Here is a 42,383-nt window from a genome sequence, read left to right as displayed (position 1 = left end):
AAATTGATCTTGATGACAACCGTAACCGCCATCAGAAAAAATCGTCCCGCTGGTTTAAATCCCTCAGTGACAATGGCGTGTTGTCTTTGACGCTGGATGACGAAGATAAATAACCTAAGGAAATACTATGAAACGTATCGTATTAGCGTGTTCAGCAGGCATGTCTACCTCGCTTGTGGTCACCAAAATGGAAAAAGAAGCCGCGGCCCGTGGCCTGGAATTTAAAATCTACGCCATCCCGGAAAATAACCTGCGAGATGAGCTGGAAGCCTATGGCCGGGATATTCAGGTGGTGTTGTTAGGGCCGCAGGTGAGATTCAAACTGGCGGAAAATAAGAAGCTGACCGACGAACAGGGTATCCCGATTGCAGTGATCGACATGGTGGCTTACGGCACGTTAAACGGTGCAAAAGTGCTGGATCAGGCGTTATCTCTGATACAGTAACATCCGGTCTTTTTTGGTTTATGCATCAGGGTGATTGTGTGGAAAAGGGTGTGGTTTCGCAGGACAGAAAGCAGTATCAGGAAATCGGGCATGACCTGCGCGAGCAAATCAAGCAGGGGCATTTTGCTGTGGGATCCCGCCTGCCGCCGGAACGCAACATGGCGGAAACCTACGGCGTCAGCCGGACGATTGTGCGCGAAGCCTTACTGATGCTGGAACTGGAAGGCACGGTGGATATCCGTCAGGGTTCCGGCGTGTACGTGATCCGCATTCCTTCTCAGGAAGAAGGCGAAGACGAACTGATGTATCAGGGGCAGATCGGCCCCTTTGAAATCCTGCAGGCGCGGCAGTTGCTCGAAAGCAATATCGCCGCGTTTGCCGCCAAAATGGCGACCAAATCTGATATCGAAAATCTGCGCCGTACGCTGGAGCAGGAGCAAACTGCTATCGTTGCCAACGATGAGAGCGGCGACAATGACCGGCTGTTTCACCTGCTGATTGCCGGGGCGACGCAAAATCAGATGTTGCTCGATTCCGTCAAAAATATCTGGATGCACCGTGACTCCAGCCCGTTGTGGAAACAGTTACACAGCCACATCGCCACGCGCGGTTATCGTTTGAAGTGGCTGGCTGATCATCAGAATATTTTGGCGGCACTGCGACGTCGCGACGTGATGGGCTCGTACCAGGCGATGTGGCAGCACATGGAAAACGTGAAAAATACGCTGATGGAATTGTCGGATGTCGATGCGCCGGAGTTTGACGGTTATCTGTTTGAATCCGTGCCGATTTTTCAGGGTAAAATGGTTTGAGTGCCATGAAGATCATTAATCTCAGCGACCGGCCTGAATTTAAAGAACAGGTGACGGACTGGTTATGGCAGGCTTTCGGCAGCGAGAACAGTCGGGATTTTTTTGCAAGCGTAGTGCAAAGCAGCCTGAGCGGCGCGGATCTGCCGCAAACGTTTATCGCGCTGGCAGGCGAGACACTGGCGGGAACGGTGGGGTTGTGGCGCTGTGATCTGATCAGCCGCCAGGATCTGACCCCGTGGCTGGCGGCGCTGTACGTCGATGAAGAGTTCCGGTCACAGGGGCTGGGGCAACAGTTGCAGGCATTCGTTCTGGAACAGAGCCGCCGCAGCGGCTTTCGTGAGGTGTACTTGTACGCTGAATTTACCGGCTATTACGAGCGTTTTGGCTGGCAGTATATTGGCGATGCGCTGGATTATCCTGATAAACCGGTGCATCTGTTTCGCCAATTTCTTTAGTTGCCTGCCGGGTTGCTCACCGAGTGTCGGCGCACCAGCGTCGGGCTGAACATGTGGGTGGTTTCCGGTAACGGCAAGCCATTGGCCAGCGCTAACGCCAGCTGCGCCGCCTGATTCGCCATCGCCACCACCGGATAACGCACGGTAGTCAGACGCGGACGCAGATAGCGTGAAATCAGCACATCATCAAACCCAATCAGTGAAATTTCTCCCGGTACATCAATACTGTTATCGCTTAACACCGATAATGCACCGGCAGCCATCGAATCGTTATAGCAGGTCACCGCGGTAAATCCTTTTCCCAAACCGAGTAAATCCGCCATGGCTTTTTCACCGCCGATTTCATCGGGTTCGGCGTAGGCGATCAGCTTGTCATCCACCGGAATATTATTCTCCGTCAGGGCGTCGATATAGCCCTGCAGGCGATCGCTGGCGTCGGAAATGCCGTGGTCAGAACACAAAATCGCAATGCGTTTATGCCCCGCCTGAATAAGATGGCGGGTTGCCAGCCAGGAACCGTAACGGTCATCAAGGGCAATACAGCGCTGCTCGAAGCCCGGCAGCGTACGGTTAATCAGCACCATACCGGGGATTTGTTGCATCAGGCTGGTCAGTTCATCTTCAGGCAGCATTTTGGCGTGCACCACTAACGCGGCACAGCGGTGGCGGATCAACTGTTCAATGGCCTGACGCTCTTTTTCGACGTTGTGATAACCGTTACCAATCAGCAGAAAATTGCCGGTGGCGTAGGCCACCTGTTCCACCGCTTTGACCATCGCGCCGAAGAACGGGTCAGAAACGTCTGCCACGATAAGCCCCAATGTTTCGGTCGCCTGTTGAGCCAGGGCGCGCGCATTGGCATTCGGATGATATTGCAGGTGTTGCATGGCGCTCTGAACCGCATCCCGCGAGCTTTCGCTGGCTTTCGGAGAATGGTTAATCACGCGTGAAACGGTCGCAACCGATACGCCTGCCAGTTTTGCTACATCCTTAATCGTTGCCATAACACTTCCGCTATTCCGTGAGGGTAATCGTTTACACTGACCAGTTTTGCGGAAAAGACCGGTCGCTGCAAGGAGGCTGATCGCAACTTTTAGATGTAAGGGCGATGTAATAGAAAAAGATCGTGGTGATTAACGGAAATCCCAGTGCGATAGGGCGGAAATGCATTTTATTAAGATTATTTGTTCTTTGAACTGCCAGCGTCCTGAATGGTATTTTTAAGGTCATTCATCTGCGCTGAGAAAAATAGAAATTATGTCGATAAAACGCTATCCGCAACTGGCTCACTGGGGCGCGTACACCGCCGTGGTGGAAGATGGCCGCTTGATCCGCTGTGAACCTTATAAAGCGGATGCCGATCCCTCGCCTTTACTGGATTCCATTGTGCCGCTGGTTTATTCCGACAAGCGTATCCGTAAACCGGCTGTGCGTCGCTCGTGGCTGCAAAAACGCGAAAACAGCGATCGCTCGCTGCGTGGCCGGGAAGATTTTGTCGAAGTGGACTGGGATCTGGCGCTGGATCTGGTGGCGGAAGAAAACCGGCGTGTTCGCGACCGCTATGGCGCTTCCGGCATTTTCAACGGCTCTTACGGCTGGTCCTCCGCCGGGCGTCTGCATCATGCCCGATCGCTGGTGCGTCGTTTTTATTTCACCGGCGGCGGTGGCGTGGATCAGCTTGGCAACTACAGCTGGGGCTCGGCGCAGTTTTTCCTGCCTTACGTCATCGGCACTTTTACACCGCTGACCGGCCGGGTGACTTCATGGCCGAGCGTGGTTGAACACGCAGAAATCCTGCTGGCCTTCGGGGGCCTTGCGCTGAAAAACGCGCAGGTGGCGTCAGGTGGCGCAGTAGAACATACGCTGAAACCGGCGCTGGAGCAGCTGGCGAAGAAGGGCACCCGCGTCATTAATATCAGCCCGATGCGCGACGATTGCCCGGCGTTCCTCAATGCTGAGTGGATCCCGATCCGCCCGAATACCGATGCGGCGCTGATGATGGCGATCGCGTTTGAAATTCAGCGCAAAGAGGCGCAGGACGATGCGTTTCTCGCCAGTCACTGCGTCGGTTATCCGCAACTTGCCGCCTATCTGCGCGGCGATTCGGATGGCATCGCGAAAGACCCGGCGTGGGCGAGCGACATTACCGGTATTCCGGCGGAGCGCATTGCGCGTCTGGCCGATGAGTTGATTGGTGTGCGCAGCTTTATTACCTGTTCGTATTCCGTGCAGCGTGCTCATCGCGGTGAGCAACCTTACTGGATGATGATCGCCATTTCCGCGATGCTCGGCCAGGTGGGTTTACCGGGCGGCGGTTTCTCGTTTGGTCACGGTTCGATGAACAGCGTCGGGAATCCGCGTTATGACACGCCGGGGCCAGCCGTGAGCGCAGGGCCAAACCCGTCCGGCCTGTCGATTCCGGTCGCCCGTATCAGCGACATGTTGCTCAATCCGGGGCAACCGTATGAATTCCAGGGCGAAACGCAGCATTATCCTGATATCCATCTGGTGCACTGGGCGGGCGGAAATCCGTTCCACCATCATCAGCAGCTTAACCGGCTGGTCGAAGGCTGGCAGAAACCGGACACCATTATCGTGCAGGATAACGTCTGGACGCCTGCCGCGCAGATGGCGGACATCGTGCTGCCTGCCACGACGTCGCTTGAGCGCAACGATATCGGCGGTTCTTCGAGGGACCGCTTCGTGCTGGCGATGCATCAGGCGATTGCGCCTCAGCATCAGGCGCGTAACGATTTTGATATTTTTGCAGACATCGCTGACCGTCTCGGTTATCGCGAACAGTTTACGCAGGGGCGTAATGAAGATCAGTGGCTGCGCCATATTTACCGTCAGTGCGGCGAAGCGCAAAAAGGCACCGGCGTGGAATGGCCGGACTTTGAAACGTTCTGGGAGCGCGGTTTTGTCGAACTGCCGATGCCGGAAAAAGATTTTGTGTTCTTCGAGGAGTTCCGCAAAAGTCCGCGTGCCAATCCCCTCGGCACGCACAGCGGAAAAATCGAACTGTTCTCGGAAACGATCGCCGGTTACGGTTACGCAGATTTCGCGCCACACCCTGAATGGCAGCCGCCGGTAGAGTGGCTGGGCGCTGAAACAGCCAAAGAGTGGCCGCTGCACCTGATTTCCATTCAGCCGAAAGATCGTCTGCACAGCCAGCTCGATCAGTCTCCGCTGGCGCAGTCCAACAAAACGGCCGGTAAAGAAACGCTGTTTATGCACCCGGAGGATGCCGTCAGCCGCCAGCTCAATGAGGGCGATCGCGTAAAAGTGCATAATGCTCGCGGCAGCTGTCTGGCCGGAGTGACGTTTAACGATGGCATAACGCGCGGTGTGGTGCTGATGTCGACGGGGGCCTGGTTTAACCCCGGCTTTGGCGGCAAATGGCAGGAGACCGAGCAGGCGGGTAACCCGAATGTGCTGACGCTGGATATCGGCACTTCACGCCTTACGCAGGGTCCGAATGCCATGAGTTGTCTGGTGGAAGTCACGCAGTGCGCACTAAATGATTAAAACCGGGGACATTTTCACCACTCGTTACACTTTGCGGAATTATGTTTCGATTGCCCGCTGGCTGTGATTACCACAAACCAGCTAGATTGAACGTCCCAGAGGTATTGATTGGTGAATCATCAACGTGCTCTGCATGTTGATACCGATTAGATTTGCACCAACCTACGCAGATGCGTAGGTTTTTTTTTGCCTCCGGTCCCCACTTACTCATCCTCCTCCTAAACTCACTGCTGACTGTCGTCATTATTCTGCGGCTTATAGTATGCTGTTTCCCCAACCTTTTTCTTTCAGGATCAGGGATGACACATAAGGAGATGGCACACATGTATAACTTTCTTTTCGCTGCGTTCAGATGGCTGTTCCGCATCGCGTTTCGGGTCACTGTGACGCCGGCCACATCCTCATTTGATTACCCGCGTTTATTGCTCACCCCCAACCATGTTTCTTTTATTGATGGCATGCTGCTGGTGCTTTTCCTGCCGGTGAAGCCGGTTTTCGCCGTCTATTCCAATATTACCGACACCTGGTATATGCGCTGGCTGAAGCCGTACGTTGACTTCATGCCGCTCGACCCGACCAAACCGATGGCGATCAAGCATCTGATCCGCCAGGTCGAGAAGGGGCGTCCGGTGGTGGTTTTCCCGGAAGGGCGTATTACGGTCACCGGATCATTGATGAAAATTTACGACGGCGCGGCCTTTGTGGCGGCGAAGTCTCAGGCGACGGTGATCCCTGTGCGTATTGATGGCGCCGAATACACGCCGTTTGGTCGTCTGTTCGGCAGCTTTAAGATTCGCTGGTTCCCGAAAATCACCATCAACGTGTTACCGCCGCAGACTATCCCGATGCCGGATGCGCCGCGTTCACGCGACCGCCGCATGCTGGCCGGAGAGCAATTGCATAAGATCATGATGCAGGCGCGCATGGCCACCCGCGAACCGGAAACGCTGTATGAAGCGCTGCTGTCCGCGCAAACCCGTTATGGCCGCCGCAAACCCTGCATCGCCGATATCGCGTTTAAAGAAGATACCTATCAGGGGCTGCTGAAAAAATCCCTCGGCGTCAGCCGGATCCTGCAACGTTTCACCCGCGAAGGGGAACACGTCGGCATGCTGCTGCCGAATGCCACCATCATGGCGGCGGCGCTGTTCGGTGCCTCTGTGCGCAACCGTATTCCGGCGCTGCTTAACTACACCGCCGGGGCGAAAGGCCTGCAAAGCGCAATGAAAGCGGCGCAGATCAAAACCATCGTCACCTCCCGTCAGTTCCTGGAAAAAGGCAAACTGACGCATCTTCCCGAGAATGTGCCGCAAGCGAACTGGGTGTATCTGGAAGATTTAAAAGACACGGTCACCACGCAAGATAAGCTGTGGATCCTGTTCCATCTGATTTTCCCTCGCCGCGCCATGCTGCCGCAAAAAGCCGATGATGCCGCGCTGGTGTTGTTCACGTCCGGCTCGGAAGGCAACCCGAAAGGCGTGGTGCATTCACACGCCAGCCTGCTGGCGAACGTCGAGCAAATCCGCACCGTGGCAGACTTTACGCCGCGTGACCGCTTTATGTCGTCGCTGCCGTTGTTCCACGCATTTGGCCTGACTGTTGGTCTGTTAACACCGTTGCTGACCGGTGCCCGCGTGTTCCTCTATCCCAGCCCGCTGCATTACCGCATCGTGCCGGAACTGGTTTACGACCAGAACTGCACCGTGCTGTTTGGTACATCGACCTTCCTCGGCAACTACGCCCGCTTTGCCCATCCTTATGATTTTGCCCGCCTGCGTTACGTGGTGGCGGGCGCGGAGAAACTGGCGGAAAGCACTAAGGAAATCTGGCAGGACAAATTTGGTATCCGCATTCTGGAAGGCTACGGCGTGACCGAGTGTGCGCCGGTGGTGGCGATTAACGTGCCGATGGCGACCAAAGTGAACACTGTCGGGAAGATTTTACCGGGAATGGACGCGCGCCTGATTAACGTGCCGGGCATTGAAGAGGGCGGACGGCTGCAACTGCGCGGCCCGAACATCATGAAAGGCTATCTGCGCGTTGAAAATCCGGGCGTACTGGAAACCCCGCAGGCTGAAAATGCCGAAGGTGAAATGCAGGCTGGCTGGTATGACACCGGTGATATCGTCACGCTGGATGAAAAAGGCTTCTGCGCCATTCGTGGGCGCGTAAAACGCTTCGCCAAACTGGCAGGCGAAATGGTTTCACTGGAAAGCGTGGAACAGCTGGCGATCAAGGCGTCTGCGGATGCGCAACACGCCGCGACGTCGCGCAGTGACAGCAGTAAAGGCGAGGCGCTGGTGCTGTTCACCACCGACCCACAATTACGTCGTGATGCGCTGAGTAAAGCTGCCCGTGAACTGGGGCTGCCGGAACTTACCGTGCCGCGTGATATTCGTGTGGTAAAAGCCCTGCCGTTACTCGGCAGCGGTAAACCTGATTTTGTCACCCTGCGCGAAATGGCAGAAAAACCGGAGACTGAGGCATGAGTAAACCTTTAGCAGCGGCCTCGCCGCTGATGTCCAAAAGCATGACGGCGGTGATCGTGGCGCAGTTCCTCTCTGCTTTCGGCGATAACGCGTTGTTGTTTGCCGCGCTGGCGTTGATCAAACAGCAGCTTTATCCCGACTGGAGTCAGCCTGTTTTACAGATGGCCTTCGTCGCCACCTACATCATTCTCGCGCCGTTTGTCGGGCAGTTCGCCGACAGCTTCTCCAAAGGGCGGGTAATGATGGTGGCTAACCTGCTGAAACTGGGCGGCGCGGCGGTTATCTGTGCCGGTCTGAATCCTTTCCTCGGCTATACGCTGGTCGGTATTGGGGCCGCCGCGTATTCGCCGGCCAAGTACGGCATTCTGGGTGAAATCGCCAGTGGCGAACAGCTGGTAAAAGCCAACGGTCTGATGGAGGCGTCTACCATCGCCGCTATCTTGCTGGGTTCTGTGGCGGGCGGTGCGCTGGCGGACTGGAATATCCTGGCGGCGCTGGGGATCTGTGTGCTGGCCTATGGCGCGGCAGTGGCGGCGAACTGGTTTATCCCGAAACTGACGCCGGCGCGCGCCGGGCAGTCCTGGCATCCGGTAAAAATGACGCGGACATTTTTCGCTGCCTGCACCACGTTGTGGCGCGACGGTGAAACCCGTTTCTCGCTGGTGGGAACCAGTCTGTTTTGGGGCGCGGGCGTGACGCTGCGCTTCCTGCTGGTGCTGTGGGTGCCGGTGGCGCTGGGCATTACCGATAATAAAACGCCGACGCTGCTCAACGCGATGGTGGCGATCGGGATTGTGTTTGGTGCCGGTGCGGCCGCGAAATTGATTCGCCTGGAAACGGTGAAACGCTGTTTGCCTGCGGGCGTGGCGATCGGTGTTGCCGTGGTCGTCTTTGCACTGCAAACCAGTATGCTGAGTTCTTACATCGTGCTGATCGTGGTCGGTGTTCTCGGTGGCTTCTTTGTGGTGCCATTGAATGCGTTGTTGCAGCATCGCGGTAAGGCTTCCGTCGGTGCCGGTAATGCCATTGCGGTGCAAAATCTGGGCGAAAATACCGCCATGTTACTGATGCTCGGCCTGTATTCGCTGGTGGTGATGGCAGGAGCGCCGGTGGTGGCGATCGGTATTGGTTTCGGTGTGGTCTTCGCGCTGGCGATCACCGCGCTGTGGATCTGGCAGATTATGCAAAAACGACGTCACGCCTGAGGCTTGTCTGTCATCTCAAAAAACAAAAGGGCGCTGAGCGCCCTTTTTTAATGGCTGAGATCCGGCGTTACGGTGCAGGGATCGTGAAGCGCTTATGGATATTTTCCAGTTCGCCCATGATGTCGGCATCCAGCGTTAACTCCTGGCTGTCGATATTGATCTTCAGCTGTTCCAGCGTGGTTGCGCCCAGCAGGGTGCTGGCAACAAAAGGTTGCTGACGCACAAAGGCCAGCGCCATCTGAGAAGGATCCAGATTGTGTTTTTTGGCCAGCGCCACGTATTCCGCCACCGCGCCTTCGGCCTGCGGTGAAGAGTAACGGGTGAAACGGCTGAACAACGTATTACGCGCGTTGGCCGGTTTTGCGCCGTTAAGGTATTTTCCGCTCAGGGTGCCGAACGCCAGGCTGGAATACGCCAGCAGCTCGACCCCTTCGTACTGGCTGATTTCCGCCAGACCGATTTCGAAACTGCGGTTCAGCAGGCTGTACGGGTTTTGAATAGAAACAATACGCGGCAGATCGTGTTTTTCCGCCAGTTGCAGATAACGCATCACACCCCATGGCGTTTCGTTGGAAACGCCGATATAGCGGATTTTACCGGCGCGAACCTGTTCATTCAGCGCTTCGAGCGTTTCCAGCAACGTGACCGGAGACTGCTCTTCGGTGTACTGATAACCCAGTTTGCCGAAGAAATTGGCCTGACGTTGTGGCCAGTGCAACTGGTAGAGATCGAGATAATCAGTGTTCAGACGTTTCAGGCTGGCATCCAGCGCTGCGCGGATATTTTTACGATCCAGCATCTGCGCCGGGCGGATCGCGTTGTCGCTGCCGCGGGAAGGGCCGGAGACTTTGCTCGCCAGAATGATTTTTTCGCGGTTACCACGGGCTTTCAGCCAGCTGCCGATATAGCTTTCCGTCAGACCCTGCGTTTCCGGGCGTGGCGGAACAGGGTACATCTCTGCGGTATCAATCAGATTGATGCCCGCCGCGACGGCGTAATCGAGTTGCAGATGGGCGTCGGCTTCGCTGTTTTGTTCACCAAAAGTCATGGTGCCAAGACCCAGTAAGCTCACTTCTAAAGAACTGTGGGGTATACGGTGATATTGCATTGCCGGTCTTCCTTTCTTCTGAGAATGTCAGGCGGAGAAAAAAAATGCCTTAACTGACTATATACAAGGCTGGCAGAAGGGGGAAGTAGCAGAGAGTGCCGGTAACGCGGGCGGAAAGGGGCTGACAGCAAAAGAGCCAGCAAAAACTGGCTCTTTGGGTTGCGGGGAACAGAATGTGCTTAACGCTTCATGACCTGGCTGACATTGTCGTTATTGATCTGACGTTCGTTGCCTTGCTCATCGGTATAACTGAGCAGACCGGTGGATTTATCCAGCTCCGGTTTGCCGTCGGTCAGGATCATGCTGCCGTCCTTGGTGGAAATTACATAGTCACTGGCGCAGCCTGCAAGCCCGAATACCAGCAGAGCAGCACTGGTCATCATCAACGCTTTCTTCATCATTGTTGTCATTCCTTTTATGTACGCGACGTAGTAGTGAACGTGAAGTGTGACAAAGTCGAACTTTGTACACTCCAGACAGAATCACATTCTAGCGTAGCAAAGGCTTTTAAAAGTGACATAAAAGGTGCCGGTATTTTTAAAATGATGATTCAGAGCTGAAAATGATGCGCCAGCAGCGCTGCGGTAAAACGTTTCTTCAGATAAAAGCCGCGGGGCAGGGTCATAATGGGCTGGCCAAATTCACCGATGGCCTCGGTTAACGCTTTGCTGTTTGCCGCTTTCGGGCGCAGTTGCAGGAATTCTCCGTGGCGCGCCGTGATGCTTTCGACTTTGCCCAGCACGATCAAATCCATTAATTCTTCCCAGTCCTGACGCAGTTGCTCATCTTCTTCCTGCGTGGGTTGCCACAGCAGAGGCGCGCCAATGTGGCGTTCGGCCAGCGGGATCTGACGTTCCCCTTCCACCGGGATCCACAATACCCGTGCCAGTTTGTGGCGGACGTGGCTGCTCTCCCAGGTCACACCGCTGTTGCCGGTCAGAGGGGCAACGCAGACAAACGTGGTTTCCAGCGGCTTTCCCTGAGAATCAATGGGGATCGTTTTCAGCTCGATGCCGATATCAGCAAAATCCTGCTCCGGCTTACTGCCGGCACTCGCGCCGAGATACACTTCCAGCAGCATACCCACCCAGCCTTTTTCACGTTTAAGGTTTGCCGGTATCGGCAATCCGGCACGGGCCGCCAGCTCACCCAGCGTATGCCCGGCGAGCGACTGCGCGCGATGCAGCAACGCATCTTCGTGACGTGGCGGTTCAGTTGCAGGTAAAGGAATAGACATAAAAAACAACACTCATGAAATTAGGTTAAATTTTATACTCACCCTGCGTAATGCAGTGCATAAAAAGTTATACCCGTGGGATAGCCGAATAATAGCATGATTTAATTTGATTTTTTTTACCCTTCTGACCGGTTTGTCACAAGCCGTTTTCAGGTTGACCACCTGTTGAAGGCGACAATGAACAGGATCTTCCCCCTACTTATCCACAGATTTCTTGGATAACCCTGGGTAAATTCGATCACTGGTTCGATTTACAGGCTTGACGGACCGGGTTTTATGCAATTTCAGAGCAGGTAACGTCAACTTTTAGACGATCGCTGTGGATAAAAACGTCATTGGTGGATCTTTCGCCAGATCATGTTCGAATGTGACTTGCCTCACTTTTTTAGTCCAGTTATAACCTCATTTTTACGCTATAACTCCATGCTTATTAACGATTTTATAAATGTTAATTTTGAGGCTGGGGATAAGTTCACGAGAGTTTTACCCTGCTTACTCTTAAGTTCTGCACACATCTATCCACAGAAAAAGTGAATAAAATCGCGGGCGTCGAACAGAATCTGTTTATAACTTTGCTGTTAAGTGAAAGTTATCCCATTTTTATTCGTGCGGATCAGCGCTAACCAGTGGTTTACCGCCTGTTGGTAGTGTGAAACAATCACAACATCTATGATTTTAAGCTATTGAGGTAGTCCGGTGATCGATGATGATGGCTACCGCCCGAATGTTGGTATCGTAATCTGTGACAAGCAGGGTCAGGTGTTATGGGCCAGACGATACGGTCAGCACTCCTGGCAGTTTCCTCAGGGAGGCATTAATCCCGGTGAAACTGCTGAGCAGGCAATGTACCGCGAGCTGTTTGAAGAAGTGGGTCTGAGCCGTAAAGATGTGCGTATTCTGGCTTCGACCCGCAACTGGTTACGATATAAATTGCCAAAACGTTTGGTGCGTTGGGACACAAAGCCGGTTTGTATCGGCCAAAAGCAAAAATGGTTCTTGCTGCAACTGATGTGTAACGATGCTGATATCAATATGCAGCGCAGCAGCACGCCTGAATTTGATGGCTGGCGTTGGGTGAGTTTCTGGTATCCGGTTCGTCAGGTGGTGTCATTCAAACGCGATGTTTATCGTCGTGTGATGAAAGAATTTTCGACAACCATTATGCCGATGCAGGAAATCTCCCTTCCCAAGACATCGCCCGCTTATCGTCGTAAAAGAGGCTAAGTCGCGAAGAGATGCTCACGCGTTTGCGAGAAATTGTTGAAAAGGTAGCAATGGCGGCCAGCCTGAATGATGCGCTGGACGTTCTGGTCAATGAAACCTGCCTGGCGATGGACACTGAAGTGTGTTCTGTTTATCTCGCAGATAATGACCGGCGTTGTTATTACCTGATGGCGACGCGAGGTTTGAAAAAACCTCGCGGGCGCACGGTTACGCTTGCGTTTGATCAGGGGATCGTGGGTCTGGTTGGCCGCCTGGCTGAACCTATCAACCTTGCCGACGCACAGAGTCATCCAAGCTTTAAATATATTCCTGCCGTAAAAGAAGATCTTTTCCGATCCTTTTTAGGTGTGCCGATCATTCACCGTCGACAGCTGCTGGGCGTGCTGGTTATTCAACAGCGTGAACACCGCCAGTTCGATGAAAGTGAAGAGTCATTTTTAGTCACACTGGCAACTCAGCTGGCGGCTATCCTTTCGCAGGCGCAGCTGAATGTGCTTTATGGCCGTTTTCGCCAGACGCGCGTTCGTGCGCTGGCGGCTTCGCCGGGTGTGGCAATTGGTATCGGCTGGCAGGACAGTTCGCAGCCTTCCCTCGAACATGTCTATATGGCATCCACGCTGGATACGGTACGTGAACGTGAGCGGCTGACCCGCGCGCTGGAAGATGCCGGTGCCGAGTTCCGCCGTTTCAGTAAACGGTTTACCGCCAGTGCACAAAAAGAAAGTGCCGCGATTTTCGATCTCTACTCCCACCTGCTCAATGATGCCCGCCTGAAACGTGAACTGTTTGCTCAGATCGATCAGGGCGCAGTGGCCGAATGGGCAGTAAAAAAGGTGGTTGAGGAGTTTGCGGCGCAGTTTGCCAGCCTGCAGGATACCTACCTGCGGGAACGCGGCAGTGATTTACGTGCGCTCGGACAGCGTCTGGTATTCCATCTCGACGATTCAATTCAGGGCAATACCCAGTGGCCTGAACGCTTCATTCTGGTGGCCGACGAACTGACCGCCACACTGTTAGCCGAAGTCCCTCAGGACCGGCTGGCTGGCGTAGTGGTTCGCGACGGTGCGGCCAACTCTCATGCTGCTATTCTGGTGCGCGCAATGGGCGTGCCGACCATTATGGGCGCAGATATTCAGCCTGCGCTGCTTAGCCAGCGTCAGCTGATTGTTGATGGCTATCGCGGCGAACTGCTGATCGACCCTGAACCGGTACTGGTCGCAGAGTATAAGCGGCTTATCAGCGAAGAAATGGAACTGAGCCAGCGTGCGGAAGACGACGTTGACCAGCCAGCGGCGCTGAAAAGTGGCGAAAGAGTGCATGTGATGCTCAATGCCGGTCTGAGCGCCGATCATGAAAAGTTGTTTGGCAGCCGCGTTGACGGCGTCGGGCTTTACCGCACCGAAATTCCTTTCATGCTGCAAAGCGGTTTCCCTTCTGAAGAGGAGCAGGTGGCGCAGTATCAGGGCATGTTGCAACTGTTCCCGCAAAAGCCTGTGACGCTGCGAACGCTGGATATCGGCTCTGATAAACAGCTGCCCTATATGCCGATCAGCGAAGAAAATCCGTGTCTGGGCTGGCGTGGTATTCGCATTACCCTCGATCAACCTGAAATCTTCCTGATCCAGGTTCGCGCGATGCTGCGAGCCAATGCGGCGACCGGTAATCTTGGTATTTTGCTGCCCATGGTCACCAGCCTGGAAGAAATTGATGAAGCGCGCAGGCTTATCGATCGCGCCGGTCGTGAAGTGCAGGAGCAACTCGGCTACGAACTGCCACGCACGCGTATCGGCGTGATGATCGAAGTGCCCTCGATGATCTTTATGTTGCCTGCGCTGGCCGGAAGAGTGGAGTTCATCTCTGTCGGCACCAACGATTTAACGCAATACCTGCTGGCCGTCGATCGCAACAACACCCGCGTTGCAGGGCTCTATGACAGCCTGCATCCGGCGATGCTTCGTGTGCTCAGACAAATCATCACCAGCGCAGAAGCCATCGGGCTCGACGTCAGCCTGTGTGGTGAAATGGCTGGTGATCCGATGGGCGCTTTGCTGCTGACCGGCATGGGTTACCGTAATCTCAGCATGAACGGGCGCAGTGTCGCTCGCGTGAAATACTTGCTGCGCCGCATCAATTTAGCGGATGCCGAAGAACTGGCTGGCCGGGTTTTACAGGCCCATTTCACCACGGATGTACGCCACATGACGGCGGCATTTATGGAAAGACGCGGTTTAGGCGGACTGATTCGCGGCGGTAAATAACCTTCTGACGCGGCATTTCCTGTCGCGTCGTTTAAGCCCGCATCTCAGGCCGGGCAAACTGAGACGATTTTTTACAGAACTTTTCCCCCGGCGTAGCCACGGAAAACCTCCGGCTTATGCTACTATTCGCCTCCTGCTGACCCCTAACCGGGCTAAAACAATAAACAATTTGTGGTGATAGATGAGCAACAGCTATCTGGCGTTTCCCCAGTTTGATCCGGTGATTTTCTCTATCGGACCGGTATCCCTTCACTGGTACGGACTGATGTATCTGGTCGGGTTTGTCTTCGCAATGTGGCTGGCCGTGCGCCGTGCGAACAAACCGGGCAGTGGCTGGACTAAAGACGAAGTTGAAAATCTGCTGTATGCCGGTTTCCTTGGCGTATTTCTTGGCGGCCGCATTGGCTACGTATTTTTCTACAATTTGCCTCTGTTCCTCGACAATCCGCTCTATCTGTTCAAAGTGTGGGACGGTGGTATGTCCTTCCACGGCGGTCTGATTGGTGTGATCGTTGTGATGCTGGTCTTCGCCCGCCGCACCAAACGTAATTTCTTCCAGGTTGCAGATTTCATCGCGCCACTGATCCCGTTTGGTCTGGGTGCCGGTCGCCTTGGCAACTTTATCAACGGCGAGCTGTGGGGGCGTGTGACCACCGATGTGCCATGGGCAATGCTTTTCCCGGGTTCCCGTCAGGAAGATATCGCTATTGCCGCTGCGGATCCTAAATGGCAGCCGCTGCTGAATCAGTACGGTGTACTGCCGCGTCATCCTTCTCAGCTGTATGAATTGCTGCTCGAAGGTGTCGTGCTGTTTATCATCCTGAATGTCTTTATCCGCAAATCACGCCCGATAGGTGCGGTATCAGGTTTATTCCTGATCGGTTATGGCTTATTCCGCATTATCGTTGAGTACTTCCGCCAGCCGGATGCACAGCTTGGGTTGTTCGACGGCGTCATCAGCATGGGACAGGTTCTGTCCATCCCGATGGTGGCCATCGGCCTGATTATGATGGTCTGGGCATATCGTCGTCCGCAGAAACAATTGTCGTGAGGTAACATGAAACAGTATCTGGATTTAATGCAGAAAGTGCTAGATGAAGGCACACCTAAAGCCGACCGTACGGGTACCGGCACATTGTCGATTTTCGGTCATCAGATGCGTTTCAACTTGCAGGAAGGTTTTCCGCTGGTCACCACCAAACGCTGTCATTTGCGCTCGATCATTCATGAACTCCTGTGGTTCCTGAAAGGTGAAACGAATATCGCCTATCTGCGTGAAAACAACGTCAGCATTTGGGACGAATGGGCCGATGAAAACGGCGATCTCGGCCCGGTGTATGGCAAGCAATGGCGTGCCTGGGGCGCTGCCGACGGTAAGCAGATTGACCAGTTGACGAATGTTATCAATCAGCTGAAAAGCGACCCTGATTCCCGTCGTATCATCGTATCGGCGTGGAATGTGGGCGAGCTGGATCAGATGGCGCTGGCGCCTTGCCATGCCTTCTTCCAGTTTTACGTGGCGAACGGTAAATTGTCCTGCCAGCTGTATCAGCGCTCTTGCGATATCTTCCTCGGCCTGCCGTTTAACATCGCCAGCTATGCGCTGCTGGTACATATGATAGCGCAACAGTGCGATCTCGAAGTCGGTGATTTTGTCTGGACCGGTGGTGACACCCATCTCTACAACAACCACATGGAACAGACGCATCTGCAACTGAGCCGTGAACCTCGCGCAATGCCGACACTGATTATTAAACGCAAACCTGCCTCCCTGTTTGATTACAGCTTCGACGATTTCGAAATCGAAGGATACGACCCGCATCCTGCAATCAAAGCACCTGTCGCTATCTGATCGTCTGCTGCCTGACCCCGCGTCAGGCAGCGATCCCTCTGAAGTACCGCCTTCCTGTTGCGCCACTTTTTACGCTTTTTTCTGACGATTCCAACCGCTATTTCGCCCTGACTATTGTTTCTGCGAGACGTCCCTCAACATTTTTGTTTAGGGGGCTTTGTTGCACATTTTCTTCTGAAGGCATCGCGGAGAAAGGTTTTTTGCCTGTGGCACCGAAAATTTAAATGCTTACCCTGACCGCATGAAAAAAAACGAACGTTCAGGAGAGCAGGGGATGTCGCTGATTGAAATGATGGTCGTCGTTGCGCTGGTGGCAATGTGCACTCTTTGGGGATTGCACAGCTGGCGAGGTTACCAGCAGGCGTTAAAGCTTGAGCAACAGGCTCAGCAGTTACGTTTATATCTCTATGGCCTGCAGGCCGAAGCCAACAATTACAATCGCTCCGCCGTGTTGTGGGCCATCGGTGGAACCGCCGGCTGCGTGGGTGCAGGGCTGCGCCCGGCCGACTGCCATGCGGCCAGTGGCAGAGTATTTGCTGTCGGCGAAGCGGATATAGAATTGCTCGATTTTACTGATAAATCGATGGGCTTTTACGGGCTGCGTAATGCCGCCCTGGCAGGGCATCTGACGTTAAAAAATACCGCCGGAAGTTTGCGCGTGGTGCTCTCAGCCAGAGGGCGGCTGCGTATCTGCAGCGAGAATCAGCCTGTACTGGGCATCGGTGTGTGCCAGTGATTCATCATCGTGCCAACGGATTCACCCTGCCGGAAGTGATGATGGCGATGGGTGTCGGCAGTATGCTCATGCTCAGTGCTGCGCAAATTTATCCGCTGATGCGCCAGCGCAGCCAAAGTCTGGGGAGACATTATCAGCTTGAGGAGTTACTGCATCAGACCGCTTTTACCATCGAAAAAGATGTGCGGCGCGCCGGGTTTTGTAATGGTATCTGTCAGGGCAAAACAGTCATCATCGGCAATGCGTCCGGTGAGCCTGCGGGTTCCTGCATCATTGTCATCTATGATCTGAATCGCAACGGGCGCTGGGAGAAACCGGGCACCGCGGAATCAGAGTATTTTGGTTATCGCCTGCGACAGGGAGGGATTGAAATGCAGCGTGGCACAGAGTCGTGCGGCAGTTCAGGGTGGGAGAAATTACTCGATCCGGTGGAAGTCACCGTCACGAAATTTGTCGTAACTGAAAGTTCTGGTCTGCATTCAGGAAACTTGTTTTCTCTGCAAATTGACGCCCACTGGAGTAAAAACCCGCTTATTCACCGGCAGGTTGACGCTCAGATTGCAGGGCATTCTCTGTGAACTCATTGGAAAAGAACACGGCGAAAAATCAACCTGATCGCCAGCAGGGCAGTGCCATGATTTTAAGCATCATGGTGATGATGGGGTTGGGGATCATTGCCCTTAATGCTTTACAGCAACAGCTTTCTGCCGGACTGGCGCTGACCTCAAACCAGCACCGTTACGTGATCGCCTGGGAAAATGCCGCATCGTCATTAAGCTGGGGAGTCAGCCAACCCTGGAAGGCGTTCAGTGATGCTAAGTGGCAATGTCAGGACGTCCCGGCAGTCGTTGTTGGCGCCGGATCCGGGCGGGCATGCGTACGCCCTTCGCTGAGAATTGACGTTTTTGTGGTTCGCGGGGAAGGTGTATTGGCCCAAGGTGGGGAACCTGTGAGGCTTTATCAACAGGTCAGCATGCAAAAACAAGCGGACGGATCACTGGCTTTTTTACCCCTCAGACAAGGCTGGCTGGATTTCTGCCCGGAAGCTGATGAGCAGTTTTGCAATGAATAAAGCTGAGAAGAATCAGCAGGGGTTTAGCCTGCCAGAAGCGCTGATCGCCGCGCTGCTGCTTTCGGTATCTGTTCTGGGATTGCTTAATTATTTTCAGTCACTGAGTCATGGCTTTATGCGTCAGTGGCAGGTGCAGCAGGCGTGGTCGGAGGCTCACTCACAGTTAGAAGCCTATTCGGCCACCAGAAACGTGACTGAACCGCAAATTAAAGGCTGGGAGTATCAGTTGTCGGTCTTTCCCGTGGGGCAACGCTGCCAGCGGATTAACGTGGTGATCCTGACCCCCACACATTATCAGGCACGTTTACAACGTTTACTTTGTGAGCCTGGCACGGGGAACCCCGCCGGCTAAGCGGGAAAAATACCGCCAAGCCGCTTGCAATAGCAGCCCAACTGCATAGAGTGGTTTAAGACCGAGGAATTAAGCGGGCGTGTAATATCGCGACAGGTCGCAAACTGTGACATTACGCCAGAATGCACATCACGGTACTGAGATTGTGACAACTATCCTGCATCCGCGGGGTCTTATCAGACTCAACGGCATAAAACAGCAGGTTGAGGTTCATCAGTTGGTGAACCGTTATTTTTGCCCACGTGGCATGTTTATTTGATTGAGGGAGAGTGGCAATGTTAAAACAGGTTACCCGAATTTCAGGGTTACTGTTGTTATTGACCTTTTGGGCCCCTGTTGTTTCAAGCGCTGCCGGTTGGCAGCCTTATGCACAAGCTATCAATAAAAGTCAGAACGACCCGCGTCAGTATCAGGCGATAAAGCTGGCCAATGATATGACGGTTTTGCTGGTTTCTGATCCTGAAGCGCCCAAGTCACTTGCCGCTCTGGCTATCCCCGTAGGTTCGCTGGAAGACCCTGATTCACAGTTAGGTCTGGCTCACTACACCGAACACATGTTGCTGATGGGCTCAAAAAAATATCCTCAGCCTGAAAGCCTTTCTGAATTCCTCAAAAAACACGGCGGCAGCCACAATGGCAGCACGGCTTCCTACCGCACAGCCTTTTATCTGGAAGTTGAAAATGATGCCCTGCCGGAAGCGGTAGATCGCCTTGCCGATGCTATCGGTGAACCTTTACTGGATCCTGCCAACGGTGATCGCGAGCGTAACGCGGTGAATGCTGAGCTGACCATGGCGCGCTCGCGCGATGGAATGCGTATGGCCCAGGTGCGGGCTGAAACCCTAAATCCCGCGCATCCCGGCTCCCGTTATTCCGGCGGGAATCTGGATACTCTGAAAGACAAGCCAGGCAGCAATCTGCACGAGAAACTGACGGAGTTTTATCACCGTTACTATTCGGCGAATCTGATGGTCGGTGTGATTTACAGTAATAAGCCGTTGCGGGAGCTGGCTGAGCTGGCTGGGAATACCTTCGGGAGTATTGCCAATCATCATGCTGCAGTACCACCGATTACCGTTCCCACATTAACTGACGAGCAAAAAGGTGAATATATCCATTTTGTTCCGGCGCAGCCCCGCAAAGAATTGCGCGTAGAGTTCGCCATTGATAACAACAGCGCAGCGTTTCGCAGTAAGACAGATACCTATATCAGCTATCTGATCGGAAACCGCAGTCTGAATACATTATCCGACTGGTTACAAAAGCAAGGTTACTCCGACGGTATCAGTGCGGGTGCAGACCCGATGGTTAACCGCAATCAGGGCGTATTTAACATTTCGGTATCCCTGACGGACAAAGGTCTGGCTGAGCGCGACAGAGTGATTGCCGCCATTTTCAGTTATCTCCAGGAGATGCGCGGGCAGGGCATTAACAAAAGCTATTTCGATGAAATCGCGCATGTAATGGCGCTTGATTTCCGGTATCCCGCGCTGACGCGGGATATGGACTACGTTGAATGGCTGGTGGATACCATGCTGCGCGTACCGGTTGAACACGTTCTGGATTCGCCTTATCTGACGGATCAATATGATCCTAAAGCGATTGAATCGCGTCTGGATGAAATGACCCCACAGAATGCGCGTTACTGGATTATCAGTCCCAACGAGCCGCACAACAAAGTTGCCTATTTTGTGAATGCGCCTTATCAGGTTGATAAAGTCCCACCGCAAACCTATGAACAATGGAAAGCGCTGGGGAAGGACATCAAACTTTCTCTGCCTGAGCTGAACCCTTATATTCCCGACTCGCTGGCGCTGGTGACTAAAAACGCCACAGCCACCAAACCTGAACTTCTGATTGAAGATAAAGGCCTGCGCGTTTTCTATATGCCAAGCCGCTACTTTGCCGATGAGCCCAAAGCCAATGTGACGGTTTCTTTTCGCAATGAGCAGGCGTTAAGTACGGCGAAAAATCAGGTACTTTACGGTCTGACTGACTATCTGACCGGTGTGGCATTTGATCAGCTGAGTTATCAGGCTTCTATCGGCGGGCTGAGTTTTGGGACGTCGCCGGATAATGGACTGCAGTTTACCGCCAGCGGTTTCACCGAATGTCTGCCAGATCTGCTGGCTACGCTGGTGGAGAGTTACCCTGATTTTAAACCGACGCAGGAACAGCTGGATCAGGCGAAATCGTGGTATCTGGAACGTCTGGCATCGGCGGATAAAGGTAAAGCTTTCGAACTGGCGCTGCAGCCGGTTCAGTTATTGTCGCGGGTACCTTACACCGAACGTTCAGAACGGGAGACACTGGTTGCGGGTATCACACTGGAAGATGTGAACGCTTACCGTGAGCAACTTATTCACCACGCCGCCGTTGAGATCATGGTGGTGGGGAATATGACCGGGGATCAGGTGAAAGCCATGTCCCTGCAGATTATGCAGAAGCTGGGGGCGCACGGCACACAGTGGTGGCGTGGAACGCAGGCCGTCGTCACGGAGCCGTTGAAAGCCAACATTCAGCGGACGGGCAGCAGTTCTGACTCGGCGCTGGCCGCCGTATATGTGCCAACAGGTTATGATGAAATTCAGAGCATGGGCTACAGCGCATTGCTCGGGCAAATCATCCAGCCATGGTTCTATAGCCAGCTGCGCACCCAGGAGCAACTGGGTTACGCGGTGTTTGCGTTCCCCATTCCTGTTGGCAAACAGTGGGGTATTGGTTTCCTGCTGCAAAGTAACAGTAAGCAACCGGACTATTTATATCAGCGCTATCTGGCCTTTTACCCACAGGCTGAGAAACGTTTGCGGGAAATGAAAGATGCCGAGTTTGTTCAGTACAAACAGGGCCTGGTGAATGAAATGCAGCAGCGTCCGCAAACGCTGGATGAAGAGTCAGACCGCCTGGGCAATGATTTCAGCCGGGGGAATGCGCAGTTTGATACGCGCACCAACGTCATTCGTGTCATTGCGGGGCTGACGCAGACGCAGCTGGCGGACTACTTCCATCAGGCAGTGATTAAACAGGACGGACTGGCGATGTTGTCGCAAGTTTCCGGCAATGACAGCAAGACGCCACAGTATGCGGCGCCGGAAGGGTTCAAAACCTATGCCGACACCTCGACGCTGCAGCAAACCCTGAAATCTCAGACTTCACATTAATGTGAGATTAGTGAGCAGGAAAACTAAAAAGGGCGCATTTGCGCCCTTTTTAGTATGTGCACCAGAGCGCTTAAAGTTCGGAAATTAAGATCTTCGACCGGCGCTGATAGTTGTACATTTCCTGCTTTTGAATCGGCAGAACATCAACTTCAGCCGGTTTGAACCCGCGTTCCTGGAACCAGTGAATGCTGCGGGTCGTCAGCACGAACAGGCGGTTAAGCCCCATTTGTTTTGCCTGACTGGCCACACGCTGTAACAACATTTCACCGCGTGAAGAACTGCGGTAATCAGGATGAACTGCCACGCAGGCCATTTCCCCGATACCTTCATCGTGGAACGGATACAGCGCCGCACAGGCAATGGTCAGGTTATCTCTTTCGATAATCGTGAATTTATCGATCTCCATTTCCAGTTGCTCGCGGGAGCGACGAACCAAAATACCTTGTTGTTCAAGCGGGCGGATAAGCTCGAGGATCCCGCCGATATCGTTGATCGTTGCACGGCGCACCTGCTCCGCACTCTCCATCACAATTTGGGTACCGATACCGTCACGCGAGAACAGTTCCTGAATCAGCGCACCGTCTTCCTGATAGCTGATCAGGTGGCTGCGACGCACACCGCTGCGGCAGGCTTTAACCGCGCCACGCAGGAAACGCACTGTCCCCGAAAGGTAATCGCCGCTGGCTTCCATCTTATCAATGCGTTGCTGCGCATCGTTCGGGAACAACTCAGAAATGATATTCCCTTCCTCATTAATCACGCCCTGCGACGAGCAGAAACCGATCATCTTTTCGGCTTTCAGCTTGATGGCCAGTTGCGTCGCCACTTCTTCAGAAGTCAGGTTAAAACTTTCTCCGGTAACGGATACGGCTACCGGCCCCATCAGCACGATGGCATTGCTGTCGAGCTGGCGGTGAACGGCCTCTTCATCGATGCGACGGATACGGCCACTGTGGCAATAGTCGATACCGTCATCTACGCCCAGGGGTTGCGCGATAATAAAGTTACCGGAAACAACATTGATGTGCGCACCCTGTAGCGGAGTATTATTCAGGCTCATCGACAGGCGGGCGGTGATATCGAGCTGTAACAACCCCGCAGCCTGCTTCACCAGCTCGAGTGTACGGGCATCGGTAACACGGATATTTTTATGATAAATCGGCTCACAGTGATGCTCTGCCAGATTCTCATCGATTTGCGGACGGGCACCATACACCACCACCAGCCGGATACCTAAGCTATGTAACAGCCCGATATCATTGACGATGTTGCTGAAGTTCTCATGTTCAATGGCTTCACCACCGAGCATGACAACGAATGTTTTGCCACGGTGAGCATTTATGTAGGGAACGGAGTGGCGAAATCCCTGGACCAATTCAGTGCTACGTTCCTTCACGGCAAAACCTCATTTGAATTTTTATTCGTAATTTTTGTATTTTTATTCTTTTAGGGCTGTGTGGCAAGTAAGAAATCTCTGTTTTTCTATTAACAACGATTACAAACACTCAACAAATTGATTTATCAAAATAATGTTAAGGAATGACATGCAGGGAAGGATTAGTTAAAATTCCCAAACTGAGTTTTTTATCATCACTTTTGATTTTTGTAACCTGTTTGAGATTGCATGACTGACGATAACCACAACCCCGGAAGACGACGACTTCTTCAGACCGTAGCGGCTTCCTGGATGCTCAGTGTGAGTAAAGTGGGGTTTGCCGCCAGTTCACAGGTTATCGCCGTGCGCATATGGCCTTCCTCGACGTACACCCGCATCACTCTGGAATCCAGCACGCCTCTGAAGTATAAGCAGTTTCTGCTGAGTTCACCTGCGCGTGTGGTTGTGGATATTGAGGGTGTACAACTGAATAGCGTGCTCAAAGGTTTGGGCGAAAAAGTTCAGCAAACCGACCCATACATTCGCCAGGCGCGGGTAGGGCAGTTTGATGCCCAAACGGTGCGCATGGTGCTTGAGCTCAGGCGCCCCATCAATCCCCATGTGTTTACACTCAAACCGGTCGCAGAGTTCCACAATCGTCTGGTGGTTGATTTGTACCCTGAAGAGGGGGCGGTCAGCGCTGAAGATGATCCGCTGCTGGCATTACTGGAAGATTACAACCGCGGTGACGTGGCCAGAACATTGCCGCCGGAAACGGCGAAAGACGGGCAGGCAGGGCACAGCCGCCCTCTGGTCATTATGTTGGATCCCGGTCATGGCGGTGAAGACCCCGGCGCAATCGGCAAGTATAAGACCCGTGAAAAAGACGTTGTCTTACAGATCGCGCGTCGTTTACAAAAACTGATCGCCCGTGAAAAGAACATGAAAGCCTATATGACCCGGAATGAAGACGTGTTTATTCCGCTGAAAGTGCGGGTCGCCAAGGCGCGAAAGTTGCGGGCTGATTTGTTTATTTCCATCCATGCTGATGCTTTTACCAGCCGTGCCGCCAAAGGTTCATCCGTTTTTGCTCTGTCGACCAAGGGCGCTACCAGCTCAGCAGCACGTTTTCTGGCGCAGACTCAGAATGAATCCGATCAGATAGGGGGTGTCAGTAAAAGTGGCGATAAGTATCTCGACCATACGATGTTCGATTTGGTGCAGACCGCGACAATCAACGACAGCCTGAAATTTGGCAAAGAAGTGCTGACACGGATGGGCAAGATTAACCCGCTGCATAAAAACAAAGTGGATCAGGCCGGTTTTGCGGTACTGAAAGCGCCGGATATTCCGTCGATTCTCGTGGAAACCGCGTTTATCAGTAACATCAATGAAGAGAAAAAACTGCGCACCGCGCATTTTCAGCAGCAGGTTGCAGAATCCATACTGGCGGGGATTAAGGCGCATTTCGCCAATGGCTGAGTGCCTGCAATGAATTGGATATTAAGGATAATGTGAGGAAAAATCTCGGGGCTGGTGCGCTGTTAACTCAATTTTCAGATACAAAAAAACACCCGTTAAGGTGCCTGATGTTTACGTCTGACTGATTATTCTAGTAGTTGGTTGCGGGGGCCGGATTTGAACCGACGACCTTCGGGTTATGAGCCCGACGAGCTACCAGGCTGCTCCACCCCGCGTCCGTCACTACTTAATACTGCATTTACTTCTTCACATTATTCGAACTCAGCGTAATAAGCATAAGTCTCGAATTGGTTGCGGGGGCCGGATTTGAACCGACGACCTTCGGGTTATGAGCCCGACGAGCTACCAGGCTGCTCCACCCCGCGTCCGTAGCACTTCTTACTTCTTTACTTCATCGTTCAATTCAATCGGGCATTTTATTGCCTGAGAATCGAATTGGTTGCGGGGGCCGGATTTGAACCGACGACCTTCGGGTTATGAGCCCGACGAGCTACCAGGCTGCTCCACCCCGCGTCCGATGGAGGCGAACTATACTCCCCATGAGATTTCGCGCAACCCTTTATTTGGATTTATTCAAATAAACCACCTGGTTGCTGACTTTTTAGGCATAAATTCCTCTATTGCTCCCCAATTTGGCCGAGGGCACTTTTTTCGGCTATTGCAATTCCTTTCTGATAGGCCGTTTGTTATCGTTTCGCCAGTCAATTCCCATGAAAGTAAGAGAGCGCGGCAATAATGAAAGGACGTTGGAGTAAATTTCTGCTGGGTGGTTTGGTTGTTGCGGTGCTTGCAGGTTGTTCCTCGCGCCCGACCGACCGGGGTCAGCAGTATAAAGACGGGCGGCTGGATAACGCGCTTGAATACGTCAATGAGCCGAATGCGACAGGCAAACCCGTCAATGCCCTGGATTACTCCAATCAGGTCGCCGCGGTACAAATTGCCTCTTCTTCCTTATATGGCAGAAATAACCCCACTTTCCAGGCCGTCCAGCAATGGCTGCGTTCAGGTGCTGATACCCGCAACCTGAGCCAGTACGGCATCAGCGCTTATCAGATGGAAGGGGCTGATAACTTCGGTAACGTGCAACTGACCGGCTATTATACGCCGGTGGTACAGGCGCGTTACACGCGTCAGGGTGAATTCCAGTATCCGTTGTACCGTATGCCGCCTAAACGTGGACGTCTGCCTGATCGCGCCTCGATTTACTCAGGTGCACTGAGTGAAAATTACGTAGTGGCCTGGACTAACTCCCTGATGGATAACTTCATGATGGAAGTGCAGGGCAGCGGCTATGTGGATTACGGCGACGGGCGTCCGTACATGTTCTTTGGTTATGCCGGGAAAAATGGTCACGCTTATCGCAGTATCGGTAAGGTGCTGATCGATCGTGGCGAAGTCGCGCGTGAGAATATGTCGATGCAGGCGATCCGCCAGTGGGCGGATACGCACAGTGCCGCTGAAGTCCGTGAGTTGCTGGAGCAGAATCCCTCATTTGTATTCTTTAAACCTGAACCTTTTGCCCCTGTTCGTGGCGCAAGCGGCGTGCCGCTGATTGCCAAAGCATCCGTGGCGTCTGACCGCTCGCTGATCCCGGCAGGAACCACGCTGCTGGCGGAGGTGCCGGAGCTGAATGATAAAGGTAAGTTTACCGGTAAATACCATATGCGTCTGATGGTTGCGCTGGACGTAGGCGGTGCCATTAAAGGGCAACATTTCGATATGTATCAGGGAATTGGTACTGATGCCGGACACTCAGCAGGATTTTATAACCACTATGGCCGCGTCTGGGTGTTAAAATCAGCGCAAAATGGCAAACCGCTGTTCACAGCCTATGCTCAGCCAAATTAAGTTTCGACACGTATTGAGGTTCAGAAGGTCATGACAGCAACATATTCCGACGCCTACCAGCAACGCTTTGGCGGCACTGCACGTCTTTATGGTCAGCAGGCACTGGCGTTGTTCTCACAGGCACATGTCTGCGTGATTGGTATCGGCGGAGTGGGTTCCTGGGCTGCCGAAGCGTTGGCCCGTACGGGAATTGGCGCCATTACGCTCATTGATATGGATGATGTGTGCGTGACCAATACCAACAGGCAGATCCACGCTCTGCGGGAAAATGTCGGGCAGGCGAAAACCGAAGTAATGGCCCAGCGCATTCTGGCGATAAATCCGGAATGCAAAGTGACCTGTATCGATGATTTTATTACGCCGGACAATGTTGCTGAAATGCTCAACAAGGGATTTAGCTACGTGATTGATGCCATCGACAGCGTGCGGCCAAAAGCCGCGCTGCTGGCATACTGTCGTCGTTTTAAGATCCCGGTCGTGACCACCGGCGGGGCGGGCGGACAAATCGATCCGACGCAGATCGCCGTCGTGGATCTGGCGAAAACCATACAGGATCCGCTGGCAGCCAAACTGCGTGAGCGCCTGAAAAACGATTTCAACGTGGTGAAAAACAGTAAAGGTAAGCTTGGGATTGACTGTGTATTTTCCAGCGAACCGCTGATGTACCCGCAGGCGGATGGTTCCGTCTGCGCATCGCGCGCGACGGCAGAAGGCCCGAAACGTATGGACTGCGCTTCAGGTTTTGGTGCGGCGACGATGGTCACCGCCACGTTTGGTTTTGTCGCGGTTTCTCATGTTCTTAAGAAGATGATGGCAAAACAGCAGCGTCAGGCTCAGGCCGCCTGACGGGCGAGGTGTAAAACACCTTCAGCCAGCGCGTTCAGCCCGCTGGAGCGGCTGGTGCTCAGTTGCTCCCTCAGGCCCAGCACATCGAATAACGCCAGCGGATCCCGACTCAGGATCTCGTCTGGCGTTTTGCCTTCTACGGCGGTCAGCAGCACTGCCAGCAAGCCTTTGACGATCCGTCCCTCGCTGTCACCGTAAAAATGCATTGTTCCATTTTCTGATTTTTCCGCTCCCATCCAGACCCTATTTTCACATCCCGACAGCTCATTCTCCGGCACCTTCAATGATGCCTCCAGCGGTGGCAGAGATTTCGCCAGCAGAATTAACTGGCGATAGCGGTCCTCCCACTGACGAAATGAAGCAAATTTTTCTGTCAGCGAAGCTTCGGTAATTTCCTGTCCAAAAGGGTGTGGCGCGAGCATTGTGATCCTTAAAAAGCGTATGTCTCAGAAATGTGATTAATCAGCCAGCAGGCTCATCGCATATTTTACCGCCCCGACCAGGCGTGCGACATCTTCTTCATTATTATACGGCGCGAATGATGCGCGCAGGGTTCCTTTGACGCCCAGAGCGTCCATCAGTGGCTGCGCACAGTGTTGCCCGGCGCGCAGCGAAATACCTTGCTCCGCGAGTAAGGTGACCAGGTCGCTGTGATGCACGCCGGCAATATCAAATGCAAGCAGCGAAGCGTCCTGTGCGCGGAAACTGCGAAAACCTTCAATCTGCGACAACTGTATCTCCGCCATTGCAGCCAGATTTTGCGCATGTTTCTCGCCAGCCTGCACATCTTGGGTTTTCAGCCAGGTCAGCGCAGCGGCCATGCCGATCACACCGGCAATATTGGGGGTACCTGCTTCAAAGCGATGGGGCACGTTCTGCGGCGTAAAGCCGGTCATTGTCGCGTGGGTCAGCATTTTTCCGCCGCCGTGCCAGGGCGCCATGCTGTCGAGCAATTCTGTTTTACCGTACAACACGCCAATCCCCGTCGGGCCATACAGCTTGTGGCCGGAAAAAGTATAGAAGTCGATATCAAGTTGCTGTACGTCCGGCGGGCAATGCACAACGCCCTGTGCGCCATCCACCAGAACCGGCGTGCCGTTGGCGTGTGCCAGTTTAATGGCGAGTGAAAGATCGGGCATACCGCCGGTGACGTTCGACATTTGTGTGATCGCCAGCAGACGCGTGCGGGTATTCAGCAGGGCGGGAAGCTGGCTGATATCTGCAATACCGCGCTCGTCTACCGGCAACGTGATAACCCGCGCTTGACACTGTTCTGCCAGCATCAGCCAGGGGATCAGATTGGCGTGATGCTCGGCCTGACTGACAATAATCTCATCTCCGGCCTGCAGCCTCGGGCGCAGATAGCTTTGCGCGACAAGATTGACTGACTCGGTGGTGCCGCGTGTCCAGACAATGTTCTCTGCGCGCGGTGCATGGATCCAGTCAGCCACCTGTACGCGCGCCTGTTCGTAGGCTTCGGTCAGCGTTTGTGCCGCACGGTGCTGACTGCGGTGGACTGTCGCCCCCTCCTGTGAATAAAAATTCACAGTGGCGTCAATCACGGCCTGCGGTTTGAGCGCCGTGGCTGCACTGTCGAGGTAGCACTGCCCCTGCGACAGGGCGGGGAAGTGTCGCCGGAAATCAGCGGCGTTAAAGTCGGTCATGCGAGGTTATATCCTTCGGCTTCAGGGTAAAGAGTACAAACTTTGAGCTAATGCAAACCACCTATTCATTTTAGGAATGGTTACCTGGAAATATATCAGAGGTTTGTTATGCTGAATTACGAACACTAGACAAATTAGCCTGGGGGCTTCCCGGGAATTGAAAGCATTTTAATCTGCAAGGAGTCTACAATGAAAAAGATCGTCGCCGTAATTTCAGCCGCACTGCTGACCACAACACTTGCCGCCTGTTCAAGCAACTACGTGATGCACACCAACGATGGCCGTACAATCGTTGCTGAAGGCAAACCAAGCACTGACAGTGATACCGGTATGATCAGTTATACCGATGCGTATGGCAACAAGCAGCAGATCAATAAATCTGAAGTGAAAGAAATGGCTGAAGGGAAATAATCCCTTGCGTGACACCACCTTCGGGTAACCTCACTGCGCCTCACGACAAAACCGGATACGTATGCGACGTAGCCGGTTTTGTCACATATGAAGGGCGCTCATTGGCATGCATCCCAAAATTCAGGCAAAAAAAAGCACCGCAAAATGCGGTGCTAAAAAATCACTTTGGACAGACAGGGTAATGTACAGGAAGTGAAAAGTTTGTAGCATTCAAGCTACGTGTCCGGATTGCCGGACAATTGCAAACACAACATCACAACCACAAGCCAAAAGTATTTCAGCATCCTCATACCAATCTACTTTTCGTTCCGGCTCAGGAAGTGGCGCCACTATAGGTTTTTGCCTGTACATCCTCAACGGACAAATTATAATGTCTCGGATTAAAAAAACTAATATCTGAACCCCCTGACAGGGGTTCCGCTGACCGCCACATAAGAAGTCTCTTATTTATGTCAAAACGTTTACCCCCTCTGAATTCACTGCGCGTGTTTGACGCCGCAGCGCGTCACCTTAGTTTTACTAAAGCGGCGGAGGAATTGTTTGTCACACAGGCTGCTGTTAGCCACCAGATCAAGTCACTTGAGGACTTTTTGGGGCTAAAACTGTTTCGTCGCCGAAATCGCTCTTTGTTACTGACCGAAGAAGGGCAGAGCTATTACCTCGATATTAAAGAGATATTCTCGTCTCTTAACGAAGCGACACGCAAACTTCAGGCCCGCAGTGCAAAAGGCGCACTGACCGTCAGTTTGCCGCCAAGCTTTGCGATTCAATGGCTGGTGCCAAGATTGTCTGGCTTTAACTCAGCTTATCCGGGTATCGATGTACGCATTCAGGCCGTAGACCGCGAAGAGGACAAATTGTCCGATGATGTGGACGTGGCGATTTTCCATGGTCGAGGTAACTGGCCGGGGCTGCGTGCCGAGCGTTTATACGCCGAGTATTTAATTCCCGTTTGTTCTCCTTCCTTATTGATGGGCGATAATTTGCTGAAAGAACCGGCAGATCTCGGCCATCACACGTTGCTGCATGATGCCTCGCGCCGTGACTGGCTGGCCTACACCAAGCAGCTTGGCCTGCAGCAGGTGAATGTTCAGCAGGGGCCGATTTTCAGCCACAGTGCGATGGTTGTTCAGGCCGCGGTTCACGGGCAGGGGATTGCACTGGTGAATAACGTGATGGCGCAAACCGAGATTGAAGCTGGCCGTCTGGTGTGTCCTTTTAATGAAGTTTTAGTCAGTAAAAACGCTTTTTATCTGGTTTGTCATGACAGTCAGGCAGAACTGGGTAAAATAGCCGCCTTTCGTCAGTGGATCCTCGCGCGGGCCGCCAGTGAGCAGGAAAAACTGCGCTTTCGGTTTGATCAGGCCTGAAACCTGAAATACAGAAACCGATGACCATGAACGTACTGATGAGACGGATGAGTAGACGTTTTCATCATTAAAAAACGATAACGGGTAACGTATAATGACCAGTCGTTCAATGCTGATTTTTGCCGCGATAAGCGGTTTTATCTACGTGGCGTTTGGTGCTTTTGGCGCGCACGTGCTGAGCCAGTCGCTGGGAGAGGCCGAAATGGCCTGGATCCACACCGGGCTGACCTACCAAAGTATTCACACGCTGGCGGTGATGATTTTAGGCGTTGCCATGCAGCGTCAGCGTAATGTGTGGTTCTACTGGAGCAGTGCCTTCCTGGCGCTGGGAACCGTGTTATTCAGCGGCAGCCTTTACTGTCTGGCGCTGTCGCACCTCCGTTTATTTGCTTTTGTGACTCCGATTGGCGGTACCTTGTTTCTGGTCGGTTGGATTTTGATGTTGATAGGCGCATTGCGTCTGAAGAAAAAGGCCGAACGCCATGAATAAAGTTGCCCTCTACTGCCGTCAGGGTTTTGAAAAAGAATGCGCAGCAGAAATCACAGACAAAGCTGCGAAGATGGAAATCTTCGGTTTTGCCCGCGTAAAAGAAAACAGCGGGTATGTGTTGTTTGAATGCTATCAGCCTGATGATGCTGATCGTCTGGCGAAAGAGCTGCCATTCCGCGAACTGATTTTTGCTCGTCAGCTGATCGTCGTCGGCGAATTGCTGAAAGATCTGCCGCCGGAAGATCGCGTTTCGCCGATCGTGGGTATGGTACAAAACGTGGTGACCAACGGTGGTGAACTGCGTGTAGAAGTGCCGGATACCAATGAAAGTAAAGAACTCACCAAGTTCTGTCGCAAACTGACAGTGCCATTACGTACCGCGATGCGCGAACGCCGCGTGCTGGGAAAACGTGAAAATCCGCTGCGCCCTGTCGTGCACGTCTTCTTCATTGCATCAGGTTGCTGCTACGTTGGTTATTCCTACAGTAATAACAATTCCCCGTATTACATGGGGATCCCGCGTCTTAAGTTTCCGTCTGAAGCACCAAGCCGCTCCACGCTGAAGCTGGAAGAAGCATTCCATGTGTTCATTCCTGCTGATGAATGGGAAGAGCGTCTGGCGAGCGGGATGTATGCGGTAGATTTGGGTGCCTGCCCCGGCGGCTGGACCTATCAGCTGGTACAACGCAGCATGATGGTTACCGCTATTGATAACGGCCCGATGGCGCCAAGCCTGATGGAAACCGGTCAGGTTATTCACCTGCGTGAAGACGGCTTCCGCTACAAGTCCACCAGTACCAAAAACTACTGGCTGGTGTGTGACATGGTAGAAAAACCGGCGAAAGTGGCTGCGCTGATGTGCGACTGGCTGGTTAACGGCTGGTGCCGCGAGACGATTTTCAACCTGAAATTGCCGATGAAAAAGCGTTACGAAGAAGTGTCTAACATCCTCGCGCGAATTGATGAACGCCTGAAGGAAAATGGCATTAATGCGGAGATCTTCGCCAAACAGCTCTACCATGACCGGGAAGAGGTAACGGTGCATATTCGCCGCTTCTGGTCAGCCATCGGTGGCCGTCGTGATGAACGCGATCGTTGATTAACGCTGAATGGCGTTTGATATGATGCGAAAAGGCGCTTTCTTCGGGAAGCGCCTTTTTTCTTTGGCAGACTTACGGCAAGCGCAACTGCTGTAAATTCCCGTCGAGAGCGATATCAGTTTGCAGCGCAGACACCCGTTTGCAGGCGTATGCCAGATCCCGATGCTCCCGCAATTTTGACTGCCACTTTTCCGGCACCGCACTGAGATTGTCATACAGCGCGTCCAGTGAACCGGCCTGAGCCAGCAGAGTCACGGCCGTTTTTGGACCAATTCCGGGTACACCAGGGATTTTACTGCTGCTGATCCCCGCCAGCCCCCAGTAGTCGGTAAGCTGGTGCGGTAATACGCCGAATGTTTCCTGCACGAACGGCAAATCAAGCCAGCGTTTTTGGAAATAATCGCGGATCTGAACGTTGGGGGCCAGCAACTGGCAATACCCTTTATCCGTTGAGACGATGGTGACCTGATGACCGCCGGAGGCGACTTTTTCCGTCAGCGTCGCCGCGAGATCATCGGCTTCGTTGCCGGCTGAATGCCAGCAGGCGATCCCATGAGCTTCAAAACCGGCCTTCAGACTGGGCATTTCTGCAAATAAATTGTCCGGCATCGGTGAGCGTCCTGCTTTGTAATCTGGCAGGCACTGATGACGCCAGCTGTCAGCGCGATCGTCTTCATCGAAAACGGCTACCGCGTGCGTCGGGCGGGTATGCTGAATCAGCTGCGCGATCGCATTCTGACAGGTAATCAGGCAGGGCGAACCCTGAACCGCATGAATGCGGCGGATAAGATTCAGGGCATCAATAATCAGCAGATGTATTGCCATCGACAAACTCCATAATAATCAGGGCGACATCGCGTCGCCCTGAAAAACCCTTATTCTTCAAACTTACCGCGACATGTGCCGGGCATCCGAAGGTGTTTGGGTATCCATTTCTATGCACAAATCTCGTAGCACGGAATGTACGCGCTGCCCGGTAATTTCATGCGGTGCTGAGCGACAAAACCTTGCAACAAACTGTCCATTTTCTTCATCAGTGCCGGATCACCGTGCAGCTTAAAGCGCCCGTACTGTTCAATGGCGTGGATGCCAAACTCTTTGACGTTACCGGCCACAATCCCGGAGAAGGCGCGGCGCAGTGCAGCAGCCAGCTCCTGTGGGGGTTGGTTGGGATAAAGATTCAGGTTAGCCATATTTTCATGGCTTGGTTCGAACGGATGCTGTAAGTCGGGTGCAATACGAATCGACCAGTTAAAGCTGTAAGCATCACCGCTGTTACGACGGTTTTCCTTGACCAGCGGCATAGCCCGTTTCATCTGGCGTGCCACTTCGGTCGGATCGTCAACAATGATGGTATAGAACTTAGAGGCTTCTTCGCCCAGCGTTTCTTTGATGAACGCATCCAGTACGTGGAAGTAGTCTGCACTCTCTTTCGGGCCGGTCAGAATCAGCGGTAACACCTGATCGCTGTTTTGCGGATCCATCAATATGCCCAGTAAATAGAGCAGTTCTTCCGCCGTGCCGACGCCGCCAGGGAAAATGATAATACCGTGGGCAATACGCACGAAAGCTTCCAGCCGTTTTTCGATATCCGGCATGATGATCAGTTCATTGACCAGTGGATTAGGCGGTTCTGCGGCAATGATCGAAGGTTCGGTCATTCCGATAAAACGACCGGCTTTGTAACGTTGCTGCGCGTGGCCGACGGCCGCACCTTTCATCGGCGCTTCCATTGCCCCCGGACCGCAGCCGGTGCAGATGTTCAGTTCACGTAAACCAAGCTGGCTGCCGACGTTGCGGGCATACTGGTATTCAATCTCATTGATTGAGTGCCCGCCCCAGCACACTACCATGTTCGGATCTTCATCCAGATGGAGTGCGCGGGCATTACGTAAGATGGAGAACACCATATTGGTCAGGTGTGCAGAATCGTTGTCGTTGAAGTTCTCAAAGCGCGGATTATTAGAGATTTGCGCATTCACAAACAGGATGTCACGTAAAACAGCGAACAGGTTGGCCTGTAATGAGCGGATAATCCGGCCATCGACAAAGGCATCTTCCGGCGGGTTTACCAGTTCGAGTTTTACGCCGCGCTCTCTACGCAGCACATTGATATCAAAACTTTCGTAACGTTCGAGGAGTTCTTTGCTGCTGTCGGTCTGGCTGCCGCTGTTGAGTACGGCCAGTGAGCAATTTCTGAAAAGACGATATAAGTCGCTGCTCGCCGTGCGCTTGAGCATGTCGACTTCCAACTGCGACAACAAATCCATTGAGCCCAGCGGGCTGATGTGAGTAATCAAAGTTGCTCCTTGACACCTAAGGGTGCAGTGATTCTTTCTGCCTGCCGGGCGCGATGCATGATTTTTCGGATCATGTTTTTTGCGTCGCAAAGCGTGAGCAAACAAAAACAATTGTCTGTTAGCAGAAAGGATTACCGGTACTGTTTTGCCCCGTAATCTCTTTCTGATTTAACAGTAACCTTGTCACCAGGCTTTTACCAATACTCACAGAGCGTTAGCGCAAATCTTGAGCAATGCCTCGCATTATTGCCTGACGAGTCTTGCTGTTACCGGTTCAAACGGGAAGTTAGATCGCCATGGATTGATGTCCAGACCGCCGCGGCGGGTGTAACGCGCATACACCGCGAGCTTCTCTGGCTGACAAAAATGCAGAATGTCGTTAAAAATTCGCTCCACGCATTGTTCGTGAAATTCGTTGTGATGACGGAATGACACCAGGTAGCGCAGCAGGGCTTCGCGGTCGATTTTCGGGCCACGGTATTGGATCTGCACTGAACCCCAGTCGGGCTGATGGGTGATCAGACAGTTTGATTTGAGCAGATGGCTGACCAGTGACTCTTCGACGAACTCTTCGCCCGCAGCATCTGCAAGATAGCCGGCATTGAATTCGTAGCTGTCGATTTCAATATCCTGATCGTCGATGCAATCGCCTGCGAAATGTCCGACGGGCGACCCTTCTATTTCTGACAAGCGACTGACGCTTACCGTCACCTCACCTTCAGCGCAGGCGCTTAGATCACGTGTTAACGTTTCCTGTACTGTCTGCCAGTCCGGGAATACGGTCTGGTTGAAGCTGTTGAGGTAAAGTTTAAAGCTTTTGGATTCGATCAGATTTTGACTGTCGGCCTTCAGGCTGATTTCACCCACAGCGACCTGAGGTAATCCTTTTGCATTGAGCCAGGACAGTTCATACAGCGTCCAGATATCTGCGCCATGAAAAGGCAGATTATCCGGAAATAAGCCCAGGGGTTCACGGTTCATACTGCGGGGAACGGCTTGTAATAAGGAGGCGTCGTAGTGATCGACGTAGGCCGTGCTTTTGCCCAGCGTCAGTTGCGCCAGTGCGGGGTTATCCTGATAAGAGGACATGCTGTCACCTTGCTAAGAGATCGGTACAATAGGGAATAGTGACTAGTTTAACCCAGCCTTACCTGAAGATGAGAGAATTATGGAGTCTGAAGTTTCTGTAGCATTGCGTGAATTTACTCAGCGTTATGTCGATCTCTGGCAGCGGGAAACCGGGATGCCGCCATCAAGTGAAGCATTATTGGGTGTGGAATCACCTTGTATCGTGAAAACCGATGAAGACAAGGTGTTTTGGCTGACTCAGATTTTCAGCCCCGATGACACGTTGCAAAACGTTGAACGGGCGATGGAGTTACAGCTTCGCCCTGAAGCGCACGTTTTTTATACCACGCAGTTTGCTGGCGATATGACAGCGCAATGGCAGGGCAATACGCTGACGCTGTTACAGGTCTGGAGCCCGGAGGATTTCACCCGTTTGCAGGAAAATCTGATAGGCCATCTGGTGACGCAAAAGCGCCTTAAACTGACGCCAACCGTGTTTCTGGCGACGACAGATTCTGAGTTGGATCTCGTATCGCTGTGTAATGTGACGGGGAATGTTATTCTGGAGCAGTTCGGCAGCAAAAAAAGAACGATACTCTCGCCATCGCTATCTGAATTCCTTACAATGCTGACCCCTGTTTATCCCGCCTGATGCCGTTATTCAGAAAAACATTTTCCCGCAGAGCTTAAATGGCTCACATGCGTGTGAGAGATCTCTCACAAAGACTGTAAGAGATCTCGCTAATTTGACTTATCCTCTCGCCGTTATTCTTGTTAAATTTCTTTTTAATGAATGAGTTAAGTGTTTTCATACCTGTGAGATGGCTTACCCGTTTCTCTTTTGGCTTACAGCCCTTATTGCCTGAGAGGGCAAAATCAACGATTCTAGTTGGGCAGAAAGGAAGCATGAATCGGAACATCAGGATGATGGCCGATTCATAAAGCAGGGGACGGCTCAGGAAGAGTCAGGACGGCATCGGATTATGCCAGGATGTTTCAGGAAGAAACCAGGGACACCTCCAGGACGGAGAAGAGAGCTCACAAAGGAAGCTGAGCGGGTCACAGATGACCAGGATGCAAGTCGGGATGACTTAGGATAAACCGTCAGGATGAAAGTTGGACGATGCAAAGGACAGCCGGTTAGGATAACCGCAGGAAAAGTTTTCAGGGATTGAGCAGGGAGCACTTAGGTAGCTGGATTGCTATAAAACGAACCGGGGGCACTGTGTAAACAGTGCCCCCAACTTTTTGCCTGGACCCTGAGATTTTTCTACACACTGAACGGCGCCCCGAAGTTCACGGCGCGCCTCTTAGCGACAAGGGCTAGCCAATCGCGCCCAGAACATCATCCTGACCCTGCTTTTTCGGCAGCAGGAACAGCGTTGCGAAGATATCCAGCAGGTAGATAGCCGCCAGTAACGTAATGGCGGCTGTGAAGGAAACCTGCGCGACCAGCATACCGATCACCAGCGGACCAAAACCTCCCACGCCGCGCCCCATGTTGAACAACAGATTTTGTGCCGTCGCCCTGACGCGAACCGGATAGAGGTCTGAAATTAATCCGCCGTATCCCCCAATCATGCCATTGACGAACATGCCCATAAGCGCGCCTGCAAACAACATCAGTGTTGGATCGGATAACTGCGCGTAACAGACGACCATGATTACGGCACCCACCTGATAAATCAGGAAAATTTTCCAGCGCGGGAAGCGGTCAGACAATACGCCAAACAGCCAGATGCCGAAGGTCATGCCGATAACGGTTACCGCCGTCCACAAACCGGATTTAGTCAGCGAGAAGCCAAAGTTTTTGGACAGATAACTCGGCATCCAGATCATCAGGCCGTAATAACCAAAATTTTGCACCGAGCACAGAATGAAAATACCGATGCTGGCTTTGGTCGTGGCCTTATCGCGAAACAGCAATTTGATGCGGCTGAACAATGAACCGTCGTTATCAGTTGACGCACTTTTGACAAAGGCTTCAGGTTCGCCCATGGTGCGGCGGATAAGGAAGGAGGCCAACGCTGGCAGCAGGCCGACCAGAAACATTCCGCGCCAGCCAATGATGCCGAGCAGCAGCGGAGTGAGGAATGCCGCGAGCAGTACACCGAGCTGCCAACCCATACCGACGTAGGCCGATGCCCGGTTACGTTTTTCTGCCGGCCAGGCTTCGGCAATCAACGCCATGCCAATTCCAAACTCACCGCCAAGTCCTATACCGGCCAGTGTGCGATAAATCAGTAAATCCCAGTAACCCTGTGCGAATGCGCATAAACCGGTAAATACTGAGAACATCAGTATCGTAAAGGTCAGGACGCGTATGCGGCCAAAACGATCGCTGATCGGCCCGAAAATTACGCCACCGAGCACGGCGCCAATCAGCGTCCAGGTCACCAGTGAACCGCTTTGGGAGGCCGTCAGGCCAAATTCGCTGGAAATTGCCGGGAGCATGAAGCCGAGGATGAGCAGATCAAAGCCGTCCATGGCGTAGCCTGTTACCGAGGCCAGCATGGCTTTTGCGGGTGTTGCGTGTGCTTTTTGAGTGTGTTGAGCAGACATGGATACACATCTTGAGAGAAAAAAGTGGCGGTAGTTTGCCCGTATCGGGCATCTTTCGCTACCACGAAAAACGTATGGTTGAAGGGATTGACGCAGCCGGATGCAGAAAGTTGGGGCAAAAGGTCATCAATGTTATGCTTTGCGCCCCCGAACGGACGCTGGCCGGGGCCATGAATGAAGAGAGCGACTCATGAATACAGAAAAACAGGTTCGTCAGATTTTAGAAGATATTGAACAGGTAATGCGTGACGATAAACTCTGGCACGCTACGCCTCCTGATGCGGAAGCTTTTGAGAGTAAAGAACCGTTCTCGGTCGATACGATGTCTGCTGAACAGTGGTTGCAATGGGTGCTGGTTCCCCGTATGTATGCGTTACTGGCTGCCGGATCGCCAATGCCTACCCGCTTTGCTATCACTCCTTATTTTGAAGTGGCGATGCCTGAAGCAACCCTGTTGTTGAGTCAGTTGCAGCGCCTCGATGACTTGCTGAATATAGAAGACTGACATGCTGGAAATTTTGTATCAGGACGAACATCTGGTCGCAGTGAATAAACCTGCGGGCATGCTGGTTCATCGCAGTTGGCTTGACCAACATGAAACCGTGTTTGTGATGCAGACATTGCGTGATCAGATTGGTCAGCATGTGTTTACCGTTCACCGGCTGGATAAACCGACCTCAGGCGTTTTGCTGATGGCGTTATCCAGCGACGTGGCAAGGTTGCTGTCCCAGCAGCTTGAGAATCACCAGATGAATAAGGTGTATCACGCGGTGGTTCGCGGTTATGTCAGCGAGGACGGAACGGTCGATTACGCACTGACCGAAGAGCTGGACAAAATTGCTGATAAATTTGCTAACCCCGATAAAGCGCCGCAGTCAGCCGTCAGCCATTATCGCGTGGTGGCGCAGGCTGAGATGCCGGTCGCCATTGGCCGTTACGATACTGCCCGCTACAGCCTGGTAGAGCTCAAACCCGAGACAGGCCGTAAGCATCAGTTGCGTCGGCATATGTCGCATCTGCGCCATCCTATTATCGGGGACAGCGCGCATGGCGATTTGAAGCAAAACCGTGGCATGACGGAGCATTTCGGTTGTTCCGGTTTGATGCTGCACGCCAGCCACATGACGCTGCCGCATCCGGTTACGGGTGAGCTGCTGTCTTTACAGGCTCGCTGGGATAACCGCTGGCAAAGTGTGGTCGAACAGTTCGGCTGGCAGGGAAAAATCCCTGAACTTGAAAGGGTTGAAGTTACCCCCGCTTGCGGTCAGGATAGTGAACAAATTTAAGTTCTACGGACGAAATCGTCGAATGACACAGGAGTGAAGCCATGGCAGAAGTCGGAATTTTTGTCGGTACGGTGTACGGCAATGCGTTACTGGTTGCGGAAGAAGCGGAAACCGTGCTCAAAAGTCAGGGGCATGAGGTAAAGCTGTTCGAGGAAGGATCGCTGGAAGCCTGGCAGTACTATCGTCATCATTTCGTTCTGGTTGTGACGTCGACGACCGGGCAGGGCGATTTGCCTGACAGCATTGCGCCGCTGTATGTGGCCATCCGGGATACTGTCGGATACCAGCCTGAGCTGCGTTACGGTCTGATTGCGCTGGGTGACAGCAGTTACGATCATTTTTGCGGCGGCGGGCACAAGCTGGATGATTTATTGCAGGAGCAGGGCGCTGCGCGTATTGGCGATTTGCTGGAAATTGATGCCATGGAAAATCCTGAGCCGGAAACGGTGGCTATTCCATGGGTAGAGAAGTGGGCGTCGCTGCTGAAATAAGGCGCACTTCTGCATATATTAAAAAGGTCAGGTAATTCACCTGACCTTTTGCATTTCTGAATGGCGAAATAATGCCAGACATTAACCGCGTTAACGACCGCTGGTCAGTTTTTCCAGATCGGATTCAATCTCGGTAATTTTATTGGCCACCACGGATTCCAGATGACGTAAATCATCCAAAATTTTACGTTTCAGGTCGACTTCCACCTGGTCGCGCTGACAGATTTGATCTAACTCATCAATGACATAACGCAGATTCGGGCTGATTTCATGAATTTCTTTATAACCCTGCCCTGCATTATCGGCAACGATGGTTTTACGCTGGCGCGGATATTTAAATTTCACGCTTTTAGCGAAGAATTCACCTTTATCACGGCGGAAATAAATCTTCAGGATGTCGTTATTAGCCTCCTGACGCAGGCTGTAACGATCAATATCGTCGGGATTATTAATGCCCAGGCTTTTCAGATTGTCATACATAGCGCTACCTTCGGTTAGGAGAATATTTAAACATCATGATGAACCGAACGGCGGTTCGAATCGTTGATTAATGACACAATTTGCTATCAACAAGATAAAAAAATAGCGGGTATCGTTGTAAACACAAAACTTAACCCGCTATTTCTCAGTTTAGTCGATGTTACGTAATAACTCATTCAGACCGGTTTTGCCCAGCGTTTTAGCATCGACTTTCTTCACGATGACTGCGCAGTACAGGCTGTAGCTGCCATCTTTAGAAGGCAGGTTACCGGAGACGACAACAGAACCCGCTGGCACGCGGCCGTAATGCACTTCGCCGGTTTCGCGGTCGTAAATTTTGGTGCTCTGGCCGATGTAAACGCCCATCGAAATCACGGAACCTTCTTCAACGATCACGCCTTCAACGATCTCTGAACGGGCGCCTATAAAGCAGTTATCTTCGATAATGGTCGGGTTAGCCTGCAGAGGCTCCAGAACGCCACCGATGCCGACGCCGCCGGAAAGGTGAACATTTTTACCGATTTGCGCACAAGAACCGACGGTCGCCCAGGTATCTACCATGGTGCCTTCATCTACATAAGCACCGATGTTGACGTAAGACGGCATCAGCACAGTATTGCGTGCGATGAACGCGCCTTTGCGCACCGCGGCTGGCGGCACTACGCGGAAACCTTCACGCTGGAAACGCGCTTCATCATAATCGGCGAATTTCATAGGGACTTTGTCGAAGTAACGGCTTTCACCGCCTTCCATCACCTGGTTGTCATTGATTCTGAAAGAGAGCAGTACCGCTTTCTTCAGCCACTGATGCGTTACCCATTCGCCATTAATCTTTTCAGCCACGCGCAGTTCGCCGCTGTCGATTTTGTTAATGACCTGAGTGATGGCGTCGCGCGTTACGCTGTCTACGTTTGCCGGGGTAATGTCTGCACGGCGCTCGAAGGCTTGTTCAATAACGGTTTGTAGTTGCTGCATCCTGTTCTCTTTCCTGAAGTGATGTTAAATAGACAACCGTACTTGTATCACATTTTGTCGGCTGGGTTGAGTGCCTCGGTTAATCGGCGTGTGATTTCCTTGCGCGTCGGCTTATCAAGGGCACGACGTTCTGAGTTCGCCAAAATAAATAAGTCTTCCACCCGTTCGCCGATGGTCGAAATTCTTGCACCGTGCAACGATAAACCTAAATCAGAGAAAACTTCGCCGACACGGGCCAGCAGGCCGGGTTGATCCAGCGCCACCAGTTCCATATATGTGCGGCGATCGGTGTGCGTCGGCAGAAAACTGACGTCGGTCTGCACACTGAAATGGCGAAGTTTTGGCGACGGGCGTCTTGCCCGCGGCGGCTGATATGCCTGTGTCATTGACTGTTCCAGCGCATAGCGGATCGCCTCGTGGCGATCCTGTGCAAGCGGGCTGCCGTCCGGCTCGAGCACAATAAAGGTATCCATTGCCATGCCGTCGCGGTTGGTGAAAATCTGTGCGTCATGAATGCTCAGATTGCGGCGATCCAGCTCTCCGGCAACGGTTGCGAACAGATAAGGACGGTCCGGGCTCCAGATAAAGATTTCTGTTCCGCCGCGGGTAGCCTGACGGCTGACCAGGACCAGCGGTTTAGTGGAATCATGTTCCAGCAGGTGCCGGGCATGCCACGCCAGCTGATTTGGAGAATGGCGCAG

At 52.9% G+C, this 42,383-nt stretch carries 40 protein-coding genes and 3 tRNA genes; 26 read left to right on the top strand and 17 right to left on the bottom strand.

Features of this window, described 5'->3' with window-relative positions; all coding sequences use genetic code 11:
- Window positions 1–127 precede the first annotated feature (127 nt).
- From ED901_RS19905 to ED901_RS19895, 3 genes are read left to right on the top strand one after another with little or no spacing between them, the layout of a single operon-like run.
- A complete protein-coding gene (locus tag ED901_RS19905; protein WP_056781828.1) occupies window positions 128–445 on the top strand; it encodes a PTS sugar transporter subunit IIB in 318 nt (105 codons plus the stop codon).
- 38 nt (window positions 446–483) lie between these two features.
- Entirely contained in the window at window positions 484–1,257 is a 774-nt protein-coding gene (locus tag ED901_RS19900; protein ID WP_056781826.1) for an FCD domain-containing protein, read from the top strand.
- Window positions 1,258–1,262: 5 nt separating this feature from the next.
- Window positions 1,263–1,712 (top strand): GNAT family N-acetyltransferase, encoded by a 450-nt coding sequence (locus tag ED901_RS19895; RefSeq protein WP_122097010.1) that lies wholly within the window; start codon window positions 1,263–1,265, stop codon window positions 1,710–1,712.
- On the opposite strand, the gene galR is transcribed toward ED901_RS19895, so the two are convergent.
- Window positions 1,709–2,716, bottom strand: a complete 1,008-nt coding sequence (gene galR / locus ED901_RS19890) for an HTH-type transcriptional regulator GalR (RefSeq protein ID WP_056781823.1) — start codon at window positions 2,714–2,716, stop codon at window positions 1,709–1,711. The genes ED901_RS19895 and galR overlap by 4 nt on opposite strands.
- A 253-nt stretch (window positions 2,717–2,969) precedes the next feature.
- Here galR and ED901_RS19885 point away from each other — a divergent pair, with 253 nt between their 5' ends.
- The 3 genes from ED901_RS19885 (at window position 2,970) to lplT (ending at window position 8,934) form a co-directional block, all read left to right on the top strand.
- Window positions 2,970–5,240: a molybdopterin-dependent oxidoreductase gene (locus ED901_RS19885; protein WP_122097009.1), complete on the top strand. Its 2,271-nt coding sequence runs from the start codon at window positions 2,970–2,972 to the stop codon at window positions 5,238–5,240.
- Between the two features lie 323 nt (window positions 5,241–5,563).
- Window positions 5,564–7,729 carry a bifunctional acyl-ACP--phospholipid O-acyltransferase/long-chain-fatty-acid--ACP ligase gene (aas, locus tag ED901_RS19880; RefSeq protein ID WP_122097008.1) on the top strand — a complete coding sequence of 722 codons (2,166 nt, stop codon included), beginning with the start codon at window positions 5,564–5,566 and terminating at the stop codon, window positions 7,727–7,729.
- The gene (gene lplT / locus ED901_RS19875; RefSeq protein WP_122097007.1) at window positions 7,726–8,934 is read left to right on the top strand and encodes a lysophospholipid transporter LplT; all 1,209 of its coding nucleotides are present in this window, start codon (window positions 7,726–7,728) and stop codon (window positions 8,932–8,934) included. Before aas ends, lplT begins: the two co-directional genes overlap by 4 nt.
- A 67-nt stretch (window positions 8,935–9,001) precedes the next feature.
- Here the strand turns inward: lplT and ED901_RS19870 are convergent, their stop codons facing one another.
- From ED901_RS19870 to mutH, 3 genes are all read right to left on the bottom strand, one after another.
- A complete protein-coding gene (locus ED901_RS19870; protein WP_122097006.1) occupies window positions 9,002–10,042 on the bottom strand; it encodes an NADP(H)-dependent aldo-keto reductase in 1,041 nt (346 codons plus the stop codon).
- 179 nt (window positions 10,043–10,221) lie between these two features.
- On the bottom strand, window positions 10,222–10,440 hold the full coding sequence (locus ED901_RS19865) for a YgdI/YgdR family lipoprotein (protein ID WP_056782032.1): 219 nt from the start codon (window positions 10,438–10,440) through the stop codon (window positions 10,222–10,224).
- A gap of 152 nt (window positions 10,441–10,592) precedes the next feature.
- A complete protein-coding gene (mutH, locus tag ED901_RS19860) occupies window positions 10,593–11,279 on the bottom strand; it encodes a DNA mismatch repair endonuclease MutH (protein ID WP_056781810.1) in 687 nt (228 codons plus the stop codon).
- 696 nt (window positions 11,280–11,975) lie between these two features.
- On the opposite strand from mutH, the gene rppH reads away from it, so the two are divergent.
- The 9 genes from rppH to ptrA all read left to right on the top strand — a co-directional run bounded on the left by rppH (window position 11,976) and on the right by ptrA (window position 21,934).
- Window positions 11,976–12,503: an RNA pyrophosphohydrolase gene (gene rppH / locus ED901_RS19850; RefSeq protein WP_056781808.1), complete on the top strand. Its 528-nt coding sequence runs from the start codon at window positions 11,976–11,978 to the stop codon at window positions 12,501–12,503.
- An 11-nt stretch (window positions 12,504–12,514) separates the two neighbouring features.
- Entirely contained in the window at window positions 12,515–14,761 is a 2,247-nt protein-coding gene (gene ptsP, locus ED901_RS19845) for a phosphoenolpyruvate--protein phosphotransferase (protein ID WP_122097005.1), read from the top strand.
- Window positions 14,762–14,942: 181 nt separating this feature from the next.
- Complete coding sequence (gene lgt, locus ED901_RS19840) at window positions 14,943–15,812, top strand: prolipoprotein diacylglyceryl transferase (protein ID WP_122097004.1); 870 nt, start codon at window positions 14,943–14,945, stop codon at window positions 15,810–15,812.
- Between the two features lie 6 nt (window positions 15,813–15,818).
- A complete protein-coding gene (thyA, locus tag ED901_RS19835; RefSeq protein ID WP_122097003.1) occupies window positions 15,819–16,613 on the top strand; it encodes a thymidylate synthase in 795 nt (264 codons plus the stop codon).
- 241 nt (window positions 16,614–16,854) lie between these two features.
- On the top strand, window positions 16,855–17,349 hold the full coding sequence (locus ED901_RS19830; protein ID WP_122097002.1) for a prepilin peptidase-dependent protein: 495 nt from the start codon (window positions 16,855–16,857) through the stop codon (window positions 17,347–17,349).
- A 38-nt stretch (window positions 17,350–17,387) separates the two neighbouring features.
- Window positions 17,388–17,927 (top strand): prepilin peptidase-dependent protein, encoded by a 540-nt coding sequence (locus ED901_RS19825; RefSeq protein WP_122097572.1) that lies wholly within the window; start codon window positions 17,388–17,390, stop codon window positions 17,925–17,927.
- A complete protein-coding gene (locus ED901_RS19820) occupies window positions 17,924–18,421 on the top strand; it encodes a YgdB family protein (protein ID WP_240993990.1) in 498 nt (165 codons plus the stop codon). The genes ED901_RS19825 and ED901_RS19820 overlap by 4 nt, the downstream gene beginning before the upstream one ends.
- Window positions 18,399–18,773: a prepilin-type N-terminal cleavage/methylation domain-containing protein gene (locus ED901_RS19815; protein ID WP_240993989.1), complete on the top strand. Its 375-nt coding sequence runs from the start codon at window positions 18,399–18,401 to the stop codon at window positions 18,771–18,773. The genes ED901_RS19820 and ED901_RS19815 overlap by 23 nt, the downstream gene beginning before the upstream one ends.
- A 275-nt stretch (window positions 18,774–19,048) precedes the next feature.
- Window positions 19,049–21,934 carry a pitrilysin gene (gene ptrA / locus ED901_RS19810; RefSeq protein WP_122097001.1) on the top strand — a complete coding sequence of 962 codons (2,886 nt, stop codon included), beginning with the start codon at window positions 19,049–19,051 and terminating at the stop codon, window positions 21,932–21,934.
- Window positions 21,935–22,004: 70 nt separating this feature from the next.
- Here the strand turns inward: ptrA and argA are convergent, their stop codons facing one another.
- On the bottom strand, window positions 22,005–23,330 hold the full coding sequence (gene argA, locus ED901_RS19805; RefSeq protein WP_056781792.1) for an amino-acid N-acetyltransferase: 1,326 nt from the start codon (window positions 23,328–23,330) through the stop codon (window positions 22,005–22,007).
- 228 nt (window positions 23,331–23,558) lie between these two features.
- Between argA and amiC the strand changes: the two genes are divergently transcribed.
- Window positions 23,559–24,791, top strand: a complete 1,233-nt coding sequence (gene amiC / locus ED901_RS19800; RefSeq protein WP_056781791.1) for an N-acetylmuramoyl-L-alanine amidase AmiC — start codon at window positions 23,559–23,561, stop codon at window positions 24,789–24,791.
- A 138-nt stretch (window positions 24,792–24,929) separates the two neighbouring features.
- Here the strand turns inward: amiC and ED901_RS19795 are convergent.
- From ED901_RS19795 to ED901_RS19785, 3 genes are all read right to left on the bottom strand, one after another.
- Window positions 24,930–25,006: transfer RNA gene (locus tag ED901_RS19795), tRNA-Met, on the bottom strand.
- Window positions 25,007–25,079: 73 nt separating this feature from the next.
- A tRNA-Met gene (locus ED901_RS19790) sits at window positions 25,080–25,156 on the bottom strand.
- A 71-nt stretch (window positions 25,157–25,227) separates the two neighbouring features.
- Window positions 25,228–25,304 (bottom strand) — tRNA-Met (locus tag ED901_RS19785).
- A gap of 222 nt (window positions 25,305–25,526) precedes the next feature.
- Between ED901_RS19785 and mltA the strand changes: the two genes are divergently transcribed.
- A complete protein-coding gene (gene mltA, locus ED901_RS19780) occupies window positions 25,527–26,639 on the top strand; it encodes a murein transglycosylase A (protein ID WP_056781790.1) in 1,113 nt (370 codons plus the stop codon).
- A gap of 30 nt (window positions 26,640–26,669) precedes the next feature.
- Window positions 26,670–27,485: a tRNA cyclic N6-threonylcarbamoyladenosine(37) synthase TcdA gene (gene tcdA / locus ED901_RS19775; RefSeq protein WP_122097000.1), complete on the top strand. Its 816-nt coding sequence runs from the start codon at window positions 26,670–26,672 to the stop codon at window positions 27,483–27,485.
- Here the strand turns inward: tcdA and csdE are convergent.
- Both csdE and csdA read right to left on the bottom strand, forming a co-directional pair.
- The gene (gene csdE, locus ED901_RS19770) at window positions 27,473–27,907 is read right to left on the bottom strand and encodes a cysteine desulfurase sulfur acceptor subunit CsdE (RefSeq protein ID WP_122096999.1); all 435 of its coding nucleotides are present in this window, start codon (window positions 27,905–27,907) and stop codon (window positions 27,473–27,475) included. The two genes, tcdA and csdE, sit on opposite strands and share 13 nt — an antisense overlap.
- A 36-nt stretch (window positions 27,908–27,943) precedes the next feature.
- Window positions 27,944–29,149: a cysteine desulfurase CsdA gene (gene csdA / locus ED901_RS19765; protein WP_122096998.1), complete on the bottom strand. Its 1,206-nt coding sequence runs from the start codon at window positions 29,147–29,149 to the stop codon at window positions 27,944–27,946.
- A 189-nt stretch (window positions 29,150–29,338) separates the two neighbouring features.
- On the opposite strand from csdA, the gene ED901_RS19760 reads away from it, so the two are divergent.
- The 4 genes from ED901_RS19760 (at window position 29,339) to rlmM (ending at window position 32,519) form a co-directional block, all read left to right on the top strand.
- On the top strand, window positions 29,339–29,560 hold the full coding sequence (locus ED901_RS19760) for a YgdI/YgdR family lipoprotein (protein ID WP_056781782.1): 222 nt from the start codon (window positions 29,339–29,341) through the stop codon (window positions 29,558–29,560).
- Window positions 29,561–30,009: 449 nt separating this feature from the next.
- Window positions 30,010–30,930 carry a transcriptional regulator GcvA gene (locus ED901_RS19755; protein ID WP_056781779.1) on the top strand — a complete coding sequence of 307 codons (921 nt, stop codon included), beginning with the start codon at window positions 30,010–30,012 and terminating at the stop codon, window positions 30,928–30,930.
- A gap of 94 nt (window positions 30,931–31,024) precedes the next feature.
- Window positions 31,025–31,420 (top strand): DUF423 domain-containing protein, encoded by a 396-nt coding sequence (locus ED901_RS19750; protein WP_056781778.1) that lies wholly within the window; start codon window positions 31,025–31,027, stop codon window positions 31,418–31,420.
- Entirely contained in the window at window positions 31,413–32,519 is a 1,107-nt protein-coding gene (gene rlmM / locus ED901_RS19745) for a 23S rRNA (cytidine(2498)-2'-O)-methyltransferase RlmM (RefSeq protein WP_056781775.1), read from the top strand. Before ED901_RS19750 ends, rlmM begins: the two co-directional genes overlap by 8 nt.
- 73 nt (window positions 32,520–32,592) lie before the next feature.
- On the opposite strand, the gene xni is transcribed toward rlmM, so the two are convergent.
- From xni to queF, 3 genes are all read right to left on the bottom strand, one after another.
- Window positions 32,593–33,345, bottom strand: a complete 753-nt coding sequence (gene xni / locus ED901_RS19740; RefSeq protein ID WP_122096997.1) for a flap endonuclease Xni — start codon at window positions 33,343–33,345, stop codon at window positions 32,593–32,595.
- A 110-nt stretch (window positions 33,346–33,455) separates the two neighbouring features.
- The gene (ppnN, locus tag ED901_RS19735) at window positions 33,456–34,820 is read right to left on the bottom strand and encodes a nucleotide 5'-monophosphate nucleosidase PpnN (RefSeq protein WP_122096996.1); all 1,365 of its coding nucleotides are present in this window, start codon (window positions 34,818–34,820) and stop codon (window positions 33,456–33,458) included.
- A gap of 243 nt (window positions 34,821–35,063) precedes the next feature.
- Window positions 35,064–35,909 carry an NADPH-dependent 7-cyano-7-deazaguanine reductase QueF gene (gene queF, locus ED901_RS19730; protein ID WP_122096995.1) on the bottom strand — a complete coding sequence of 282 codons (846 nt, stop codon included), beginning with the start codon at window positions 35,907–35,909 and terminating at the stop codon, window positions 35,064–35,066.
- A gap of 79 nt (window positions 35,910–35,988) precedes the next feature.
- Between queF and syd the strand changes: the two genes are divergently transcribed.
- Window positions 35,989–36,540 carry a SecY-interacting protein gene (syd, locus tag ED901_RS19725; protein ID WP_122096994.1) on the top strand — a complete coding sequence of 184 codons (552 nt, stop codon included), beginning with the start codon at window positions 35,989–35,991 and terminating at the stop codon, window positions 36,538–36,540.
- A gap of 671 nt (window positions 36,541–37,211) precedes the next feature.
- Here the strand turns inward: syd and ED901_RS19720 are convergent.
- Window positions 37,212–38,450 (bottom strand): MFS transporter, encoded by a 1,239-nt coding sequence (locus ED901_RS19720; protein WP_056781765.1) that lies wholly within the window; start codon window positions 38,448–38,450, stop codon window positions 37,212–37,214.
- 190 nt (window positions 38,451–38,640) lie between these two features.
- On the opposite strand from ED901_RS19720, the gene ED901_RS19715 reads away from it, so the two are divergent.
- Genes ED901_RS19715 through ED901_RS19705 form a run of 3 tightly spaced genes read left to right on the top strand, consistent with a single transcriptional unit; the run spans window position 38,641 to window position 40,227 of the window.
- Window positions 38,641–38,955, top strand: a complete 315-nt coding sequence (locus ED901_RS19715; RefSeq protein ID WP_056781763.1) for a YqcC family protein — start codon at window positions 38,641–38,643, stop codon at window positions 38,953–38,955.
- 1 nt (window position 38,956) lies between these two features.
- The gene (truC, locus tag ED901_RS19710) at window positions 38,957–39,736 is read left to right on the top strand and encodes a tRNA pseudouridine(65) synthase TruC (protein ID WP_122096993.1); all 780 of its coding nucleotides are present in this window, start codon (window positions 38,957–38,959) and stop codon (window positions 39,734–39,736) included.
- 41 nt (window positions 39,737–39,777) lie between these two features.
- A complete protein-coding gene (locus ED901_RS19705; RefSeq protein ID WP_056781758.1) occupies window positions 39,778–40,227 on the top strand; it encodes a flavodoxin in 450 nt (149 codons plus the stop codon).
- A 90-nt stretch (window positions 40,228–40,317) separates the two neighbouring features.
- Here the strand turns inward: ED901_RS19705 and ED901_RS19700 are convergent, their stop codons facing one another.
- The 3 genes from ED901_RS19700 to ED901_RS25500 all read right to left on the bottom strand — a co-directional run.
- Window positions 40,318–40,707 carry a DUF3461 family protein gene (locus ED901_RS19700; RefSeq protein ID WP_056781756.1) on the bottom strand — a complete coding sequence of 130 codons (390 nt, stop codon included), beginning with the start codon at window positions 40,705–40,707 and terminating at the stop codon, window positions 40,318–40,320.
- A 150-nt stretch (window positions 40,708–40,857) separates the two neighbouring features.
- Window positions 40,858–41,682, bottom strand: a complete 825-nt coding sequence (gene dapD / locus ED901_RS19695; RefSeq protein ID WP_056781755.1) for a 2,3,4,5-tetrahydropyridine-2,6-dicarboxylate N-succinyltransferase — start codon at window positions 41,680–41,682, stop codon at window positions 40,858–40,860.
- Window positions 41,683–41,729: 47 nt separating this feature from the next.
- A partial coding sequence (locus ED901_RS25500; protein WP_240993988.1) for an ACT domain-containing protein occupies window positions 41,730–42,383 on the bottom strand: 654 nt, incomplete at its 5' end.

The organism is Rahnella sp. Larv3_ips, assembly GCF_003697865.1.
Lineage (GTDB): Bacteria > Pseudomonadota > Gammaproteobacteria > Enterobacterales > Enterobacteriaceae > Rahnella > Rahnella rivi.
This window is presented reverse-complemented; position numbering and strand designations above follow the sequence as displayed.

Coding starts and splice junctions, on each gene's coding strand:
- ED901_RS19905 (WP_056781828.1), top strand. CDS start 128: ATGAAACGTATCGTATTAGCGTGTTCAGCAGGCATGTCTACCTCGCTT.
- ED901_RS19895 (WP_122097010.1), top strand. CDS start 1,263: ATGAAGATCATTAATCTCAGCGACCGGCCTGAATTTAAAGAACAGGTG.
- galR (WP_056781823.1), bottom strand. CDS start 2,716: ATGGCAACGATTAAGGATGTAGCAAAACTGGCAGGCGTATCGGTTGCG.
- ED901_RS19885 (WP_122097009.1), top strand. CDS start 2,970: ATGTCGATAAAACGCTATCCGCAACTGGCTCACTGGGGCGCGTACACC.
- aas (WP_122097008.1), top strand. CDS start 5,564: ATGTATAACTTTCTTTTCGCTGCGTTCAGATGGCTGTTCCGCATCGCG.
- lplT (WP_122097007.1), top strand. CDS start 7,726: ATGAGTAAACCTTTAGCAGCGGCCTCGCCGCTGATGTCCAAAAGCATG.
- ED901_RS19870 (WP_122097006.1), bottom strand. CDS start 10,042: ATGCAATATCACCGTATACCCCACAGTTCTTTAGAAGTGAGCTTACTG.
- ED901_RS19865 (WP_056782032.1), bottom strand. CDS start 10,440: ATGAAGAAAGCGTTGATGATGACCAGTGCTGCTCTGCTGGTATTCGGG.
- mutH (WP_056781810.1), bottom strand. CDS start 11,279: ATGTCTATTCCTTTACCTGCAACTGAACCGCCACGTCACGAAGATGCG.
- ptsP (WP_122097005.1), top strand. CDS start 12,515: ATGCTCACGCGTTTGCGAGAAATTGTTGAAAAGGTAGCAATGGCGGCC.
- lgt (WP_122097004.1), top strand. CDS start 14,943: ATGAGCAACAGCTATCTGGCGTTTCCCCAGTTTGATCCGGTGATTTTC.
- thyA (WP_122097003.1), top strand. CDS start 15,819: ATGAAACAGTATCTGGATTTAATGCAGAAAGTGCTAGATGAAGGCACA.
- ED901_RS19830 (WP_122097002.1), top strand. CDS start 16,855: ATGAAAAAAAACGAACGTTCAGGAGAGCAGGGGATGTCGCTGATTGAA.
- ED901_RS19825 (WP_122097572.1), top strand. CDS start 17,388: ATGATGGCGATGGGTGTCGGCAGTATGCTCATGCTCAGTGCTGCGCAA.
- ED901_RS19815 (WP_240993989.1), top strand. CDS start 18,399: ATGAGCAGTTTTGCAATGAATAAAGCTGAGAAGAATCAGCAGGGGTTT.
- ptrA (WP_122097001.1), top strand. CDS start 19,049: ATGTTAAAACAGGTTACCCGAATTTCAGGGTTACTGTTGTTATTGACC.
- amiC (WP_056781791.1), top strand. CDS start 23,559: ATGACTGACGATAACCACAACCCCGGAAGACGACGACTTCTTCAGACC.
- mltA (WP_056781790.1), top strand. CDS start 25,527: ATGAAAGGACGTTGGAGTAAATTTCTGCTGGGTGGTTTGGTTGTTGCG.
- tcdA (WP_122097000.1), top strand. CDS start 26,670: ATGACAGCAACATATTCCGACGCCTACCAGCAACGCTTTGGCGGCACT.
- csdE (WP_122096999.1), bottom strand. CDS start 27,907: ATGCTCGCGCCACACCCTTTTGGACAGGAAATTACCGAAGCTTCGCTG.
- csdA (WP_122096998.1), bottom strand. CDS start 29,149: ATGACCGACTTTAACGCCGCTGATTTCCGGCGACACTTCCCCGCCCTG.
- ED901_RS19760 (WP_056781782.1), top strand. CDS start 29,339: ATGAAAAAGATCGTCGCCGTAATTTCAGCCGCACTGCTGACCACAACA.
- ED901_RS19755 (WP_056781779.1), top strand. CDS start 30,010: ATGTCAAAACGTTTACCCCCTCTGAATTCACTGCGCGTGTTTGACGCC.
- ED901_RS19750 (WP_056781778.1), top strand. CDS start 31,025: ATGACCAGTCGTTCAATGCTGATTTTTGCCGCGATAAGCGGTTTTATC.
- rlmM (WP_056781775.1), top strand. CDS start 31,413: ATGAATAAAGTTGCCCTCTACTGCCGTCAGGGTTTTGAAAAAGAATGC.
- xni (WP_122096997.1), bottom strand. CDS start 33,345: ATGGCAATACATCTGCTGATTATTGATGCCCTGAATCTTATCCGCCGC.
- queF (WP_122096995.1), bottom strand. CDS start 35,909: ATGTCCTCTTATCAGGATAACCCCGCACTGGCGCAACTGACGCTGGGC.
- syd (WP_122096994.1), top strand. CDS start 35,989: ATGGAGTCTGAAGTTTCTGTAGCATTGCGTGAATTTACTCAGCGTTAT.
- ED901_RS19720 (WP_056781765.1), bottom strand. CDS start 38,450: ATGTCTGCTCAACACACTCAAAAAGCACACGCAACACCCGCAAAAGCC.
- ED901_RS19715 (WP_056781763.1), top strand. CDS start 38,641: ATGAATACAGAAAAACAGGTTCGTCAGATTTTAGAAGATATTGAACAG.
- truC (WP_122096993.1), top strand. CDS start 38,957: ATGCTGGAAATTTTGTATCAGGACGAACATCTGGTCGCAGTGAATAAA.
- ED901_RS19705 (WP_056781758.1), top strand. CDS start 39,778: ATGGCAGAAGTCGGAATTTTTGTCGGTACGGTGTACGGCAATGCGTTA.
- ED901_RS19700 (WP_056781756.1), bottom strand. CDS start 40,707: ATGTATGACAATCTGAAAAGCCTGGGCATTAATAATCCCGACGATATT.
- dapD (WP_056781755.1), bottom strand. CDS start 41,682: ATGCAGCAACTACAAACCGTTATTGAACAAGCCTTCGAGCGCCGTGCA.